General features: G+C 71.1%; 53 protein-coding genes (2 of these 53 only partly in view). 20 read left to right on the forward strand and 33 right to left on the reverse strand.

All coding sequences use genetic code 11. From position 1 onward, the window contains the following. Positions 1-207, reverse strand: the beginning of a protein-coding gene (locus AB4Z14_RS12535) for a hypothetical protein (RefSeq protein WP_442275469.1). Its footprint begins 228 nt before the window's first position; the window shows 207 of its 435 coding nt (coding positions 1-207); the start codon lies at positions 205-207; the stop codon falls past the left edge of the window. Positions 208-363: 156 nt separating this feature from the next. Here AB4Z14_RS12535 and AB4Z14_RS12540 point away from each other — a divergent pair, with 156 nt between their 5' ends. Together AB4Z14_RS12540 and AB4Z14_RS12545 are read left to right on the forward strand one after the other, a co-directional pair. Further along, positions 364-1830 (forward strand): amidase, encoded by a 1467-nt coding sequence (locus AB4Z14_RS12540; protein WP_442275470.1) that lies wholly within the window; start codon positions 364-366, stop codon positions 1828-1830. Between the two features lie 36 nt (positions 1831-1866). Next, on the forward strand, positions 1867-4290 hold the full coding sequence (locus tag AB4Z14_RS12545) for a Tex family protein (RefSeq protein WP_442275471.1): 2424 nt from the start codon (positions 1867-1869) through the stop codon (positions 4288-4290). 18 nt (positions 4291-4308) lie between these two features. Here the strand turns inward: AB4Z14_RS12545 and AB4Z14_RS12550 are convergent, their stop codons facing one another. Then, positions 4309-4689, reverse strand: a complete 381-nt coding sequence (locus AB4Z14_RS12550; RefSeq protein ID WP_442275472.1) for a VOC family protein — start codon at positions 4687-4689, stop codon at positions 4309-4311. 133 nt (positions 4690-4822) lie between these two features. Here AB4Z14_RS12550 and AB4Z14_RS12555 point away from each other — a divergent pair, with 133 nt between their 5' ends. Continuing rightward, entirely contained in the window at positions 4823-5257 is a 435-nt protein-coding gene (locus AB4Z14_RS12555) for an SRPBCC domain-containing protein (RefSeq protein ID WP_442275473.1), read from the forward strand. A gap of 70 nt (positions 5258-5327) precedes the next feature. Here AB4Z14_RS12555 and AB4Z14_RS12560 read toward each other — a convergent pair whose 3' ends face one another. The 3 genes from AB4Z14_RS12560 to AB4Z14_RS12570 all read right to left on the reverse strand — a co-directional run bounded on the left by AB4Z14_RS12560 (position 5328) and on the right by AB4Z14_RS12570 (position 8623). Then, positions 5328-6251: a universal stress protein gene (locus AB4Z14_RS12560; RefSeq protein WP_442275474.1), complete on the reverse strand. Its 924-nt coding sequence runs from the start codon at positions 6249-6251 to the stop codon at positions 5328-5330. A gap of 174 nt (positions 6252-6425) precedes the next feature. Continuing rightward, the gene (locus AB4Z14_RS12565; protein WP_442275475.1) at positions 6426-7970 is read right to left on the reverse strand and encodes a S8 family serine peptidase; all 1545 of its coding nucleotides are present in this window, start codon (positions 7968-7970) and stop codon (positions 6426-6428) included. A gap of 215 nt (positions 7971-8185) precedes the next feature. Beyond that, positions 8186-8623, reverse strand: coding sequence for a ChaB family protein (locus AB4Z14_RS12570; protein ID WP_442275476.1), 438 nt, complete (start codon positions 8621-8623; stop codon positions 8186-8188). 233 nt (positions 8624-8856) lie between these two features. Between AB4Z14_RS12570 and AB4Z14_RS12575 the strand changes: the two genes are divergently transcribed. Together AB4Z14_RS12575 and AB4Z14_RS12580 are read left to right on the forward strand one after the other, a co-directional pair. Continuing rightward, on the forward strand, positions 8857-10320 hold the full coding sequence (locus tag AB4Z14_RS12575; protein WP_442275477.1) for an MFS transporter: 1464 nt from the start codon (positions 8857-8859) through the stop codon (positions 10318-10320). Further along, positions 10317-10871, forward strand: coding sequence for a universal stress protein (locus tag AB4Z14_RS12580; protein ID WP_442275478.1), 555 nt, complete (start codon positions 10317-10319; stop codon positions 10869-10871). The genes AB4Z14_RS12575 and AB4Z14_RS12580 overlap by 4 nt, the downstream gene beginning before the upstream one ends. A 126-nt stretch (positions 10872-10997) precedes the next feature. On the opposite strand, the gene AB4Z14_RS12585 is transcribed toward AB4Z14_RS12580, so the two are convergent. The 5 genes from AB4Z14_RS12585 to AB4Z14_RS12605 form a co-directional block, all read right to left on the reverse strand. Further along, a complete protein-coding gene (locus AB4Z14_RS12585; RefSeq protein WP_442275479.1) occupies positions 10998-11897 on the reverse strand; it encodes a universal stress protein in 900 nt (299 codons plus the stop codon). Positions 11898-11922: 25 nt separating this feature from the next. Beyond that, a complete protein-coding gene (locus AB4Z14_RS12590) occupies positions 11923-12864 on the reverse strand; it encodes a universal stress protein (protein WP_442275480.1) in 942 nt (313 codons plus the stop codon). Positions 12865-13000: 136 nt separating this feature from the next. Further along, positions 13001-13474, reverse strand: a complete 474-nt coding sequence (locus tag AB4Z14_RS12595; protein WP_442275481.1) for a hypothetical protein — start codon at positions 13472-13474, stop codon at positions 13001-13003. Next, entirely contained in the window at positions 13471-15585 is a 2115-nt protein-coding gene (locus AB4Z14_RS12600) for a CARDB domain-containing protein (protein ID WP_442275482.1), read from the reverse strand. The genes AB4Z14_RS12595 and AB4Z14_RS12600 overlap by 4 nt, the downstream gene beginning before the upstream one ends. 143 nt (positions 15586-15728) lie before the next feature. Further along, positions 15729-17147, reverse strand: coding sequence for a pyridoxal phosphate-dependent decarboxylase family protein (locus AB4Z14_RS12605; protein ID WP_442275483.1), 1419 nt, complete (start codon positions 17145-17147; stop codon positions 15729-15731). 294 nt (positions 17148-17441) lie between these two features. On the opposite strand from AB4Z14_RS12605, the gene AB4Z14_RS12610 reads away from it, so the two are divergent. Further along, positions 17442-18971, forward strand: a complete 1530-nt coding sequence (locus AB4Z14_RS12610; RefSeq protein WP_442275484.1) for an HNH endonuclease signature motif containing protein — start codon at positions 17442-17444, stop codon at positions 18969-18971. A 45-nt stretch (positions 18972-19016) separates the two neighbouring features. Here AB4Z14_RS12610 and AB4Z14_RS12615 read toward each other — a convergent pair whose 3' ends face one another. Together AB4Z14_RS12615 and AB4Z14_RS12620 are read right to left on the reverse strand one after the other, a co-directional pair. Further along, positions 19017-19445, reverse strand: coding sequence for a hypothetical protein (locus AB4Z14_RS12615; protein ID WP_442275485.1), 429 nt, complete (start codon positions 19443-19445; stop codon positions 19017-19019). 83 nt (positions 19446-19528) lie between these two features. Then, complete coding sequence (locus AB4Z14_RS12620) at positions 19529-21187, reverse strand: NERD domain-containing protein (RefSeq protein ID WP_442275486.1); 1659 nt, start codon at positions 21185-21187, stop codon at positions 19529-19531. Between the two features lie 185 nt (positions 21188-21372). On the opposite strand from AB4Z14_RS12620, the gene AB4Z14_RS12625 reads away from it, so the two are divergent. Continuing rightward, positions 21373-23313, forward strand: a complete 1941-nt coding sequence (locus AB4Z14_RS12625) for a hypothetical protein (protein WP_442275487.1) — start codon at positions 21373-21375, stop codon at positions 23311-23313. Between the two features lie 91 nt (positions 23314-23404). Here AB4Z14_RS12625 and AB4Z14_RS12630 read toward each other — a convergent pair whose 3' ends face one another. After that, a complete protein-coding gene (locus tag AB4Z14_RS12630) occupies positions 23405-24415 on the reverse strand; it encodes an aldo/keto reductase family protein (RefSeq protein ID WP_442275488.1) in 1011 nt (336 codons plus the stop codon). A gap of 74 nt (positions 24416-24489) precedes the next feature. Here AB4Z14_RS12630 and AB4Z14_RS12635 point away from each other — a divergent pair, with 74 nt between their 5' ends. The 3 genes from AB4Z14_RS12635 (at position 24490) to AB4Z14_RS12645 (ending at position 28183) form a co-directional block, all read left to right on the forward strand. Beyond that, on the forward strand, positions 24490-27156 hold the full coding sequence (locus tag AB4Z14_RS12635) for an ATP-binding protein (RefSeq protein ID WP_442275489.1): 2667 nt from the start codon (positions 24490-24492) through the stop codon (positions 27154-27156). A 77-nt stretch (positions 27157-27233) separates the two neighbouring features. Then, positions 27234-27485, forward strand: a complete 252-nt coding sequence (locus tag AB4Z14_RS12640) for a DUF4242 domain-containing protein (RefSeq protein ID WP_442275490.1) — start codon at positions 27234-27236, stop codon at positions 27483-27485. Positions 27486-27775: 290 nt separating this feature from the next. Further along, the gene (locus AB4Z14_RS12645; RefSeq protein ID WP_442275491.1) at positions 27776-28183 is read left to right on the forward strand and encodes a transferase; all 408 of its coding nucleotides are present in this window, start codon (positions 27776-27778) and stop codon (positions 28181-28183) included. Between the two features lie 12 nt (positions 28184-28195). On the opposite strand, the gene AB4Z14_RS12650 is transcribed toward AB4Z14_RS12645, so the two are convergent. The 5 genes from AB4Z14_RS12650 to AB4Z14_RS12670 all read right to left on the reverse strand — a co-directional run bounded on the left by AB4Z14_RS12650 (position 28196) and on the right by AB4Z14_RS12670 (position 33951). After that, positions 28196-29581 (reverse strand): NAD-dependent malic enzyme, encoded by a 1386-nt coding sequence (locus AB4Z14_RS12650; protein ID WP_056776090.1) that lies wholly within the window; start codon positions 29579-29581, stop codon positions 28196-28198. 166 nt (positions 29582-29747) lie between these two features. Then, positions 29748-31871 carry a bifunctional lysylphosphatidylglycerol flippase/synthetase MprF gene (locus tag AB4Z14_RS12655; protein WP_442275492.1) on the reverse strand — a complete coding sequence of 708 codons (2124 nt, stop codon included), beginning with the start codon at positions 31869-31871 and terminating at the stop codon, positions 29748-29750. Between the two features lie 108 nt (positions 31872-31979). Then, positions 31980-32609, reverse strand: a complete 630-nt coding sequence (gene folE, locus AB4Z14_RS12660; RefSeq protein WP_442275493.1) for a GTP cyclohydrolase I — start codon at positions 32607-32609, stop codon at positions 31980-31982. Next, positions 32606-33487: a patatin-like phospholipase family protein gene (locus AB4Z14_RS12665; RefSeq protein ID WP_442275494.1), complete on the reverse strand. Its 882-nt coding sequence runs from the start codon at positions 33485-33487 to the stop codon at positions 32606-32608. The genes folE and AB4Z14_RS12665 overlap by 4 nt, the downstream gene beginning before the upstream one ends. 2 nt (positions 33488-33489) lie before the next feature. Then, a complete protein-coding gene (locus AB4Z14_RS12670; protein ID WP_442275495.1) occupies positions 33490-33951 on the reverse strand; it encodes a hypothetical protein in 462 nt (153 codons plus the stop codon). A 2-nt stretch (positions 33952-33953) separates the two neighbouring features. Here AB4Z14_RS12670 and AB4Z14_RS12675 point away from each other — a divergent pair, with 2 nt between their 5' ends. Genes AB4Z14_RS12675 through AB4Z14_RS12685 form a run of 3 tightly spaced genes read left to right on the forward strand, consistent with a single transcriptional unit; the run spans position 33954 to position 35361 of the window. Further along, positions 33954-34391 carry a hypothetical protein gene (locus tag AB4Z14_RS12675; protein WP_442275496.1) on the forward strand — a complete coding sequence of 146 codons (438 nt, stop codon included), beginning with the start codon at positions 33954-33956 and terminating at the stop codon, positions 34389-34391. Beyond that, entirely contained in the window at positions 34388-35125 is a 738-nt protein-coding gene (locus AB4Z14_RS12680; protein ID WP_442275497.1) for an RNA polymerase sigma factor, read from the forward strand. Before AB4Z14_RS12675 ends, AB4Z14_RS12680 begins: the two co-directional genes overlap by 4 nt. Beyond that, positions 35122-35361: a hypothetical protein gene (locus AB4Z14_RS12685; RefSeq protein WP_442275498.1), complete on the forward strand. Its 240-nt coding sequence runs from the start codon at positions 35122-35124 to the stop codon at positions 35359-35361. Before AB4Z14_RS12680 ends, AB4Z14_RS12685 begins: the two co-directional genes overlap by 4 nt. Positions 35362-35444: 83 nt before the next feature. Here AB4Z14_RS12685 and AB4Z14_RS12690 read toward each other — a convergent pair whose 3' ends face one another. Both AB4Z14_RS12690 and AB4Z14_RS12695 read right to left on the reverse strand, forming a co-directional pair. Then, positions 35445-36188, reverse strand: a complete 744-nt coding sequence (locus tag AB4Z14_RS12690; protein ID WP_082623021.1) for an ABC transporter permease — start codon at positions 36186-36188, stop codon at positions 35445-35447. Continuing rightward, positions 36185-36907 (reverse strand): ABC transporter ATP-binding protein, encoded by a 723-nt coding sequence (locus AB4Z14_RS12695; protein ID WP_056776077.1) that lies wholly within the window; start codon positions 36905-36907, stop codon positions 36185-36187. The genes AB4Z14_RS12690 and AB4Z14_RS12695 overlap by 4 nt, the downstream gene beginning before the upstream one ends. A 199-nt stretch (positions 36908-37106) precedes the next feature. Between AB4Z14_RS12695 and AB4Z14_RS12700 the strand changes: the two genes are divergently transcribed. Together AB4Z14_RS12700 and AB4Z14_RS12705 are read left to right on the forward strand one after the other, a co-directional pair. Continuing rightward, a complete protein-coding gene (locus tag AB4Z14_RS12700; protein WP_442275499.1) occupies positions 37107-38303 on the forward strand; it encodes a sensor histidine kinase in 1197 nt (398 codons plus the stop codon). Between the two features lie 8 nt (positions 38304-38311). Then, positions 38312-38980, forward strand: a complete 669-nt coding sequence (locus AB4Z14_RS12705) for a response regulator (RefSeq protein WP_442275500.1) — start codon at positions 38312-38314, stop codon at positions 38978-38980. A gap of 52 nt (positions 38981-39032) precedes the next feature. Here AB4Z14_RS12705 and AB4Z14_RS12710 read toward each other — a convergent pair whose 3' ends face one another. The 7 genes from AB4Z14_RS12710 to AB4Z14_RS12740 all read right to left on the reverse strand — a co-directional run bounded on the left by AB4Z14_RS12710 (position 39033) and on the right by AB4Z14_RS12740 (position 46083). After that, a complete protein-coding gene (locus tag AB4Z14_RS12710) occupies positions 39033-39782 on the reverse strand; it encodes a DUF2182 domain-containing protein (protein ID WP_442275501.1) in 750 nt (249 codons plus the stop codon). A gap of 77 nt (positions 39783-39859) precedes the next feature. Next, on the reverse strand, positions 39860-40462 hold the full coding sequence (locus AB4Z14_RS12715; RefSeq protein WP_442275502.1) for a DUF1326 domain-containing protein: 603 nt from the start codon (positions 40460-40462) through the stop codon (positions 39860-39862). A 372-nt stretch (positions 40463-40834) separates the two neighbouring features. Beyond that, positions 40835-43762, reverse strand: a complete 2928-nt coding sequence (locus AB4Z14_RS12720) for a vitamin B12-dependent ribonucleotide reductase (protein ID WP_442275503.1) — start codon at positions 43760-43762, stop codon at positions 40835-40837. Between the two features lie 94 nt (positions 43763-43856). Next, entirely contained in the window at positions 43857-44354 is a 498-nt protein-coding gene (gene nrdR / locus AB4Z14_RS12725) for a transcriptional regulator NrdR (protein WP_056776057.1), read from the reverse strand. 494 nt (positions 44355-44848) lie between these two features. Beyond that, a complete protein-coding gene (locus AB4Z14_RS12730) occupies positions 44849-45277 on the reverse strand; it encodes a Crp/Fnr family transcriptional regulator (RefSeq protein ID WP_442275504.1) in 429 nt (142 codons plus the stop codon). A gap of 261 nt (positions 45278-45538) precedes the next feature. Beyond that, on the reverse strand, positions 45539-45682 hold the full coding sequence (locus tag AB4Z14_RS12735) for a hypothetical protein (RefSeq protein WP_442275505.1): 144 nt from the start codon (positions 45680-45682) through the stop codon (positions 45539-45541). After that, positions 45670-46083 (reverse strand): ArsR/SmtB family transcription factor, encoded by a 414-nt coding sequence (locus AB4Z14_RS12740; protein ID WP_442275506.1) that lies wholly within the window; start codon positions 46081-46083, stop codon positions 45670-45672. The genes AB4Z14_RS12735 and AB4Z14_RS12740 overlap by 13 nt, the downstream gene beginning before the upstream one ends. A gap of 111 nt (positions 46084-46194) precedes the next feature. On the opposite strand from AB4Z14_RS12740, the gene AB4Z14_RS12745 reads away from it, so the two are divergent. Continuing rightward, a complete protein-coding gene (locus tag AB4Z14_RS12745; protein WP_442275507.1) occupies positions 46195-47463 on the forward strand; it encodes a sensor histidine kinase in 1269 nt (422 codons plus the stop codon). Here the strand turns inward: AB4Z14_RS12745 and AB4Z14_RS12750 are convergent. The 4 genes from AB4Z14_RS12750 to AB4Z14_RS12765 all read right to left on the reverse strand — a co-directional run bounded on the left by AB4Z14_RS12750 (position 47369) and on the right by AB4Z14_RS12765 (position 50831). Then, complete coding sequence (locus tag AB4Z14_RS12750) at positions 47369-48070, reverse strand: hypothetical protein (RefSeq protein WP_442275508.1); 702 nt, start codon at positions 48068-48070, stop codon at positions 47369-47371. The two genes, AB4Z14_RS12745 and AB4Z14_RS12750, sit on opposite strands and share 95 nt — an antisense overlap. After that, positions 48067-49809 (reverse strand): alpha/beta hydrolase, encoded by a 1743-nt coding sequence (locus AB4Z14_RS12755; protein ID WP_442275509.1) that lies wholly within the window; start codon positions 49807-49809, stop codon positions 48067-48069. The genes AB4Z14_RS12750 and AB4Z14_RS12755 overlap by 4 nt, the downstream gene beginning before the upstream one ends. Before the next feature lie 35 nt (positions 49810-49844). Continuing rightward, positions 49845-50150, reverse strand: a complete 306-nt coding sequence (locus AB4Z14_RS12760) for a hypothetical protein (RefSeq protein ID WP_442275510.1) — start codon at positions 50148-50150, stop codon at positions 49845-49847. 267 nt (positions 50151-50417) lie between these two features. Further along, positions 50418-50831 carry a LysM peptidoglycan-binding domain-containing protein gene (locus AB4Z14_RS12765; protein ID WP_442275511.1) on the reverse strand — a complete coding sequence of 138 codons (414 nt, stop codon included), beginning with the start codon at positions 50829-50831 and terminating at the stop codon, positions 50418-50420. A 228-nt stretch (positions 50832-51059) separates the two neighbouring features. On the opposite strand from AB4Z14_RS12765, the gene lexA reads away from it, so the two are divergent. Beyond that, positions 51060-51785, forward strand: coding sequence for a transcriptional repressor LexA (gene lexA / locus AB4Z14_RS12770; protein WP_256795411.1), 726 nt, complete (start codon positions 51060-51062; stop codon positions 51783-51785). Between the two features lie 109 nt (positions 51786-51894). Further along, positions 51895-52830 (forward strand): hypothetical protein, encoded by a 936-nt coding sequence (locus AB4Z14_RS12775; protein ID WP_442275512.1) that lies wholly within the window; start codon positions 51895-51897, stop codon positions 52828-52830. A 3-nt stretch (positions 52831-52833) separates the two neighbouring features. Here AB4Z14_RS12775 and AB4Z14_RS12780 read toward each other — a convergent pair whose 3' ends face one another. Beyond that, positions 52834-53877, reverse strand: coding sequence for a phosphotransferase (locus AB4Z14_RS12780; protein ID WP_442275513.1), 1044 nt, complete (start codon positions 53875-53877; stop codon positions 52834-52836). Next, the gene (locus AB4Z14_RS12785) at positions 53861-54823 is read right to left on the reverse strand and encodes a Sir2 family NAD-dependent protein deacetylase (RefSeq protein ID WP_442275514.1); all 963 of its coding nucleotides are present in this window, start codon (positions 54821-54823) and stop codon (positions 53861-53863) included. The genes AB4Z14_RS12780 and AB4Z14_RS12785 overlap by 17 nt, the downstream gene beginning before the upstream one ends. Positions 54824-54907: 84 nt before the next feature. On the opposite strand from AB4Z14_RS12785, the gene AB4Z14_RS12790 reads away from it, so the two are divergent. After that, complete coding sequence (locus AB4Z14_RS12790; protein ID WP_442275515.1) at positions 54908-55855, forward strand: LysR family transcriptional regulator; 948 nt, start codon at positions 54908-54910, stop codon at positions 55853-55855. A 66-nt stretch (positions 55856-55921) separates the two neighbouring features. After that, positions 55922-56101: the 5' end (the start) of a peroxidase-related enzyme gene (locus tag AB4Z14_RS12795; protein ID WP_442275516.1), read on the forward strand. The gene runs 402 nt beyond the window's last position; 180 of the gene's 582 nt are visible here — the first part of the coding sequence; the start codon lies at positions 55922-55924; its stop codon lies off the right edge, out of view.

Raw genomic sequence — 56101 nt, forward strand, 5'->3', positions numbered from 1 at the left:
GAGGACCTGGCCGACATCGACGCGCCGCGGCTCGTCGGGCAGGCAGATCGGCTGGAGCAGCCGCCCGTTGTCGTGCATGAACAGCAGGTAGGTCGCTCCGTCGCACCTCGTCTGCTCGGTGACGATGAGGTCGACCACCCCCTCGAAGACGTCGGGGTCGGTGATCGGTCGCTGGGCCCAGTCTCGCGGAAGCTCGTCGAAGCGCATGGCAAGAGCATGGCCGCCACCGCTGACAGTCGACCGGCGTTGTCCACACGCCCCGACGACGCCTCACCGCGAGAGGTAGCGTTCTGGCACCAGGTCCGATGCCACGATCTCCTCGCCAGCGGGCGGCGCGAGGTCGACCGCCGCGGGAGGACGTCCATGCCGCACACGTCTGGCCGACCGGCCAGCCTCACCGCCACCGAGCTCGTCGCTGCGTACGCCTCGGGCGACCTCTCTCCCGTCGACGTGCTGCACGACGTCGCCGACGTCATCGAGACCCGGGAGCCTCTGCTCAACGCCTTCTGGTGGCTCGACCTCGAGGGTGCCGAGGCTGCCGCCCGCGACAGTGAGGCCCGTTGGCGCAGGAGTGAACCCGCGGGGCCGATCGACGGCGTGCCGGTGACGATCAAGGAGAACCTCGGTCGCGCCGGCGTCCCGATGCCCTTCGGCAACGCCGGCGTCGAGCCCGTCGTCCCGACACGGAGCAGCCCGGTCGTCGAGCGGATCGAGGAGTCCGGCGGCGTCGTGCTCGGCTCCACGGTGATGCCCGACTGGGGCATGCTCAGCTCGGGCGTCTCGAGCCTGCACGGCATCACCCGTTCGCCGTGGGACCCCTCACTGACGACGGGGGGGTCCAGCTCAGGCGCCGGCGCCGCCGCCGCTGGCGGCTACGGGCCGCTGCACGTCGGCACGGACATCGGCGGCTCGATCCGCCTGCCGGGCACCTGGCTCGGCCTGACGACCCTCAAGCCGAGCGCCGGACGTGTCCCCCTCGACGCCCCGTACCTCGGCCGAGTGGCCGGCCCGCTCGTACGGTCGGCCGCAGACGCGGCGCTGTTGCTGTCGGTGATCAGCCGCCCGGACCCGCGCGACTGGACGAGCCTCCCGCCCGCCGACCTCGCCGCCGTGCTGCCCCACGACGCCCTCGACGTCTCCCCTCTGCGCATCGGTCTGCTGCTCGATGCCGGGTGCGGGCTGCCGGTCGACCCTGTCGTGGCGCACGCGGTCGAGGCCGCCGCCGCCCTCTTCGCCGATTCCGGGGCGGAGGTGGTGCCCCTGGCCCCGTTCATGGCGCCGAGGATGCTGCGGGATCTCGACGAGTTCTGGCGGATGCGTTCGCTCACCGACTTCGACGCCCTGACACCGGAGGCCCGCGCGCGGGTGCTCCCGTTCATCCGGCGGTGGGTGCTCGCCGTACGCGGCGCCGACGGGCCGTCGGTCATGCGCGACTACGCGAGCATCATGTCCCTCCAGCAGGCCACGATCGCCGCCACCGAGCCTTTCGACCTCGTGCTCTCCCCCGTCGCACCGATGACGGCGTTTCCTGCAGGGTGGCCGATGCCGTGGGGCGACAACGACGAAGGCATGGCGCACATCGGCTTCACCGTGCCCTACAACATGTCCGGTCAGCCCGCGGCCTCGGTGAACTGCGGTTTCACCCCAGACGGGCGCACCATCGGCCTGCAGGTGTCCGGGCGACGCTTCGACGACCTCGGGGTGCTCCGCGCCGTCGACTGGTACGAGCGACGCCGCGGCGCGGCGGCGACGCCCCGCTGGCCCATCCCCGAGAGAGAACGAGGCGCGACTGCCACCCCCGCCCCTCGTCACGAGCAGGGCCGTCCGTGAGGCCCGCCCGAGGGGCGATCAGGCTCGCACGGCAGAATGCGTGGCCCCGGTGTGTCGTCGACGTCTAGGAGTTCAGCCCCCGTGAGCGTGCAGGTGAAGGTGCCGTCCATCGAACGTCGCATCGCAGAGGAGCTCGGTGTCCGCGACGGACAGGTGGCCGCGGCCGTGGGCCTGCTCGACGGCGGCTCGACGGTGCCCTTCGTGGCGCGCTACCGCAAGGAGGTCACGGGCGGCCTCGACGACGCCCAGCTGCGCACGCTCGAGGAGCGTCTCGGCTACCTCCGCGAGCTCGAGGAGCGACGCGCTGCCGTGCTCGCCTCCGTCGAGGAGCAGGGCAAGCTCGACGACACCCTGCGCGCGCAGATCCTCGCCGCGGAGACCAAGGCGCGCCTCGAGGACATCTACCTCCCGTTCAAGCCGAAGCGCCGCACCAAGGCGCAGGTCGCCCGCGAGGCAGGACTCGAGCCCCTCGCCGAGCTGCTGCTCGGCGACCCCGGCACCGACCCCGCCACCGCCGCAACGCGTTTCGTCGATGCCGACCGTGAGGTCGCCGACGCCGCCGCCGCTCTCGACGGCGCCCGCGCGATCCTCGTCGAGCGCTTCGCCGAGGACGCAGACCTCATCGGTGACCTGCGCGAGCGCGTCTGGAAGCAGGGCCACGTCGGCTCGCGTGTCCGCTCCGGCAAGGAGGAGGAGGGCGCGAAGTTCTCCGACTACTTCGACTTCGCCGAGCCCCTCGCCAAACTGCCCTCGCACCGCATCCTCGCCCTCTTCCGCGGCGAGAAGGAGGACGTCCTCTCGCTCGAGATCAACCCCGAGGACCCAGCGGCCGAGCAGCCGCCCGGCCCGACGGCATACGAACGCGCCATCGCTCGGCGATTCGGCATCGAGAACACCGGGCGCCCCGCCGACCAGTGGCTCGCCGACACCGTCCGTTGGGCCTGGCGCACGAAGATCCTCGTCCACCTCGGCATCGACGCCCGGATGCAGCTGCGCCGAGCGGCCGAGGACGAGGCCGTACGCGTCTTCGCGGCCAACCTGCGCGACCTGCTGCTCGCTGCTCCCGCCGGTGCGCGGGCCACGATGGGTCTCGACCCGGGCTTCCGCACCGGCGTCAAGGTCGCCGTCGTGGACGGGACCGGCCGCGTCGTCGCGACCGAGGTCATCTACCCCCATGTCCCGCAGCACCAGTGGGACCGCTCGCTCGCGACCCTCGCACGGCTCGCGAAGGAGCACTCGGTCGACCTCATCGCCATCGGCAACGGCACCGCGTCGCGCGAGACCGATCGCCTCGCCGCCGACCTCATCAAGGCGCACCCCGAGCTGAAGCTGACGTCGGCCGTCGTCTCCGAGGCCGGTGCCTCGGTCTACTCGGCGTCGGCGTTCGCGTCGCAGGAGCTGCCCGGCATGGACGTGTCGCTGCGCGGCGCCGTGTCGATCGCGCGGCGCCTGCAGGACCCACTCGCCGAGCTCGTCAAGATCGACCCGAAGTCGATCGGCGTCGGTCAGTACCAGCACGACATCAGCCAGACGGCCCTCTCGCGCTCGCTCGACGCGGTCGTCGAGGACTGCGTCAACGCCGTCGGCGTCGACGTCAACACGGCGTCGGCTCCCCTGCTCACCCGCGTCTCGGGCATCACCCCCGGTCTCGCCGAGAGCATTGTCGCCCACCGTGACGCGACTGGCCCGTTCCGCACGCGCAAGGCTCTCAAGGACGTGCCGCGCCTCGGGCCGAAGGCGTTCGAGCAGGCGGCCGGCTTCCTCCGGATCCCGGGCGGCGACGACCCGCTGGACGCGTCGGCCGTGCACCCCGAGGCCTACCCCGTCGTCCGACGCATGCTCGAGTCGACCGGGCAGAAGCTGACCTCGCTCATCGGCAACACCGTTGCGCTGCAAGCAATCCGTCCTGCCGACTACGTCGACGACAGCTTCGGCCTGCCGACCGTCACCGACATCATCAGCGAGCTCGACAAGCCCGGGCGCGACCCGCGACCGACCTTCAGGACGGCGACCTTCAAGGACGGCGTCGAGGAGATCAAGCACCTCAGGCCAGGGATGACGCTCGAGGGCGTCGTGACCAACGTCGCGGCGTTCGGTGCGTTCATCGACATCGGTGTCCACCAGGACGGCCTGGCCCACGTCTCGGCGCTCTCCAAGAGCTTCGTGCGCGACCCGCACGACGTCGTGAAGTCCGGCGACGTCGTCATGGTCAAGGTCCTCGACGTCGACGTGCCCCGCAAGCGGATCTCGCTGACCCTGCGCCTCGACGACGAGGTGACCCCCGGCGCCCCCAAGGAGCGAACGGGTCAGGGGCAGGGAGGCCAGCAGCGCGGTGGTCAGGGCCGCGGCGGCCAGGGCCGTGGTCGGAGCCAGACGGGCCAGGGCAACCGCCCCCGCAAAGAGGCTCCTGCCGACGGCGCCATGGCCGACGCCTTGCGCCGCGCCGGCTTCACCGGCTGACCGCGCGGCGACGGCGCCTCAGGCGTCCGGCGCGGCTGCGTGGAAGACCGCCTCGACGTTGTTGCCGTCGGGGTCGCGCACGAACGCGCCGTAGTAGCCGGGGTGGTACTCCGGCCACAGGCGCGGCTCGTGCAGCGACTCGGCGCCGAGCTCGAGCGCCGTGGCGTGGAAGGCCCGCACCGCGTCGACGCCGTCCGCCTGGAACGCGCAGTGCATCTCGCGGTTGGGCTCGGTCCCCTGCCATCGGCTGATCCAGAAGTCCGGGTGCCCCTCGGTGCCGTAGCCGATGGCCACGCCGACGTCCATCTGTCGGGTGTAGCCGAGGACGCCGAGCACCGCGTCGTAGAAGCGGGCGCTGGCCTCGAGGTCGGAGCAGTTGACGAAGAAGTGGTCGATCATGCCCCCGAGGCTAGGACCGAAGCGGACCGAAGTGGGGGCCTTCACCCATTGTCTTCCGGGCCAGTCTTTGGTCGACTGTCAGTGGTGGGTCCGGCCCCATCAGGGGGCCGGTCCGTACGACCCGGAGGTGCCCATGAGCAGTTCAACGCAGTCGATCCCCGAGAACGCGGAGGATGCCGAGCTCGAAGGATCTCCCGCGGGCGTGCACTCGAGCCTGACCGTCGGCGCGCCCGTCGACCGGGTGTGGCAGCACCTCATCAGCGCCCGAGGCACCGAGGCGCTCCTCGGCCCCGGCGTCACGCTCGGCAACAAGGGCGAGTCGTGGCACAGCTCCGACGGTCCCCATGGCGTCGTGCGCAGCTACCACCCGATGGAGCAGGTACGCGTGTCGTGGCACCCCCATGCGGACGGCCCGCTCAGCATCGTCGACCTGCAGCTCAAACCGGACGGTGAGGGCACGCGCGTCGACCTCTACCACGAGGGTCAGGGCATCGCCGAGGACGGCGCCGGCGACAAGTCCCGCTGGGACGACGCCCTCGGCCGTTTCGCGCAGGCCCTCGACGCCTGAGCCCGGCGCCCGGGCCGAGGGGTCAGGCGCCGACGACGCCGTCGCGGACGCTCGACGCCGTCGCGGACGGTCAGCGGACGACCATGACGGGGCAGGCCGCGTCGTGGATGGCGCGGTGGCTGACCGACCCGAGCAGCATGCCCGTGAACCCGCCGTGCCCCCGTGAGCCGACGACGATCATCCCTGCCGTCGCGCCCAGGTCGGCGAGTGACTGGCCCGGGTCTCCGTAGAGCACCTCCGTCGTGACGATGACCTTCGGGTGCAGCGCCCGCACGCGCTCGGCCGCGCGCAGCACCGACTGCTCGGCGTTGTCGCGGATCGCGTGTGTCTCCTCCGTCCCGCCCTTGGCGGTCTCGACGTACGTCCAGGCCTCCATCGACGGCGAGTGCGCGACGCGCACGATGTGCAGCACGGCCCCCTCGCGCTCGGCGACCTCGACGGCCGCGTCGACCGCCCGCATCGCGGCGTCCGAGTCGTCGATGCCGACGACCACGTCGTGCCCGCGCCCGGGACGGGGCGGCATCGGCACGTCGTCGGGGGTCTTGCCCTCCGGTCCGCGGACGACGACGACGGGGCAGTGCGCGTGCGCGGCGACGGCATACGACGTAGAACCGAGCAGCCCGGCCAGGATGCGTCCACGCCCGCGGCTGCCGACGACGACCATGGCGGCGTCCTTCGACATCTCGACGAGCTGGGCGGCGGCGCTGCCGAGCCAGTACTGCGTCGTCACCTGGGAGGCGTCGAGCGTGGCGCCGGCGCGGACCGCACCCTCGTCGACGATCGCCTTGGCGGCGTGCTCGAGCGAGGGCTCGATCTCGGAGAGGTCCATCGCCGGGAACGCGGGGGTGGCGGCCAGGTTGACGTTGTGCACCAGGGTCAGGTGCTTGCCCTGCTGCCGAGCCGTCTCCGCGGCCCACTCGAGCGCGAGCTGTGATGATGCCGAACCGTCGTAGGCGACGACGATCCCGTTCGTGGTCCGCACCTGGCCGTTCATGGTGCTCCCCTTCTCTCGTTCACATGGCCGGGCCTCTGCTCCGTCCACCTCCATCGTCCCGCCCGGCCAAGAGGCCGCAGGTCCTTTGTGACCACTCAGACAGGGCAGTCGTCCCCGATGGCGTATGCCGCCGGGCCGGGTCGAGCGACCCGGCCCGGCGGACTGCGTGGTGGGTCAGCCGACGGCCTTGAGCGCGTCCACTTCCCCAGCGCCGAACCAGCCGTTCTGGCCGCGGCCGCCCTGACACCGCTGCGCCGCGCCGTCGTCGACGCCCGGGAAGAAGGCGTACGGCGAGACGTCCGCGGGGCACGCGATCGGGTTCGTCGCACGCTGCAGATCGGCTGCGAGCGCACCACCGGTGTCGCCGGTGACACTCGCGATGAGCGCGGCCACGCCGGCGGCGTGCGGGGAGGCCATCGACGTGCCCTGCTGGTAGCAGTACGTCGCGCCACTCGCATCGACGAGTCGACGTGCCGGCAGGCACGTCACCGTGAGCAGCGCCGCGGGCCAGGTCGAGAGCACCCGGCCGTTGGGAGCGGCGGGCGTCAGCTGCAGGATGGAGTCGCCGCCCGGCGCCGCGACGTCGACCGCCGAGATGCCGTAGGACGAGTAGAACGACTTCATCTGCTTGTTGCCCGTGGCGCTGACGCCCACGACGCCCGGCACCTCGGTCGGGACGAAGGCACACGCGTTGCTGATCGTCCGGAGCACCGGGTTCGTGTCGTCGGGACTCGTCGCGTCCTGGGTCGGGTGCGACAGGTCGTCAGCCTGGTTGCCCGCGGCCGCGACGACGAGCACACCCTTGTTCTGGGCGTACTTGATGGCGCGACGCTCGGCGGTCCAGATGGCCCGCTGCTCGGCGTCGTTGCGGCAGTTGAAGAGCCACGGGTCGGCGAAGTAGCTGTTGTTCGTCACGTCGACGCCGTGGTCGGCCGCCCACATGAAGGAGCAGACGACGGCCTCGGGGAAGAAGAAGCCGTCGGCGTTGCCGGCCTTGATGCCGGCGATCTTCACGCTCGGTGCCACCCCGACGATGCCGATGCCGTTCGCAGCTGCGGCGATCGTGCCGGCCGTGTGCGTGCCGTGACCGTTGTCGTCGGCGGCCGCCACCGCGCCGGGCACGGGGGCCCCGCTGACGCAGTTGGCGCTCGCGGCGGAGTCGACGTTCGGCGCGAGGTCCGGGTGCGTGTAGTCGAGGCCGGTGTCGATGTCTCCCACGAGGATCGAGGGGTCACCGGTGCTGATGGCGTGTGCCTCGCCGACCTTGATCTGGGTCATGTCCCACTGCAACCCCGACAGCGAGTCGTTGAGGCCCGGGAGTCCTGCCCCGTTCGCGGTGGTCTGGGTCGTGGTCGCGGCTGCGGTGTCGGCCGAGACCGCTCCGCCGTCGACGGCGCTGGCGAACCTCGTCGTGGCGACGGCGCCCTCGACACCCGTGGCCCGACGCATCTTCGCGGCGAAGTCAGGGCTGGCCGACCGCGCGACGACGACGCTGATGGGGGCGTAGGTCGCGACGACCTGACCGCCCGCTGCGGCGACGGCGCTGCCCGCGCCGCTCGTGGAGGTCTTCTCCTTGTAGACGACCAGATAGGTCGAGCTCGCGCCGGTCGTGGAGGCGTCGGCCGACGCCACCCCCGTCGCGAGTGCGGCGGCCGCGACGACCGCGACCGCCCCGAGTACTGCAGTCCCCCGAGATCCACCCCTTCGTGACACGGACATGGTGCTCTCCTCCGCGGTGGCGGCGTGTGCGTCCCACCGCTCCGGGCCGACTCCTGTGGCGGCCCAGTTGTCCACGCTAGGGCTGTCGGGTCGTCGGCACCGGCCTTCTCAGGAGCCTGAGAGTCCGCTCGACGATCGCTGGGAACGATTCGGGCGTTTGGGGCTTACGCGAGCGAATTCTCCCGTGCGAGTGGAGGACTCGAGTCGAGGACTCGTCAGGTCGAGTCCCGGGCGGCGGCCGTGGCGCGGTCGTTGGCGCGCTGGATCGCCTCGACGAGCTCGGCCTTGCTCATGGTGGAGCGCCCCGACACCTCGAGGCGCTTGGCGATGTCGTAGAGGTGTCGCTTCGAGGCGTTGGCGTCGACCCCGCCAGCCGAGTCCCCGTCGTCGCGGTGGGCCCTCGCCTCGGCACCGCGGCGTTCGGCCTGGCGGTCGCTCGGTCCCTTCTCGGCCTTCTCCTCCCAGTGGTCGCCGACCTTCTCGAAGGAGTGCTTGAGCGAGGCGAACGCCGTGCGGTGGGCTCGCTCGCCCTCGCCGTACTGCTCCACCGCGGCGTCGTGCGTCGCGAGCCACGTCTCCTGCGCCTTCTTCGACGACCGCTCGAGGGTCGAGGGCAGGTCCGTGCTTCCGCTCGTTGGCTTCCTGGCCGGCATGTCGTTCCTCCTGCGCTGTCGAGGGAGGGCGCCTGTGCCCCCGCCACCCTGACGTACCCAGCGGGACGGCCTGTGACCACCCGACGGCATACGCACTCGGGAGGGCACCGGGGCAAACCGACACGAAGCACGTTCGTCGTGCCGGGCCATGGGGTAGGACTCCGGCGGTGAGGACGCGGCGCCGCGCGCCCTGACCCGACGGTTCACAGCGATTCGGATCGAAGGAGATGGGGATGAGCGAGGCTGTCGCACAACGCACGGACGGTGCCATCAGGAGTCTGGTGCCCGCCCGTATGGACCGGCTCCCGTGGACGAAGTTCCACTGGTCGGTCGTTCTCGGGCTCGGGGTGTCGTGGATCCTCGACGGACTCGAGATCCAGATCGTGTCGGAGTCGGGGTTCCAGAAGACGCTCGGCATGTCCGCCACGCAGGTGGGGCTGACGGGCACGGTCTACCTCGTCGGCCAGGTGGTCGGAGCGCTGACGTTCGGTCGCCTGACCGACCGGCTCGGGCGCCGCAAGCTGTTCATCATGACGCTGGTCATCTACCTGATCGGATCAGGCCTGGCCGGCCTCTCACCGAACATGTGGTTCCTGTGGGTCTGCCGCTTCGTCGCCGGTATGGGCATCGGCGGTGAGTACACCGCGATCAACTCGGCCATCGACGAGCTGATCCCCGCGCGCTTCCGCGGTCGCGTCGACATCGCGATCAACGGGACGTACTGGTTCGGCGCGTTCTTCGGAGCGCTCGCGAACCTCTACCTGCTCAACCCCGACAACGTCGCCGAGAACGTCGGCTGGCGCCTGGCGTTCTTCATCGGCCCGATCCTCGGCCTGTCGATCATCTGGCTGCGCCGGCACATCCCGGAGAGCCCGCGCTGGCTGCTCACCCACGGTCGCGGGGAGGAGGCCGAGCGCACGGTCGACGAGATCGAGGAGCGGGTGCGTCGCGAGGGTGGCGAGATCCCGGAGGTCGACGACAGCAAGGCCATCCTCGTCAAGCCCGAGGACCGCATGGGGCCGAAGGTGCTGTGGGACGTGTTCGTGCGGCGCTACGGACGACGCACGGTGCTCGGCCTGACGATGATGGTGACGCAGAGCTTCCTCTACAACGCGATCTTCTTCACGTACGCGTTGGTGCTGACGAACTTCTACGGCATCAGCAAGGCCCAGACCTCGCTCTACTTCCTGCCGTTCGCGGCCGGCAACCTGATGGGACCGCTGCTCCTCGGTCATCTCTTCGACACCATCGGGCGTCGCAAGATGATCTTCAGCACCTACACGATCGCGGGGCTCGTCCTGCTCGTGTCGGCCTGGGCCTTCCACGCCGAGATCCTCACCGCGACGACGCACACGATCTTCTGGTGCGTCTCGTTCTTCTTCGCCTCGGCTGGAGCCTCCGCCGCCTACCTCACCGTGAGCGAGATCTTCCCGATCGAGGTGCGCGGCCAGGCGATCAGCTACTTCTTCGTCGTCGCCCAGTGCGCCGGCGCCGTCGCACCCGTGCTCTACGGCGCACTCATCGGCGACGGCAAGGACCGCGGCCCGCTCACGTGGGGCTACGTCGCCGGTGCGGTCATCATGATCATCGGTGGGGCCGTGGCCCTGGCGATCGGGATCGACGCGGAGCAGAAGTCCCTCGAGGACGTCGCCGACCCGCTGAGCAAGGTCTCGGAGGAGTCGGGGGCCGCGGCATGAACGTCGCGGACCTCGGGCGCCAGCACACGATCGTCGTCGGCGTGAGCCCCACGAGTGGCTCCCCCGGTGCCCTTCGATGGGCCGTCGAGCAGGCCGCGGCGCGCGGTGGACGCGTCGTGGCCGTCCGGGCCTGGCGCCCGCACGCACCCGAGACGGCGACCGGCGGCCGCGTGCCGTCGGTCGTCTCCGACGACAGCGCCCTCTCTGCCGAACAGTCACGCCTGGCCGAGGACGTCGCGCACGTCCTCGGCCGCGACCACCTCGTGGAGACGCGCGTCGTGGCGGGCAAGCGTCGTGCCGTCCTCGTCGAGGAGAGCCGCGGCGCCGACCTCGTCGTCATCGACGCCGGTCACTCCACCGAGGTCGGCGCCCGCTGGCTCGGCAGCCGTCTCGTGCGCGCAGCGCACTGCCCGGTCGTCGTCGTGCCACCCGCGCTCGGCGGCCGCGGGTCGAGCCCGCTCGGGGCGGCCGCCATCAGCTTCGGCCGCTCGGTCGAACGCGCCGCCGGCACCGCCGGGCGCCCCGGCTTCCAGCGCCCGCCCTCGGGCTGACGCCTGCGTCGCCTCTCACGAGACCGTATGCCGTGTGGCCCGGTCCCGGGACCCGAATCCTCTGCGAATTGCACCGATTCGGGCCCGGGACCCACCGCGCCCTGGTTCGGTTCGTCCGGAACCCGATCAGGGCACGAGCATGACCGGGCAGGTCGCGTCGCGGATGAGCTGGTAGGAAGACTGCTCGGACAGCACGGCAGCGGGCGCCTCTCGGAGTGGCGCACCGACGACGAGCAGTTCGGAATGTCCCGTGGCCTCCGCCAGGGCCGAGACCGGGTCGCCGGTGAGGATCTCGACAGTGACCACGAGCGCGGGGTGCTGTGATGTCAGGGAGGCGATGGCATACGGAATCCTCTGTCTCGCAGCATCACTGACGCCCCCACGTGTGGCCGTGACGAGCCGCAGCGACGCACTGCAGGCGACAGCGATGCGGGCCGCGGCGGACACGATTCGCTCTACGCGCCCAGCGTGCTCCTCCCCGTCCCCGCCGGCGATGGCGCAGACGACCTCGCCGCGCGGACCCGGGATCCGCGCGTCACCGCTCGCGAAGGACGCGAAGCGGCCGAGGTCGTGCAGGACGACGACGGGGCAGTACGCATGGGCGACGACCGCGTAGGAGACGGAGCCGATGAGCGCGGTGCGGGCACTTCCCCGGCCGCGGGTCCCCAGCACGACGAGCTCGGCGGACATCGATGCATCGACCAGCGCGGGCGCCGGCCCGCCGACGGCATGGACCGCACGCACCCGCCCTCGGGCAAGCGCTGGGCCGGGCCAGGTCGACGGACCGCCGACGATCGTCCGGGCCACCATCTCCAGCGAGGGGCTCAGCGGGCGCAACGCGTAGCCGCGCCGGCTCGGCACCAGGTCCAGCTCGACGGCATGGACGATCTTCAGGCTGTCGTCGAGAGCGCGAGAGACCGCCGCGGCCCAGACCAGCGACACTGCGAGGCTGGGGACCCGTCGTAGCCCCACGACGATCTGGCCGCAGGCTGGTCCGACATCCTGGATGCGAGTTCCCTTGACCACCAGTGACGTCGAGTCATCTGCCGCGTCAGCGGATCACCATGACGGGGCACGGCGCGTCGTGGACGACCCGGTGACTGACCGAGCCGAGCAGCATTCCGGTGAAGCCCCCGTGACCGCGAGAACCCATGACGATGAGGCCGGCCCTCACGTCCACGGCGTAGGCCGCGACTGCTGCACCGGCCCCGCCACCGAGGACGGTGGTCTGCACGTCGAGCCCCGGGTGGGCACGTCGCGCGTCCTCCGCGACGTCGCGCAACAGCTGGCCGACGTGGAGGTGCATCTGGTCGATCATCTCCTCGCGACCCAGGATCGTGTCGGTCTCCGGCCACGCCTCGAGGCCACCCACGTTGTCGACGGCGACGATGTGCAGCGACGCCTCCGCGGCCGTGGCGATCTGCACGGCGGTCTCGAGCGCCTTCTGGGAGTTCTTGGAGTCGTCGAAGGCGACGACGACAGGATGCGACGGACCCGCGTGGATCACGGAGGACCCACGGACCACGACCGCGGGACAGTGGGCGTGGGCCGTGACGGCATACGCCGTCGAGCCCAGCAGGCCACCGGAAACCGCCCCGTGGCCGCGTGACCCGGTGACGACGAGGTCGGCCCTGGACGAGATGCCGACGAGCTCGGCGGCGGCGCCGCCGATGACGCTCAGCGGGTGGACGTCCTTGCGGTCCAGTGTCTTCGTGGCGATGTCGATGGCCTCCGCCAGGACGCCTCGCGACATCTCGTCGTACGCGTGCGCCTGGACCCCGGGGTCGTAGGCGCGGAACGTCGGCGTCATCGTCAGCCCGACGCAGTGCAGCAGCGTCAGCTGGCGGTCGTCACGCTTCGCGGTCTCGACGGCCCAGTCGAGGGCGAGGCGTGCTCCCGGTGACCCGTCGTAGCCCACGACGATGCCGGCATCCATCGTCTCGTCGGTCGACTCGCGGGTTGACTCGTTCGTCGAGCTGACTGCGGCGCTCATCGCTCTCCCCTTCCACGGCGGTCGGGGCCGCATGCTCCGGCCACTCCCATCGTCCCGCGTCGGGCGTGCGTCGGCAGGGAGTTGTGACTGCTCAGACAGGTCGGCGGCGGGCGGGCCCCCCGCCGCCGACCTGGTGTCAGGTGCCGATCAGCACATTCACCGACGTGTTGTCGGTGCAGTCGGGGATCTCGCGGATGGCCCACCGGCCGCGGAGCCCGTTGCCGTCGAAGTTGGACTCGGCGTCCCGCTCCTCCACCTCACCCTCGGACGCCGACCAGCCACGGGTCGAGTAGGCGGTCTGCATGTCGGCGAGCGTCTGCTTGAACGGCTTGGGCGACACCGCGGTGACGACCGTGCGACCGGCGCTGCGGGCCTCGACGCCCGTGACGACGTACCCCTCCGGCACGACCGCGCTCGCGGGGAACGACGCCGGCACCGTCACCGGCTTGGCGTCCTTCGCGCAGACGAGGGCCGCACTGGTCGAGCTAGGCTGCGCCGCCATCGCCGACTCCAGCTCGTCGTTCTCGCAGCCGGCGAGGACGAGCGCCGTGACGAGCGCCCCGGCGGCGAGGGCGACGCGAGGTCCCGACCGCTGGTTGAGCCGTCTCATCTCGTCACCTGGAGCTGACGCTCGTTGTCGGCCTCGTCGGACTCCCGGATGCGTCCGTCCGGGTCGACGACGACGGCGACGACGTGCGTGCCCTTGCCGAGACGGACGCCCGGGAACGTGACGGCCGCCGAGCGGCCGGGCTGGACGTCGACCGGCGACGAGGTGGCGACGTCGACGCCGTCGACGCGGAGTCGCGTCGTGACGGCCCCGGCGGCGGCCTTGCCGGGGTTGGCGACGGTCGTCGACGCGGCATAGAGGCCGCCGGCCTTCGTGACGGACACGGAGGTCGGGGTGATGTTCGGCAGGGCGTCGTAGGCGGCATACAACGTGTTGCCCGCCTGCTGGCGCGCGATGGTCGCATAGGCATCGAAGTTCTGGGCGCCGCCCGGCTGCGCGCAGGCACCGGTGCACCCGTCGGCATACCCGACCTCGACCCGGCCGGTCCGGTCGACCGTGACGTCCATGAAGTCGAGGAGGTTGCGGTCGTTGCCACACGTGGTGCCACCCGTGCAGATGGAGCCACGCTGGACGGGGTCGCTGGGCGTCGTGTCGACGGTGACCCAGCTCTTGCCGCCGTCGTACGTCGTCGCGACGTAGAGGTGCCAGTCACCCTTGAAGGTCGTGGCGTCCTGGTAGTTCCCGGCGGTGGTCGTGCCGATGAAGGCGAACGAGGCGCGGTCGTCGTCACCGGCCACGACAGCGGGGAAGACGGTGTTGTGCACCCCGAGGCCCGCGCCGACGTTCTGGTCGTCGGTCCACGTCTTGCCCTTGTCGCGGCTCACGGCGATGCGGGGGGTCCCGTCCGCGGCCTGGTAACTCATGTAGACCGTGCCCTTGGAGCCGATCCCGACGCTGGGGTCGGAGTCGCCCGCGGTGCTGGCCGGGTCCTTGCGGACCGACCACGTCGTGCCGCCGTCCTCGGAGACCGCGACCGCCTGGTTGCCTCCGCACGACTTGTTGGGGACATAGACCGTGCCGTCGTCCGGGGCCACCTTGACGTGACCGTGCAGGCCACCGCAGTCGAGGAGCGAGTACATCGGGATGGCGGGTCCGAAGGTGACCCCGCCGTCATGGCTCGAGGCGCAGTTGGCGTCGGCTATGTCCTGGCTGCAGTAGTAGACGGCGTTCGGGTAGCTCGACGTCGGCAGCGCACCGACGCCGTTCGGCGAGTAGGGACCTCCACCCACGGTCTGGTGGTCGACACCCGAGTTGAGGCCGCCGCCCTGGCTGGGCGACCACGTGGCGCCCTCGTCGTCGGAGTAGCACATGAGCGAGGTCTTGCCGGCGAGCTGGCTCTCGAAGACGCGTCCGGTCGCCCGGTCGGTGAAGCCGATCGGGTCGAGCGACGTCGATCCGCCCGTGGCGCAGCCGTTGGCCGGCTTCGCGGACACGTCGGACCACGTCACCGCGGACGGCGTGACGCTGTCGTCCCACGTCGCCCCGTACGTGTCGTAGAGGGCCTGGTAGAACGTCGAACCGGTCGTGTGGCTGCTGCCGATCGACGGCTCGCCCGCGTCGTGCGCGCGCCCGAACGACTGGGGTGCGCCGTACTGGCTGTAGGTCGGCGGCGTGGCTGCGCTCGGCGCGGGGTTGGCCGGGACGTCGGTCAGGGTCGCCGTGCCCGTGACGGACTCACCGAGCGGGGCATACGGCACGACCCTCACCGTGTAGTCGCCGCTGGTCGGTGCCACGACGAGGGTCTCGGGGTCCGCGCTCGAGGCGGACGACGCCACGACCGAGCCGTTCTGGTCGAGCAGGTAGATGTCGAAGTCGGCAGCAGGATTGGCCCAGCCCACCTTGACCGTCAGCTGGTGGGTGTCCCCGTAGCCGCTCGGGGTCGACACGTGCAGCGCGAAGTCGTCGCAGAGCCCGGGCCCGCACGTCACGTCGCCCGTCGTCCCGGTGACGTTGGGGGCGATGAAGGGGCCGGCGGTCCACCGGACGCTGGTGCTCGTGTCGGTGACGGCTCCCCCGGTCGGTGTGGCGGCGAGCGCGGGGGCGGCCACCCCCAGGGCGGCGACGAGGCCCGCGGCAGCGATGAGCGGGACGGCTCTGCCCCGGTCGCCGGCGCGGAAGCGGGGGCGGGCCCGCGAGGGAATGGTCGGCAGCATGGGTGCAGCTCCTTGATCCGAAGAGGATGACACCCCCGAGGTGTCCGGTCCGAGGACCGTCGAGAGAGGGCACGAGGACCTCGCTCGTCGGGTCCAACGAGTCGGAGGACCGGGCGGCTACGGATGCACGGGTCAAGAATCGGTCAGGAGGGGCTGGGATTCTGCTGGACATCCGCTGGGGACACGGCTCCGGCGGCACGCAGGATGGCATCGGCGGAGATGTCGATGTCGTGCTCGCTGGTCGTGGCGTTGGACACCGAGACGCGGATGAGCCGCTGACCGTGCCAGGTCGTGGCGCCGACCCAGCACGTGCCGTCACGCCGGACGGCATCGACGATCGCGTCCGTGCGACTGGGATCGCCGATGCTGACGAGGACCTGGTTGAGCACGACGTCGTTGTGCACGGTGGCACCGCCGACTGCGAGGCGCTGGGCCATGCACAGCGCCAAGGCGCAGGATCGCTCGACGAGCTCGGCCACACCCTCGGTGCCGAGCTCGCGCAGGGCGGCCCAGACCGCGAAACCCCTTGCCCGTCTGGATGACTCGGGCGTCAGGTCGCCGAGGACGTGGTCGGACTCCGCGCCCGATCCGGTGAGGTATGCCGCCGCGTACGACATCGTGGCTGCGTGCAGGTCCGCGTCGGCACAGAAGGCGAGTCCGCAGTCATAGGGGACGTTGAGCCACTTGTGGGCGTCCGTGCCCCACGAGTCGGCGAGCTCGACCCCGTCGACGAGATGGGCGGTCCGGGGGCTCGCGGCCGCCCAGAGTCCGAAGGCACCGTCGACGTGGACGTATGCGCCGTGCTCGTGCGCCATCGTCGTTGCGGTCCTGAGGTCGTCGCACGCCCCCGTGTTGACGTTGCCCGCCTGCAGGCAGACGATCACCGGCCGGCTGCCGACGGACTCGAGGGCGATTCGGAGACGGTCGACGTCGATGGCGCCCTGCGGCGTGGCGGCGACGGGCTCGATGCTGCCCGTGCCGAACCCGAGCAGCCGAGCGGCCCGGTCGATCGTGGCATGCCGTTCCTCACTCGCGACGATGGCGATCCTGGGAGCACCGAAGAGACCGTCCCGCGCGACGTCCCACCCGACATCGGCGAGCACCCGCTGCCGTCCGACCGCGAGGCCCACGGTGTTCGCGGCCTGGGCACCGGTGACGAAACCCACCGAGGCGGACTCGGGCACTCCCAAGAGGTGCTTGGCCCAGCCTCCGGCCGCCCGCTCGGCCGCCGCCGCGGCGGGTGAGAGGACCTCGTTGTAGGCGCACTGGTCCCAGCCCGCTGCAAGCAGGTCAGCGGCCGTGGCTGCCGCTGACGCTCCCCCGATGACGAAGCCGAAGAAACGTGGACCGACGGTGCCCATGAGGCCTGGGCGCGCGGCGACGATCAGCTCGTCGACGACACGGGTGGGATCGGCTCTCCTCGCTGGTAGCGGGCCGCCGAACGCTGCCGCCAGTGCGGCGCGATCGGCCGACGGCTGCACCGGCCGGTCTGCGACGGTAGCGCGGTGCCGTGCCCCTTCGGCGGCGGCGTGAGCGAACAGCTGGTGCAGGTCGACATTCATCCCCGCACGTTCCTCCCGGAGGTGCACACGCACAAGGGGGCCGACAGCTGGGGCTGGTCATCGATGGCCGCGGCATGACAGTGCGCATGATCCGGCGATGCCAATTATGCTGCCGGACAACGAGACTGGGCTACTCCACCCCTTGACCAGCGAGTCGAACAGGTGTTCTACTGGGGTATGGACGGCGCGGCGGCAGTGAGGAGTCATCCCTCGACCGACCTTGCCCAGGCTTCCGATGCCGTCGTCGACCTCGACCGTCTCGCGACCCTCTATCGATCGAGGGTCGAGACCCGAGTGCCCGTCCGCCAGCGCGACCTGCCACGTCTCGAGCGCACGCTTCGAAAGCACGTGGCCGAGGCGGTGCTCACGCAGGTTCTGCCGGCGCTCGTCGGCGAGCTGGTCGAGGCCGTCGCCGACGATCTCACGACGGCGCAGGACGGCCAGTCGCGGACGGAGCTCGAGACGCTGGCCGATGCGGACCTCAGGGTCGTCGAGTCCGTCGAGCGCTGCAAGGCGGTGCTGGACGCGGTCGCCCTGGAGGCCATGGCTCGGCTTCGCTCGACGATCGAGGCGGACGAGCTGGCGCGCTTCGCCGACCTCGACCGGCCGCGTCCTGCGGGCTGGATCGACCCCGACCAGCTGACTGCGATGGAGGTGTGCACGGCCACCGGGCTCGGCACCCACGAGGTGCGGAGTCGGCTCGACCTGGCCACCGCCGGCACTCCTGGGGCTGCCGCCCTCCGCGGTCGCCTGCAGCACGGCGCGCTCACGCTCTACCGCGCGTGCACGATCCAGGCTGAGATCGCCGCACTGCCGTCCGAGTGCGGGCCGGGCATCGTCGACTCCGTGCTCCGGTTCAAGGACGGCGCTCCACCCTCCCCCAGCCTCTTCCGCCAACGGCTCACGCGCGCGTGCCTGACCGCCGACCGCGAGGCCGGCGAGCGCCGACGCGCCGCCCGACGTCATCGAGGCGCCCACGCGCAGATCGACCACGAGGGCCTCGGCGTGCTCACCGTCGTCAACGACGCCGACAAGATCATCGCCGCAATGGAGCGAGCCGATGCCGTCGCCCGGGCCGCTCGGGCCCAGGGCGACCCGCGCGATCTCGACTCGCTGCGCGCCGACGTCATCACCGACACCCTAATGTTCGGCTGGCCCACGCCCGTCGGCACCGACCCGTCGATGACCGGCGCGACCGGCGCGACTGGCGTTGATGATGACGGATGCCGTGCCGGCAGTGAGTGGTTCACGCATCTGGGCCGTCGGCCGGCGGCGGCGGTGACGCTCGTGGTCCCGTTCACGACGGCCGTCGGGCTCACCGACACCCCCTGCGAGGTCCCGGGCCACGGCTGGGTGACGGCCGACCACGCCCGCCAGATCATGCTCAACGACGGCTCGGAGTGGCGTCGGCTGGCCGTCGATGCGGACACCGGCGCTGCCGTGCACCTCGAGACGCAGGCCTACCGGCCGACCCCGGCGATGCGAGCGCATGTCGAGGCCGTCGACGGGACGTGCCGCGCGCCGGGGTGCACCGTGCCGGCCGCTCGGTGCGACCTCGACCATGACGTCCCTTGGCCGCACGGCCCGACCGAGGTCACGAACCTCACGAGCAAGCACCGTCCCCACCACAACCTGCACACGAACGGCCACTGGCTCGTCCGCCGCGAGGGCGACCGGGTTCGCTGGCGCACCAAGGCCGGTCGCACCTACGAGACCTACCCAAGGGACTGGCTCGACGGCGTCCGAGACACGTCGCTCGCGCCCCCACCTCGGGATCGGTCGACCCGACATCGCTCGACCGATCCCGAGCCCCCACCCTTCTGAACGTGCGGTGATTCTGAACGTGCGGCGGTGCCCTGCCAGACACCCTCACGACGCGGCGGTGAGTGGCTCGGGCAGGCGGAAGACTCCGTCGCCGGTGGCGAGGTAGAAGCCGAGCAGGTCGACCTCGTGGTCGGCGCAGCGGTCGATCGCCAGCTGGTGCCAGGCACGGTCGACGTCGTCGGGCGCCGTCCCTCGCGGTCGGCCCCGACCGATGAGGATGGAGCCGTCGTTGTCGGCCACGAGCGGCAGGAGCATGCCGAGCAGCTGGGCCAGGCCAGTGGCCTCGGCGTCCGGCGGGACGTCGTGGAGCAGGATCGGTTGGATGCCGCGGTCCTCAGCATCGCAGATCATCAGCGCGACGCACCCGGTGGCGCGGTCCGTGTCGCCGATGATGAGGTCGATGACGTCGGCGGCGACGCGACGGTTGGTCAGGGGGATCTCACTCGCCCGAGGGGGCAGGTCCTTGAAGGTCATGCCCGCCATCGTCATCCGGACGCGAGGCAGCCCGTCGAAGTTGTCCCCAGCCCCGGCGCCCGGCGCCGCCTGACACGGCTGCGTCACCCGATGCCGAGCCGGTGAGCCACCTGGGCGCCACCGATCTCGCGGATGAAGTCCGGGTCCCCCACGACGACGAGCTCGTCGGTGGCGCGCGACATGCCCACGTAGAGCATCTCGCGGGCGCGCTCGGTCTTCTTCGCGTTGACGCAGAGGACGACCGCGCGGCGTTCGAGTCCCTTGCAGCCGAGGACGTGGCCATAGAAGACATCGTCGTCGTCCCAGAAGGACCGCCAGTATCCGACGTGGCCGTCCGCCTCCTGACGCTCGACCTGTGCCGGGTGCCGTGAGCCCATCGTCAGGAGCGCGACGTGCTGCGGCCGCCATCCCTCCTCGAGGAGCAGGTCGACCTGGTCGTCGGCGCTGCCGATCGCCTCCTCCCGAGGGCAGGCGACGAAGCGGACGTCGGCGCCGACTCCTCCCCGGAGGTGCATCCGCATCGGTGCGAGCGGCCCGAAGGCCCGGGCGATCTGCTGCGTGTTGCGCAGGTTGTGGTCGAGCACGAGTGGGACCAGTGGCACCGGCGGCCGGCCGAAGCGGGCGAAGATCCGCTGGTTCTCGTCGGAGTAGACGTAGAGACCGCCCTCGTCCTCGTCGCGTAGCGCCTTCATGAGGGGGTACCACCAGTGGTCGGCGAAGTCCTGGGCCTCGTCGACGATGACGGCGTCGAACTTCTTGCCGTCCGGAAGTGCTGCAGCGATCTCGGTCATCCGGGCGGCCAGATCTCGCTCCCAGAAGGCTGCGTCGTTGCGGTCGTGCGACGCGGTGTCGATCCCCCACTCGTTGGCGAGGTCCTCGAAGGAACCGACGAAGGCCGGCCGATGGTGCCTCGGCACGCTGGCGAGCTGCCGTTTGAAGTACTGGGAGAGGCCGATCGAGTAGCAGACGAGTGCCACACGCCGCGCCTTGCGATCGCCCTGGCCACGGGTGAGGTCCTTGGCTTGGGTGAGGGCCAGGATCGTCTTGCCGCTGCCGGCACCACCCCGGATCTCCATCCGCCTGATGAGCCGCGTGACCTGGAGCAGAGCCGCCTGTTCCTGGGTCAGTCGGTCCGACGTTGCCTCCCGCTCGTCCGCGTCAGCGGCGATGTCGGGTACGGGGAAGCTTCTGCCCGTGAGGATCTCGACGATCAGCTCGACGTCCTCGGCAGTGGGGACGCGCTGGTCGTTCTCCTGCAGGGCTGCGACGTCGTGGACCCGGCCAGCGAGGTCGTCGAGGTCTCCGCGGCCACTGATCATCCAGCGCGGGCAGTCCGGGGTGGCGAAGTCGTCCGCGACGTCCGTGAACGGGACGACGACCGCGTGGCCAAACCGGACCCGGCTGCGTCGGTTCTTCCAGCGGGGGTCGGCCTCCACGAAGTCGCGCAGGGCGTACTTGCCGTCGCGGCACTGCTCGACGGGGCGCACCCGGCTCCGGCGCGCACCACCACCGGACCACCAGTGGCCCTGCGCGTCGACGGAGACGCTGCCGCCCTTGACCTCGACGACGACGACGCCCACGTCGGGCATGAGGACGACGACGTCGAGCTCGTGGTCCTTGCGCTGTGAGGTGAGGCGGATGTTGGGCAGCAGCACCGTGCCCTCCGCGACGCCACTCGCCAACCGCTCCCAGACGAGACGCTCCGACTCGTGCGCGAACCGCGCACCCTCCCCCTGTGCCATGCCCGCAGGGTAGCCGTGCTGCGCGACCCGACCTCGTAGTTGCGCAGATCCGTCGAACCGCACCCGCGTCCGCAGCACCGGCGTACGCTCGACAGTTGTGCGAGCGGCGCTCCCACACCAGCGAACATCCGAAAGGTGGCCAGGCTCCGCTCGACACATCCGCGCAGATTCTTCCGGAGGTGCTCATGCGAAAGATCATCGCCACCAGCGGAGCCGCGGCCATCGCCGCAGCGCTGCTGAGTCTGCCAGGAGCCGCGAATGCCGCCCCTTCTGACACCCGCCAGATCACGTCCTCTGGCACGACCAGTATCCGCAGCCTCGGCACCGGCGTCGACGGGCTCCAGCAGCCCGAGCTCAGAGCCGGACCCGACGACGAGCAGGGTGGCGTCCCGTCGACCCGCCCCGACCCGAACTTCAAGCACGGCATCTTCCCCAAGCACCCGCTCGATGCCCCCGTGGTGGCGTCGAGCGCCGTCGCTGCGACGAACCCGGCGGTCCGGGCCAGCATCCAGGGCCTCAACCACCGCGACCAGCGGCTCGCGAATGGCGGCAACCAGTTCTCGCTCGAACCGCCAGACCAGGCCCTCTGTGTCGGCAACGGCTTCACCGTCGAGTCGGTCAACAGCGTGCTCCGCGTCTACGACTCGAACGCCGTGCCGCTGACCGGGGTGCAGGACCTCAACACCTTCTTCGGCTACCCCGCAGCCATCAACCGGACGACCGGCGTCGTCGGGCCCAACGTCATCGACCCGATCTGCCACTACGACCCCGACTTCCAGCGCTTCGTCGTGGCCATCACGACGCTGCACGTGGACGCGAACGGCGACTTCAACGGCAGGAACACCATCGACGTGGCCGTCTCGAACTCGAGCAGCCCGACGGGCACCTGGACCATCTACTCGGTACCGGCCCAGAACGACGGCACCGAGGGCACGCCGAACCACGGCTGCACGACGGACGGCGTCACGCCGGGACCGTGCTTCCAGGACTACCCGCACATCGGTGGCGACGCCAACGGCATCTACATCACGACCAACGAGTACGACCTCTTCGGGCCGAACTTCAACGCAGCCCAGGTCTTCGCGTTCTCGAAGGCGCAGCTCGCCACCCACCCGGCAGCGGTCCGCATGACGCTGGTGCCGAATCTCAACCTGGCCGGCACGCCCGGCTTCACCGTGTGGCCGGCAACCTCACCCGCGGGCCAGTACGAGAGCGCCGCCAACGGCAGCGAGTACCTGCTCAGCTCGGTCGCCGGTGACGGCTCGGAGACGGGCAACCCGACCGGGACCGCCCGGCGCATCGGCCTGTGGGCGCTGACCAACACCGCATCGCTCGACGCCGCCACCCCGGCGCTTGCGGTCACGAACAAGCTGGTCAACAGCGAGACGTACGTCTTCCCGCCGAAGGCCGACCAGAAGGCGGGCGACTTCCCGCTCGGCCAGTGCATCAACGACACGACGATCGCGACCCCGTTCGGTCCCGGGTGTTGGCAGCTCTTCTTCAACCCGCCCGAGCCGGCGCACGACGAGGTCATCTCGCACCTCGACTCCAACGACACCCGCATGCAGCAGACGTGGTTCACCAACGGCGTCCTGTGGGGCTCGGTCGACACCGCGGTGCGGGTCAACGGCGAGCTGCGGGCCGGCATCGCCTGGTTCTCGGTGGAGCCCAAGATCAACGGCGCCGGCAAGGTCGGCGGCAACATCAAGAAGCAGGGCTACCTGGCCCTCGCGGGCAACAACCTGACCTACCCGGCCATCACCATGCTGACCACCGGTCAGGGCGCCATCGCCTTCAGCGTCGTCGGACGGGACCACTTCCCCAGCGCGGCCTACGCTCCGATCTCGTCGAGCGGAGCAGTCGGCCCGATCCACATCGTGGCCGAGGGCGTCGGCCCGGCGGACGGCTTCACCAGCTACAAGGCCTTCGTCGGCACCCCGATCCGCACCCGCTGGGGGGACTACGGGGCAGCCCTCACCGACGGTCGGTCCATCTGGATCGCCTCGGAGTACATCGCCCAGACCTGCACCCTGGCGCAGTACCTGACTCCCCCGATCGGCAGCTGCGGCGGCACGCGGACCTCTCTCGGCAACTGGTCCACGCGCCTGACGAAGCTCACGCCGTAGTGACCGCCTGACCACGCGGCCACGCACGTGTGCCGCCCAGCCTCGCGAACCCGGCTGGGCGGCATACGTTGTCGGGCATCAGGGTCCGACGTCAGGCGACGCGCTGCTGCGGCGCCGTCTCCTTGGTCTTGCCCGGGTCCTTCTCGACGATGTCGCCGAGGACGTCGTCGATCTTCGTCATGAGCTCGGGCTCGAGCTTCACCCCGGCCGCCTTGACGTTCTCGGCGACCTGCTCGGGACGCGAGGCGCCGACGAGCGCGGCCGCCACGTTGGGGTTCTGGAGCACCCAGGCGACGGCGAGCTGGGCCATGGTCAGACCGGCCTCGTCGGCGATCGGCTTGAGCTTCTGCACGCGGGTCAGCACGTCGTCGTTCATGAAGCGCTTGATCATGTCGGCGCCGCCCTTCTCGTCGGCGGCGCGCGAGCCCTCGGGCGGCTGCTGGCCGGGCTGGTACTTCCCCGTCAGCACGCCTTGGGCGATGGGGCTCCACACGATCTGGCTGACGCCGAGCTCCTCGCACGTCGGCACGACCTCGCCCTCGATGACACGCCACAGCATGGAGTACTGCGGCTGGCTCGAGATGAGCTGGAAGCCGAGCTCCTTCGCGAGAGTGACGCCCTCGCGGATCTGGTCGGCGGTCCACTCGCTGACGCCGATGTAGAGCGCCTTGCCCTGACGCACGACGTCGGCGAAGGCCTGCATCGTCTCCTCGAGCGGCGTCTCGGTGTCGTAGCGGTGGGCCTGGTAGAGGTCGACGTAGTCGGTCTGGAGGCGCTCGAGCGAGCCGTTGATCGACTCCATGATGTGCTTGCGTGAGAGGCCCGTGTCGTTCTTGCCGCCGGGGCCGGTGGGCCAGTAGACCTTCGTGAAGATCTCGAGGCTCTCGCGCCGCTCGCCCTTGAGGGCGTCGCCCAGAACGCTCTCGGCCTTGGTGTTGGCGTAGACGTCCGCCGTGTCGAAGGTGCTGATGCCGGCGTCGAGCGCCGCCCGGACACACTGGGTGGCGACGTCGTTCTCGACCTGCGAGCCGTGGGTCAGCCAGTTGCCGTAGGTGATCTCGGAGATCTTGAGTCCGCTGTTGCCGAGGTATCGAAAGTTCATCCGTCCACCGTATGCCGCCTGCGATGTTGCTCGGACCCCGCTCCCCGGCGAGGGGACGCACGTACGATCGCGAGGTGACGCTTCTCGAGCGCGTCGAGCACCTTCGCGCAGTCGCTGGCTACCTGGACGACGCACGCGCTGGGCACGGGCGACTGGTCTACGTCTCGGGCGAGGCCGGCATCGGCAAGACCACCTTCGTCTCCGCCGCGGCCTCCGAGCTCGAGACCGGCGCACGCGTCGCCATCGGCAGCTGTGACGGATCCGCCACCCCCGCACCTCTCGGTCCGTTGCGCGACATGGTGCCCTCGCTCCCGGCGGGCCTGTGGCCGGAGGAGGCGAGTCGGCAGGACGTCTTCACGCGCCTCGTCGACACCCTCCGAGACGCGCCCCCGGACCGGCCCTACCTGCTCGTCATCGAGGATGCGCACTGGGCCGACGAAGCCACCCTGGACCTCCTGCGCCACGTGGCTCGGCGCGTCCACGGCTGCCATGCCCTCGTGCTCGTCACCTACCGCCCCGAGGACGCGGGTGCCGGCAGCGCTTTGCGAATCCTCCTGGGGGACACGGCATCCGCCAGTGGGACCCGGCGGATCGACCTGCCGCCGCTCAGCCCACGGGCCGTGGCGACCCTCGTCGCCGAACGCTCGCGCGACCGGCTGTCTCAGACCGGGATCGACGTGGAGCGACTGCACGACGTCACGGGCGGCAACGCGTTCTTCGTCACTGAAGTGCTCTCCGGTGACACGGTCGGCGTGCCCCCGACGGTGCGCGACGCGGTGCTCGCCCGCGTCGCTCGTCTCCACGAGTCGTCACAGCGAGCCCTCGAGGTGGTCGCGCTGACCGGGTCGAGAGCCGAGACCGACCTGCTCGAAGGACTCCTGAGCGAGGGTCTGGCCGTCCTCGACGAGCCGCTCGCCCGGGGACTGGTCGTCATGTCGGGCCGAGAGGTGACGTTCCGTCACGAGCTGGGCAGGCTCGCCGTCGCCGACGAGGTTCCTGCCGGACGACGGCTCCACATCCACCGCCGGCTCCTCGCGGCGCTCGAGAGTCGCGGGGCCGACCCGGCACGGCTGGCGCACCACGCCGACGCCGCCGGGGACAGCCGGGCCGTGCTGGCCCATGCGCCCGAGGCCGGCGCGCGGGCCGCTCGCCTCGGCGCCCACCGGGAAGCCGTCGACCAGTACCGCCGCGCCCTGCAGCACGCGGACTCCCTGCCTGACACGGAGGTGCCCGCCCACCGCCGGGCCGACCTGCTCTGGGCCCTCGGCTACGAGCTCTATCTCACCGACCGCATCGAGGGCGCCATCGAGGCGGTCGACGCGGCCCGCCGGATCTGGGACGCCGACGACGACGCCACGCGGGTCGGCGACGCGTGGCGGTGCCTGTCACGGCTCAGCTGGTTCGCGGGGCGCAAGGCCGAGGCCGAGACGCAGGCCGCTGTCGCCGTCGACGTGCTCGAGGGGAGCTCGACCTTCGAGCTGGCTCTGGCCTACAGCAACCTCGCGCAGCTCCGCATGCTGGCCACCGACCTGGCCGGCACCCGGGAGTGGGCGCACCGCACGCTGGACCTCGCCGACTCCCTCGACGACCTGGCGCAGCAGACCGAGGTGCGCGTGCACGCCCTCAACAACCTCGGCACGATCGAGATCGCGGCCGGTGACTTCGCCTCCGGGGCCGCCATGCTCAGCGACAGCCTCCAGCAGGCACGCGCCGCCGACCTCCACGAGCACGCGGCTCGCGCCTACTGCAACCTCGCGTCGAGCGCCGTGCTGCAGCGGCGGCACGAGGACGCACGACGCTACCTCCTCGAGGGCATCGAGTACTGCTCAGAGCGCGATCTCGACTCGTGGACCCTCTATCTCGAGGGGTGGGAGTCACAGTTGCACCTCGACCGGGGGGACCTCGGCGCGGCGCGCGCCCGGGCCGAGTCCCTGCTCCGCCATCCCGACATCGCGAGCGTCGGCGAGATCGAGCCGCTCGTCACCCTCGCCCACGTGCGCGCTCGCGTGGGTGAGCCCGGCGGCGACGAGCTGATGGCGCGGGCGTGGTCTCTGGCCTCGGGGATGCGCGAGCTGCAGCGGGTGGCTCCGGTCGTTGCCGTGCGCTGCGAGGCCGCCTGGCTCGCGGGCGACCTCGGCGCCGCCGCCCGTGTGGCGGCAGAGGCCTGGCCGCTCGCGGTCTCGGCCGACTGCCCGTGGAATCGCGGCGCCGTCGCGCGGTGGCTCGTCGGCGACGGCATCGAGGCGCTCGGCGAGCCTGACGGGTCGGTCACCGACCTCGAGCTGGGCGGCCCACTCGCTCCGCCTTTCGCCGCGGAGGTTGCCGGTGCCTGGCGTGAGGCCGCTGACATCTGGAGGTCCCTCGGATGCCCGTTCGACCAGGGGCTCGCACTGGCGCGCAGCGGCGACCGCGAGGCCCTCACGGAGTCGATCGCGGTCTTCGAGCGGGTCGGTGCCCACGCTGCGGCGGCGCGATCGCGCGCCGAGCTGCGCACCCGTGGCTGGCCCGCGCCTCGTGCCCCGAGAGCCACCACCCGCGAGCACCCCTCAGGCCTGACCCCGCGCGAGACCGAGGTGATGGAGCTGTTGACGCAGGGCTACTCGGACGCCGGGATCGCCGAGCGCCTCGTCATCTCGCGGCGCACCGCCGAGCACCACGTCTCGTCGGTCCTGACCAAGCTCGGGCTCGAGAGCCGGCGCGAGCTGCTCAAGATGGGTGGAGCGAACGGGGTGCGTGGGTAGTCGGCACCCATGACCTGCGGTTCGGCGGGAGCGACGCTGGAGACACCCAGCTCTCCCATCCCGAAAGGACCACGAGCATGCCGCTCTTCATGGACGTCCACTCCCTCGGCGACGGGGTCACGATGGACGCGGTCGCCCAGGCACACCGGGCCGACCTCGCCACGCAGGACCCCCACGGCGTCAACTACCTGCGCTACTGGGTCGACGAGCGCCGGGGCCAGATCTTCTGCCTCGTCGAGGCTCCCGACGCCGAGGCTGCCAACACCGTGCACCGCGACGCCCACGGGCTCGTCGCCGACGCCATCTACGAGGTTCAGGAGGGCGTCTGACCGCCCCATCCGCCCCACCCGCACCACTGCCGACCGCCTGACGCCCAGCCGCATGCCGCCACCCGAGGTGACGGCATACGGCCACGTCGTCCTGCGCCCACGCGGTCGCCCACCTGTCATCCCCGGTCGTCCCGCACCGTCCCAGCCGATGGAACCGCACGGTTGGCTCGCGCGTTGGGCGGGTAGACACCAGTCATCACCTCGACGGAATCTTCATGTTCACTTGAACGTTGATCCAGACGAGGCACGCGTGGACAGACGGTCCACGCACGACCCGAAGGGGGTGCACGATGAGGCGAAGGAAGTACGAGGAGTTCGAAGAGGACAACGGAACCGTGCTGCGCTACGCCCGCCACGACAACGGTGGCGGTTTCGTCGAGTCGCACGCCCACGTCGACCCTGCGGCCTACGTCGCCGAGAACGCCTACGTCGACCGCGGAGCGGTCGTCGGCGCGGGAGCCCGCATCGCGAGCGGCGCCTGGATCGACCGCGGCGCGGTCGTCCACGCCGGAGCCAGCATCGGCACCACGGCACACGTGGCCGCCGGCGCCGTCGTCGGGCGCGATGCCCGGATCGGCGCACGCGTCAAGATCGGCGCCAACGCCCACGTCTGGGACGGCGCGCGCGTCGACAGCGACGACGTCATCTCCGAGGGCTCTGTCGTCCGCGCCGGCTCCCAGCACCGCCGCGCCGCCTGACGCCGGGTCCGGTCAGCGGGTGCCGGCCACCCGGGACACCGCTGCGGCGACCGCCGGCGCGACGCTCGCGTCGAAGACGCTGGGGATGATGAAGCTCGGGTTGATCTCGCCCGGCTCGACCGAGTCGGCGATGGCGGTCGCCGCGGCGACCATCATGGCGTCTGTGATGTCGGAGACGCCGGCGTCGAGCAGCCCGCGGAAGAAGCCCGGGAAGACGAGGACGTTGTTGATCTGGTTCGGGTGGTCGGAGCGGCCGGTCGCGACGACGGCGGCGTGCTCGCTCGCGGCGATCGGGTCGACCTCCGGCACGGGGTTGGCGAGGGCGAAGACGATCGCGTCGGGAGCCATGGTCGCGATGTCGTCACCCGTCAGAAGGTCCGGCGCCGAGACGCCGATGAAGACATCCGCACCGACGAGGACCTCCTTGAGGGTGCCGCTCTGGTGACCGGTGTTCGTGTGGTCGGCGATCCACTGGCGGAAGGGCTCCATGCCCTCGTTGCCGTTGTGGACGGCACCCGTGCGACCGCAGGCGACGATGTTGCGGGCACCCTGGGTCAGCAGGAGACGGATGATCGCGTGACCCGCGGCACCGACGCCGGACACGACGATGTGCACGTCGTCGATGGACTTGTTGACGACGCGCAGGGCGTTCTTGAGCGCGGCGAGGACGACGATCGCGGTGCCGTGCTGGTCATCGTGGAAGACGGGGATGTCGAGGAGGTCACGCAGGCGTGACTCGATCTCGAAACATCTTGGGGCAGAGATGTCCTCGAGGTTGATGCCGCCGTAGACAGGGGCGATCGCGCGCACGATCTCGACGATCGCATCGGGGTCCTGGGTGTCCAGGCAGACCGGCCAGGCGTCGACTCCCCCGAACTGCTTGAAGAGCGCGGCCTTGCCCTCCATCACCGGGAGGGCCGCGAGCGGGCCGATGTTGCCCAGCCCCAGGACGGCCGAGCCGTCGGTGACCACGGCGACGGTGTTGCGCTTGATCGTGAGACGGCGGGCGTCCTCCGGGTGCTCGACGATCGCCTGACAGATGCGGGCGACTCCGGGCGTGTACGCGCGTGACAGGTCGTCGCGGTGCTTGAGGGGCACCTTCGGGTTCACCTCGATCTTGCCGCCGAGGTGGAGCAGGAACGTCTGGTCGCTGACCTTGCGGACGACCGCCCCCGGGATCGCGGCGATCGCCTCGGTGATGAGGTGACCGTGCGCCTCGTCCCGCGTGTCGCACGTGACGTCGACGACGAGCCGGTCGGTGCGGCTCTCGGCGACGTCGAGCGCCGTGAGGGCTCCGCCGGTGGACGAGACGGCGGTGGTGAGAGCCGACGTCGCGTTCGCGGCGGCCGGCACCTCGACCCGGACGGTGATCGAGTACCCAGGACTCGGGATGGCCATGACAGTCCTCTCGCGTGGAGCAACGGTGCCCGACCCGTTCATCCTCCACCCGCGACGGTCGGCCCGCTCGGATGCCGACCGTCTCGTCAGGAATGTCGCCGGCAAGCCGCAGAGGTCGTGGCCGGCGCATCCGTTTCGTGACCGGCCCGGACGCGCGCCCCTTGGTTCACTGCCGACCCGAACGGGCCAGGGCCACGAGCTCTCGCATCCCGGCATCCGGCAGGTACGCGCGGCTCAGGGCCAGCCCGATGCGCGGGAGCGCGGCCTCGTCCGGGAAGACGAGATAGAGCGGTTCGTGCCTCGGTTGGAACTTCGACTTGAAGGCATGCAGGGACCTGAAGCCGTAGTACGGCTCCAGGGACTCGCCGAGTCGGTCGAGGAAGACGTCGAGCGTGCCCCGGTCCAGGGACTCGTCTCCTGCAGAGGGCCGAGTCCGGGCCAACGGCGCACCCGAGAGGGAGACGAGGGCGCAGCCCTCCTCCTTGAAGGCGAGACAGGCCGAGGCGATGAGGAACTCCATGGAGTAGCGGAAGCCTCCGGGCAGGCGCCGCATGACGTCCAGCGTCCAGCCGGCGGGGTCCCCACCCCCGCTCGCGTGGAACGGCATCCACGACGTGACCCCGTGGACCGTGGCGTCAGCGTCGATCGCCAGGCCGACTCGGACGTGAGGGTCGAGGGCTTCATCCACGCCACCGAGGGTGAAGCCCATCTCGGGCAGCCCCTTGTCCTCGACCCATTCGGACGAGATCGCCTTGACCTGCATCTGTATGCCGCGGGGCATGTCCCTGAGTGGGCCGAGCCGGAAGCCGATGCCGAGCTTGGCCGCCTGGTTCAGGGCGGTGCGCACGTCCTGCCATGCCTTGCCGACGAAGTCCAGCGTGGGCAGGTCGACCCAGGCCTCTTCCGCCACCTGGAGGGAGTGCCATCCCTGCGCGCGCGCATGTCGAGAGGCTTCTCCCGTCACGGTGAAGAGGCACGGCACCAACCCCTGGGCGTGCACGGCGTTCGCGAAGGCGCCGAGCAGCATGGACCGGTCCTCCTCGGCCGAGGCCACGGGGTCGCACAACCCGACCGCGACGCCGGCGTGCACGCGGTACGCGACGTATCCCGACACGGAGGCCGGCGTGAACCAGCGGTTCTCCGGCCAGGTCGTCATCCACGCGAGACGGTTGACCGTGCCCTGCTGCCGCAGCAGCTGCGTGGCCCGTGAGCGCTGGTCGTCGTCGGCGGGAGCGACGATGCTGCCGCTGGTGCGGCGAGCGCGGCGGGGCGACGGGTTGCGGAACGCATGGCGACCCACGAGGCACACGGACAGGCCGAGCCCGTTGCCGAAGAGCTCCCAGCCCGCAGCGAGGAGTCCCTGCTCGCCCACCGCGATCATGTACCCGAGGTTCAGGACCTGGATGACCATGACGACGAGCAGGAGCCCCACGGCCCAGCGCCAGGCCAGTCGTCGCCCCTTGTAGAGCGACCGGGCGAGCCACAGCCAGAGGACGATCTGGAGGACGCCGAGCAGCAGGTCCGTGTCGGCGAGCTCCGCGGCGCGGGCCTCCGGGCTCATGGTGACCGCGAACGGGCCGTCCTCGGTGGTGAAGGGGCGTAGCGCGACCTCGACCGCGGCGATGACGAAGAAGCCGGACGCGAGCAGGCGGAAGTCTCGTCGCGTCAGGTGGCGGAAGGTGAGCGACGGCGCGCCGCCCATGAGAGTCGGTCCGAGGAGCAGGCCGAAACCCACCCCCAGCACGTGCTCGAGGTCCGCGAGTGCGCCCATGTGGATGACGAAGAGCACGACGTAGGCGCCGAGCAACGCCCGGACCCGGCCACGCCACGGGGGTGACAGCGTGACCGACGCTGCGGCCGCCGCGCCGAGGAAGCCGGCGGACGGCCCCGCGTCACGCACTGCTGCGAGGTGCGTCGTCCACGCGTAGCCGTGGTCACGGGTCAGCCACAGCAGACCGGCGGCACCCAGGACGGCCACGACGTGGCAGGACACGAGCGCCACCGCGTAGCGGAGCGAGCCCAGACGCCACTCCGCGAAGCCCCCGAACACGATGAGCCCCAGCAGGATCGGGACGTACTGGAACGGGCGGGCCGCGAAGAAGGCACCGGTCAGCACGGTGGACCAGGAGCCCTGCTCGAACGCGGGCAGTCCGTAGCTCACGGAGTCGTTCAGCGGCCGATCGAGGAGCGGGTCCCAGAGGGACCGGGTCCACACCGACAGCGCGAGGGTGGCGACGACGAGAATGCTCGTCAGCGGTAGGCGACTCGTCACCGTCCACAGACGGGACATGCCTTCGATTGTCCTGCCAACCACCCCTCGCGTCGAGGACGTGCTGGATGTCCGACGAGCCCGTCGGACGCCGCCGACACCGCAGACGCCTCCGACGCGGCCGACGCCTCAGCGGGATGCCTGCGTCAGGGCGAGGAACTCCGCCCGCGAGCGTGAGTCGTCCCGGAGGGCGCCGAGCAGGCTCGACGTGATGGTCGTGGTGCCCGGGGCCTGCACGCCGCGCAGCGTCATGCAGAGGTGCTCGGCCTCGACGACCACGCCGACCCCGACCGGGCTGAGCTGGGCGCACAGCCAGTCGGCGACCTGGACGGTCAGTCGCTCCTGCACCTGGGGACGCGACGAGAAGTGCTCGAGCACACGAGCCAGCTTGGACAGACCGAGGATGCGCCCGCCCGGGAGGTAGCCGATGTGCGCGGTCCCGACGAACGGGAGCATGTGGTGCTCGCAGAGGGACCGCACCGGGATGCCCCTCGCGACGATCAGCTCGTCGTAGCCGCCGTCGTTGGGGAACGTCGTCATCTGGAACGGTCGTGGGCTCATCAGCTCGGCGAGCGATGCGGCCATGCGTTCCGGTGTGCGCGCCAGCGACTCGTTGTCCAGGTCGATTCCCAGTGCCTCCAGCATGATTCGGGCTCCGGAGGCCGCGCGCGCCAGGTCCGGCTCGGTGACGGCACCGGTTCCCGCCCAGTGCCTTCGGGCGCGATCACGACGTCCTGCCTGTTCCGGTGACGGACTCATGCGCTCGTTCCTTCCCGGGCGCGGAGCCCGTCATGGTCGTGGAGGGCCAGGACGCCCGCGTCGCCCCGGGGACGGGACGAGGCCGAACGCAACCAACGGCGGGCGCTCTCGTGGGCCCGCGCCACGAGAGCGGTCGTCTGGCTGAAGTCGGCGGGTGAGACCGACAGGGGGCACAGCGGGGGCAGGACGTGCAGCCGCGCACCGCCGTCGTAGCCGCGGACCTGCGCCATGAGCTGGCGGTGCAGCAGCAGGCTCAGCGCCGTCAGGACCGAGCCGAGCGCGGTCGTCGGACCTGCTCCCGCGCACGGGTAGCCGGCGGGCAGCAGATAGATGTCCGTGACGCCGTGCGCCGCCGTGTGGGCCAGCACGTCCAGCTCGCCGATGGCGCCGTCGACGAGGGTCCTGCCCGCACGCACCACGGGTGGGAGCAGTCCCGGGACAGCAGCGCTGGCCCGGACGGCGCTGACGGCTGCACCCGTGCCCATCACGATGCCCTGACCGGTCACGAGATCGGTGGCCGTGACCTCGACCAAGACCCGTGCGTCGTCGAGGTCGTCGTAGCCGAGGTTGCTCTGCAGGAGGCGCTCGAGGCCGGTGCCGGCGAACAGCGACGATTGGGTCCCGCGTGCGGCCCCGAGCCACCGAAGCGGGTCCGGGGCGAAGATGTCCTGGCGACGCATCCGTTGCCAGAGGCCCACGAGGGCCTCCAGTCTGTCCCGCGTGCTCCCGGGTCCGGCGAGGTAGGCCGCGTTGACGGCGCCGACGGACGTGCCGACGAGCAGGTCGGGCTCGATCTTGCAGTCGCGCAGGGCCAGGAGCATCCCGACCTGCACCGCGCCGAGGCTCCCGCCCCCGGTCAGCACGAACGCCGTGCTCATGGTCAGCCCCGCCGGACCGGCCACAGCACGGGGCGCGGGTCGAAGCGAGTGGCGAGCCGCTGCAGGGCGACGGCCGCCGACAGCAGGCCGAGGTCGCGCAGGGCCACGTCGTAGAAGCCGGGGAGGAGCAGCAGGTTGAGGATGATGCCGCCGAGCCACGCGGCCACGACGATGGCGCCGAGACGCGGGTGGAGGGCGACGACGAGGCCGGCCACCACCTCGACGACGCCGACGGCATACATCGCCTGGTGCGGTGTGACCGGCAGCGGCCGGGACAGCACGGGGGCCAGGTACTGGTCCCACTGCACGAGGAGGTTGGTGAACTTGTCGAGACCGAAGACGACCGGGGCGACGACGAAGGCCGCGCGCAGCACGGCATACGCCTGGTAGGTGGGGTCACTCCTGTCCGGACGTGCGGGGTGCTCGACCCGACGGGTGGTGCTGGGACTGCCGATGGTGACCATGCGTGTCCTCCTGGACTGGTGGCTCGGTGCCCTCCGGGCTGCTCCGCGACATCGAGGCGGCCGGGTGGGACGCTGACGGGGTGTTAGTGCGTCCACGCGTCATCGGTCTTACCGCGCTGTCCCCGACCGGTAAGACCGGCGACGCTGCACACCGCCAACAGGGCATGACCCCGCACCAGACCCACACCCCGGCCACCGCGGTCCCCTGCCAGTCCGCCGGACCACCGCTCGACGTCGTCGAGTGGCGCAGGTGCCGGCTACGCGAGGCGGGCTTCCCGGCCCTGCTCGCTCGTGACCTGGCCCGGCAGCGGGTCGACCTGCACGCGCTGCTCGAGCTCGTGGACGCCGGCTGCCCGCCGGATCTCGCGGCACGCATCCTGTCCCCCCTCGACGGCCTCGACGGCCTCGACGGCCCCGATGCGCCGCAGGTGGGCCGATGACCGCCGTGAGCAGGGACGAGCAGCGCTCGAACACCTCGGTGTCGTCACCACCGTCGGATGTCCCGGGCCCGATGGACTGGGTGGCGGCGCTCACCGGTGGAGGACCCGAACAGGCCTCGGCCCTGCGAGAGCTGCATGCGCTGATGCTCCGGGCCGCCGCGCACCAGGTGTGGCGCATGCGTCCCGCGCTGCCCGATCCTTCCCCGTCGGCGGTCGACGTCATCGTCAACCAGGCGGCCGACGAGGCCATGACAGCGCTGCTGGCCAAGCTGCACACCTTCGAGGGGCGGAGCCGCTTCACGACGTGGGCCTTCAAGTTCGCCATCCTCCAGGCGGCGACCGAGGTCCGGCGGCTGCAGTGGCAGCACCGTGAGGTGGAGCTCCGTGACCTCGACGTGCCGAGCGCGCCGCGGCACGAGGACCCCGAGCTGTATGCGGAGGGAAACGACCTCGCGGCGGCCGTGGCCGCTGCGATGCGTGGCGTTCTCACGCCCTACCAGCGGCGCATCGCGATCGCCCTCCTCGTCGACGGCATCCCGATCGACGTTCTTGCCGACCGCCTGGGCACCAACCGAGGAGCCCTCTACAAGACGCTGCACGACCTCCGGGTCCGCCTGCGGACGGAGCTCACCACGAACGGCTACCTGCCCGTCCACCCGGCAAACCCACCGAATCCGGCCCCCTCCGACGCCAGCTCACGCATCTCCCCCACCCCCACGGCAGGCACTCCATGAGCACCACACCTCGCCCCGACTCGGCCGCCCTGACACCACGCAACGTCAGCGCGCTGCTGCAGGACACGACCCCTTGGCTCTCGTGCGACGAGTGCTTCGATCGGGTGGACAGCTACGCCGAGGCGCTGGTGCACGACCCCACCTACCGGGACGAGGCGATGGCCGCCCACCTGCGAGGGTGCGCAGCCTGCGACGAGGAGGCCGAGTCGCTGCTGCGGCTGCTCGACGGCCGGTGAGGCTCGGGCCCAGCACGGCCACCCGGCAGGCGACCACGTCTCGGGTCCGGTGTGGACCCGAGACGTGGTCGCCTGCTGGTGGCTCAGTGCGCCTCACGGGTGAGGCTGAAGCGGGCCGCGACCCCTGAGATGAGCAACGCCCAACCGGTGAGCACGAGGGCAGCAGTCGTCGGGCTCAGCATCCCGTGCGCTGCCGTGCCGACGCTGGTCAGGGCGATGGCAGCCCCCGCGGGGAGCCACTGGGCGACCTCGGGGAGGGCGCTGGCGAGGATGCCGACCTCGATGATCATGACCCAGGTGATCGCCCCGACGATGGCAGCGACCGTGTTGCGGGTCAGTGCCCCGAGTGCGACGCCGACGAGGCCGTAGAGGGCGGAGGCCACCGTGGCGCCGATCCAGAGCTGGGCCACGTCGATCGGCAGCGAGTGCACCCCGCGGGCGCCGTAGATGATCACGGCCTCCGCGTAGGCGATGCCGAAGGTGCCGGCGCCCAGGAGTGCGCCGAGCCCGAGGACGGTGACGGCCTTGGCCGCGAGCACCCGGGCCCGGCGGGGCTCGCCGAGGAAGGTCTGCATGATGGTGCGGTGTCGGTACTCGCCAGCGACGACGAGCACCCCGATGGCCAGCATCACCATCGAGGTGAGCGCCGACACGGAGAGCGTGTGGTTGACGTGGTCCGTCGACCCGAAGGCCGGTCCCCCGGGACTGGGGACGAGTGCGTTGGCGGCGACGGAGGCCATTCCGAGCACGAGGGTGATGCCGAGGCTCACCCACGCAGCGGGGGTGGTGCGAAGCTTGTAGAGCTCAAGGGAGACAAGGGTTCTCATGACCAGACTTCCTGGGTGTCGGTGGAGTGGATGAGGTCGTGGAAGACCGACTCGAGGTCGGTGTCGTCGGTGACGATGTCGCGGACCGGGCCGGCGGCGGCGAGGGTGCCACGGTGGATCACGACGAGGTCGTCAGCGACTGCCGCGACCTCGCTGAGCAGGTGGCTCGACAGGAAGACGGTGCCGCCGGCGTCCGCGAAGGACCGCAGGAAGCGGCGCATCTCGCGGATGCCGTCCGGGTCGAGGCCGTTGAGCGGCTCGTCGAGGACGAGCACTGACGGGTCGCCCACGAGCGCCGAGGCCAGGGCGAGCCGCTGGCGCATGCCGAGCGAGAAGCCACCGACCCGGCGACCGGCCGCGGCCCCGAGACCGAAGCGGTGGAGGAGGTCGTCTGCCGTGTCGGTGGGAACCCCCGCCTGCCTCGCGGTCAGGCGGATGTGGTTGCGGGCAGAGCGGTTCGGGTGGAATCCCTGGTCCAGGACCGCGCCGACGACGCGAGTCGGATGGGGCAGGTCGGCGTAGCGGACGCCGTCGATCGTCGCTTCCCCGCTGGTCGGGTCGGCGAGACCGAGCATGATCCGCATGCTCGTCGTCTTCCCTGCCCCGTTGACGCCGAGGAACGCGGTGACTCGGCCGGGAAGGGCTGTCGCCGTGAAGCCGTCGAGGACGGTGACGGGACCGTAGTGCTTCGTGAGCTGGTGGAACGAGAGTGTTGGCATGGTGCTGAGCTCCTGTGTCGGGCCGGTTTGGCTGAGACCAACGATCCGGCTCCACGGGGTCCTGGGTCGTCGGCCGTGCGGCCGAGCCTCCGCGTGCGCCTGAAGGTGGGGTCATCGGTCGCCCACGAGACGGCATACCTCCCGGGGCGTACGCCCCGAAGCCGATCCCACGGAGGCCCCCGCTCCCTACCCTTCAGGTATGGACACGCGTTGGCGGCGACGCCCGCGGCGGCTGGACCCACGGGTCGCCGACGCTCTCGTCGCGCTCGGCCTCTTCGTCCTGCTCGTCCTGTCGTTCGGCGTGGCCGTCCGCGCAGGGCAGCGGCCGGTGGACGCGTGGGCCTGGGTGCTGGGCATCCTCATGACGGCGCCGTACGCCGTGCACCGCCGAGCCCCGTGGCTCGCCCTCACCGTGACGCTCGTGGCCCTCGTGGCCTTCTCGCTGCTGCACTACGCCCCCTACCCCGGGGTCAGCGCCTTCGCTCTGCTGTTCGGACTCGCGCTGCACGGTCGACGCCGCGACTCGCTCCTGGCGCTCGGCGCGACCGTGGGGGCCTTCTGTCTGGCCATCGCCGCCCAACCCGCAGGCGTGGTCTCCCCGAGCGACGTCATCTCGACCCTGCTCGCGACAGCGGTCGCGTGGCTGGCCGGCGACAACCTGCGCCAGCGACGCCTCCGGTGGGCGGCGATCGAAGAGCGAGCCCGCCTGCTCGAGCGCGAGCGGGAGGACCGGGACCGCGCGGCCGTGACGGCGGAGCGGCTTCGGATCGCCCGCGAGCTGCACGACGTCGTGGCTCATTCGATGTCGGTGATCGCGGTCCAGGCGGGTGTCGGGAGCCACGTCATCGCCACGGACCCGACGGCAGCTCGAGACGCCCTGGCGGTCATCGAGTCGACCAGCCGTGGTGCGCTCACCGAGATGCGTCGGATGCTCGGGGTGCTCCGCCAGGACGGTGAGACCGCGATGCACCCCATGCCCGGGCTCGCCGACATCCCTCGGCTCGTGGCCGAGACGCGCCGGACCGGTGTCGGGGTCACCGTCAGCTCGACCGGCGACGGGGCGAGCCTGCCCGCCGGCCTGGACCTCGCGGCATACCGCGTCGTGCAGGAGGCGCTGACGAACGTCCTCAAGCACGGCGGACCCGTCGCTCACGTCCACATCGCCTGCTCAGAGGAGACGGTCGACCTCGAGGTGCTCGACGAGGGACCAGCCAGGCGTCCGCGCCGTGGGGACGTCCCGGAGTCGGACGTCGGTGTCGCCCCGGGCGCCGGCCAGGGACTGGTGGGCATGCGGGAGCGGGTGGAGCTCTACGGCGGGAGCTTCGAGGCCGGCCCGAGGCCCGGAGGCGGGTTCCGGGTGCACGCCACGCTGCCGTATGCGGTGCAGACGCCGTGAGTGCGCCGGTGCGCGTCGTCGTGGTGGACGACCAGGCCCTCGTGCGAGGAGCGTTCTGCGTGCTGGTGGGCTCCGCGCCCGACCTCGAGGTCGTGGGTGAGGGCGAGAACGGCGCCGAGGCGGTCGCGCTCGCGCGCGAGCTCGAGCCGGACGTCGTGCTCATGGACATCCGGATGCCGGTGATGGACGGACTCGCGGCGACAGGCGCCATCGCCGCCCTCGGCCTGTCCACACGCGTGCTCGTCCTGACGACCTTCGACCTCGACGAGTACGTCTTCGGAGCCCTGCGCGCGGGAGCCAGCGGCTTCCTGCTGAAGGACACGCCGCCGGCCCAGCTGCTCGACGGGATCCGAGTCATCGCGCGTGGTGAGTCGCTGCTGGCGCCCACGGTGACGCGCCTGCTCATCGAGGAGTTCGTCCGGCGAGAGCCGGCCGACGTGGTCGGACGACCCGACCCGCCCGCGACCCTGGACGCGCTGACGGAGCGCGAGCGGGAGGTTCTCCTGCTCGTCGCCAGGGGCCTGTCCAACCACGAGATCGGCACCGAGCTCTTCGTGACCCCGGCGACGGCCAAGACCCACGTGAGCCGGCTCCTCATGAAGCTCGGAGCCCGAGACCGCACCCAGCTCGTCGTGATGGCCTACGAGAGCGGGCTCGTGGAGCCGCACGCCCCCTGAACCCGGCCCCACGCCAGCCACGGCTCCGGTAGCCATGCCGGGTCAGGCCATGTCATCGAGGCAGGCCGACCGACATCGTCATGCCCGACGGAGTGGTCAGTCCCGGGAGCGCATTCGGGGCGGACAACAGCAGCAGGCCGAGGACGAGCAGGAGCGCGGCCGTCGCGTACGTGACGACGCGCCGCCACGGGAGCAGCTTCTCGAGGGCGATGATGCCCGCCACGAGAGCCATCCACGTGAGGCTCATGACACCCAGCGCGAAGAGGGAAGCCATCAGCGCCCAGCAGCATCCGACACACCAGGCCCCGTTGCGAACTCCCATCCTCAGGGCCCCGCTCAAGCCACCGCGCCACGAGCCCAGAAGCGCACCAAGGGGGCTGCGGCACGCGCCGAGACACACGTCCTTGAGGGGGGTGAGCTCGTACACGGCGGCGACCACCAGAGTGACGCCCGCGACGGTCCGCCCGGCGTTGTCCCACGCGAGCGCATCCCCGAAGATGGCACCGACGATCACCCCGATGGCGTACGCGATGACCCCCGCGACGGCCCAGGTCAGCAGGTACCCCGCGGCGAACATCCAGGGTGACAGCGGCGCACTGGTCCTGGTGAGACGGGAGTACAAGGCGACCGTGGGTGCCACGGAAGGCAACATCATCGCCGCCATCATGACCACCCAGATGCCCAGGAACCAGCCGAGGCTGCCCAGACTCGTCCACGGTCCGGCATCCATCCCGCGCATCTCACGCGCAGTCAGCAGCCAGCCGAGCGCGGCGAGGGCGAAGAGCGCGACAACCAGACCCATGCGCGTGCGCATCGCGGCGATCGCCGGACCCGGACCCGCCGCGTCACCCCCCGGCTCGGCCGGCGCGCGCATCGAGGTCAGGCGGCCCAGGCGAACGTGGAGGTCGACAGGCCCGTCTTGCCCTCGTACGAGATCCCGAACGCGTTGATGCGGGTGCGGCGTGCCTCGGCCATCGTCAGGTCGGAACCGACCGGGTGGAACATTCCGTGGAAACGCACCGGCTCTCCTGTCTCGACGCCGAACGGGACGATGTCCTCGATCTCGAAGTCGATCGAGTCCCCCACCCGCACACGGTGCAGCAGCCCGTCGTCCGAGATGTCGATGGTGGCGCGCTCGACCCCCACGACCTCCCCCACCAAGGGCGCCAGAGCACCCATCGGCCCACCCAGCTGGCCGCCGAAGACCTTGACCAGCTGGTCGAACTGCTCGTCGCTGGCGTCATCATCGACGTAGACCCCGAGCCGCCAGTTGCCCTGGGTCATCACCTTCGGGGTGTCGGCGATCAGCACGACCCTCCGCCCGCTGATGTCAGTGCCCTCGACCTGGCCCTCGCTGATGGAGAAGGCGAGGGTCACCCGACAGAAGTCGTAGGTTGCGCCGTGATCGAGGGAGAGGTTGCACGGACACATCAGCTCGCACGAACAGGTCTCCACGTAGCTACCGGTCAGATTCCACGCCATCGTCGAACCCCTTCCTCGTGCCCTCCAGTTTTTCCCCAACGGCGATGCGCGTCAACGAAACTGAGGGGCCACTTCCCCGTTCGGCGCGATCTGCTGCGCCCCCACCAGCCCGACGTGTCCCCGGGGAGGTCCGGGGCCTGCGTCCCCGTGACCTTGTTTGGGAGACTTCGACTCGTTTGTCGCCGGCGGCCGGCGGCGACGGGCCGCGGCAGGTGCTCCGGATCCGTGTACGACGGACTGGACCCGGGCTCCCGGTTCAGTTCCGGCTGCGCTTGCCGCTCGATTTGCTGAACAGCCGCGGCCCGGCCTCCAAGGAGGCCGGGCCGGGGTCGCTGGCCGCTCGTGGTCGGACCAGCTACGTCAGCTGCACCATCAGCTGCAGCCGCTGGTGCTTCCGCAACCCTCGCAGACGTAGCAGGAGCCGGCCGGGCGCATCTTCGTGCCGCACGTCATGCAGATCGGCGCGTCGGCGGTGATGCCGCCGAACTTCTCGAGCAGCTCGGCCGAGCTGTGCACGTCGCTGGAGATCTCGCGGGCGGAGGCAGCGCCCGCACCGGACTTCACCTCGGCGGCCGCGGCCGGAGACTCGGCGTGGGCCTCCTCGGCCTTGTGCTCGGCCTTCTTGGAGACCGGGGCCGACTGCTGGAGCGACTCGAGCTCGTCCTCGAGGTCCTCGTCGGACTCGTCGGACTCGAGGGCCTCGTAGGAGCCGGTCTCGACCTGGCGCGCCCGCTCCGACGCCGTGTGGATGCCCATGAAGGAGCGGGTGTCGAAGTCGAGGTAGTCCAGCGCGAGGCGGCGGAAGACGTAGTCCATGATCGACTGCGCCATGCGCACGTCCGGGTCGTCCGTCAGGCCGGCCGGCTCGAAGCGGAGGTTCGTGAACTTCTCCACGAACGTCTCGAGCGGCACGCCGTACTGGAGACCGATGGACACGGCGATCGAGAAGGCGTCCATCACGCCGGCCAGGGTGGAGCCCTGCTTGCCGAACTTGAGGAAGATCTCGCCGAGCTGCTGGTCGTCGTACGTGCCGGCCGTGAGGTAGCCCTCGGCCCCACCGACGGCGAACGACGTCGTCTGCGAGGTGCGGCGCTTGGGCAGGCGGCGACGGACCGGGCGGTACTCGATGACCTTCTCGACCTTGACCTCGGCGGCAGCAGCCTCGGCGGCGGCCTTGTTGTCCTTGGCCGTCGAGCCACCGTCGGACAGCGGCTGACCGACCTTGCAGTTGTCGCGGTAGATGGCGAGCGCCTTGATGCCGAGCTTCCAGCCCTGCATGTAGACGTCCTGGATCTCCTCGACCGTCGCCGTCTCCGGCAGGTTGACCGTCTTGGAGATGGCACCGGAGAGGAACGGCTGCGTCGCGGCCATCATGCGCACGTGGCCCATGGCCGAGATCGAGCGCGCACCCATGGCGGTGTCGAAGACCTCGTAGTGCTCGGGCTTGAGGCCGGGGGCGTCGATGACGTGACCCTTGTCGGCGATGTACTCGACGATCGCCTCGACCGTCTCGCCGGTGTAGCCCATCTTGCGCAGCGCCCGCGGGATCGTCAGGTTGACGATCTGCATCGAGCCGCCACCGACGAGCTTCTTGAACTTCACGAGCGAGAAGTCCGGCTCGATGCCGGTCGTGTCGCAGTCCATCATGAAGCCGATGGTGCCGGTCGGGGCCAGCACCGACGCCTGGGCGTTGCGGTAGCCGTGCTTCTCACCGAGCTTGACGACGTCGTCCCACGCCTTCGTCGCGAGCTTGTGGACGTCGGAGTCCATCGCGTCGAGCGTCTTGATGTTGTCGTTGGCGGCCTGGTGCTTGCGCATGACCCGCTTGTGGGCGTCCGCGTTGCGGGCGTAGCCGGCGTAGGCGCCGACGACCGAGGCCATCTCGGCGGAACGCTTGTAGGCGGCACCCGTGAGCAGCGAGGTGATTGAGGCGGCGAGCGCGCGGCCACCCTCGGAGTCGTAGCCGTGGCCGGTTGCCATGAGGAGCGCACCGAGGTTGGCGTAGCCGATGCCGAGCTGGCGGTAGTTGCGCGTCGTCTCGCCGATCGGCTCGGTCGGGAAGTCCGCGAAGCAGATCGAGATGTCCATCGCCGTGATGACGAGCTCGACGACCTTCTGGAAGGTGACGGCGTCGAACGTGTCGTCGTCGCGCAGGAACTTCAGCAGGTTGAGCGAGGCGAGGTTGCACGAGCTGTTGTCGAGCGACATGTACTCGGAGCACGGGTTTGACGCGGTGATGCGGCCCGTCTCGGGGTTGGTGTGCCACGCGTTGATCGTGTCGTCGTACTGGATGCCCGGGTCGGCGCACTCCCACGCGGCCTTGGCGATCTTGCCGAAGAGCTCACGGGCGTCGACGGTGTCGATGACGGAGCCGTCGCTGCGCGAGCGCAGCCCGAACTCCGTGCCGTCCTCGACAGCCTTCATGAACTCGTCGTTGACGCGGACCGAGTTGTTGGCGTTCTGGTACTGGACGGAGACGATGTCCTTGCCGCCGAGGTCCATGTCGAAGCCGGCGTCGCGCAGGGCGCGGATCTTGTCCTCCTCGCGCGCCTTCGTCTCGACGAACTCCTCGATGTCGGGGTGGTCGACGTCGAGGACGACCATCTTGGCCGCACGACGCGTCGCGCCGCCCGACTTGATGGTGCCGGCGGACGCGTCGGCGCCGCGCATGAAGGAGACGGGACCGGAGGCCGTGCCCCCGGAGGAGAGCAGCTCCTTGGAGGAGCGGATGCGGGAGAGGTTGAGGCCGGCGCCGGAGCCGCCCTGGAAGATCTTCCCCTCCTCCTTGTACCAGTTGAGGATCGAGTCCATCGAGTCGTCGACGGCGAGGATGAAGCAGGCCGAGACCTGCTGCGGGCTCTTGGTGCCGACGTTGAACCACACGGGCGAGTTGAACGAGAAGACCTGGTGCAGCAGGGCGTGGGTCAGCTCGTGCTCGAAGATCTCGGCGTCGTCGGGCGAGGCGAAGTAGCCGTTGCTCTTGCCGGCGGCGACGTAGGTCAGCACGACGCGGTCGATGAGCTGCTTGAGCGAGACCTCACGGGCGGCGGTGCCGACGGCGCCGCGGAAGTACTTGGTGGTGACGATGGTGCTGGCGTTGACCGACCAGAAGTCGGGGAACTCGACCCCGCGCTGCTCGAAGATCGTCTCGCCCGTCTTCCAGTTCTGCTGGACGACGTCGCGCTTCTCCCACGTGACCTCGTCGTACGGGTGCACACCGGGCGTGGTGTAGATGCGCTCGATCTTGACGCCCTTGGCGCCTGCCTTCGAGCGTGAGCTGCGGTTACCGATCTCCGTCATGTCGTGCGGCCTCCCTGACCGAATCTGCTGCTGGTTTCAAGTGTTGCGTGGGGCACCGACAGGGCGGGTGTCCCGGACGTGCTGTGGAGGGTGGTTACCGCTGGACGTCGAGCCGGGACGGAGCCGTGGGCTCCTCCCCCAGCGCGTCGTGCTCGGCTCGAAGGAGCGCGATGGCTCCCTCGAAGTCCTCGAGGCTCTCCCAGGCCTGGTAGACGCTGGCGAACCTGAGGTACGCGACCTCGTCGAGCTCGCGGAGCGGTTCGAGGACGGCCATGCCGACCTCGTGCGCCTCGATCTCGGCGTTTCCCTGCGACCGGATCGCCTCCTCGACCTTCTGGGCGAGAAGGGCCAGGTCGTCCTCGCTGACGGGCCGCCCCTGGCATGACTTGCGCACGCCTGAGAGGACCTTGGCCCGGCTGAACGGCTCGGAGGCCCCCGACCGCTTGATCACGTTGAGGCTCGAGGTCTCGAGCGTCGTGAAGCGGCGGTTGCACTCGGGGCACTGGCGCCGACGCCTGATGCAGGCGCCGTCGTCGGTGGTGCGCGAGTCGATGACCCGCGAGTCGGTGTGGCGACAGAACGGACAGTGCACGTCTGGTCACCTTCCCTTCCCCGAGACCCAGTCGTTCAACGGTTCCAAGCCGTCCCGTATGCCGTCCCGAGCCCGTCCCAACCCCCGCCCAGTGTTCGTGGGACCGGTCGGGGCTGGGGATGGATCTGGGGATGACGTGGGGATGACCTGTGCGTAACCCCCGTTTGCCTGGGGACTACATGTGGACGTCTTACATCTGTGTAACTACTAGATGTAGGGGTAACTGTAGGCATGGTGTGACCCCGATCGCAAGCACGTGAGCGAGGTCCGGCGCGGCGCGTCCCTGACCTGCACAAACGTCAATCCAGTCCCAGGCGTCCCGGCGTGTCGCGAAGCATCCATCCCCAACATCTAGGGGTGGCCCGCGCCACCCACTCCCCCATCTACGGGTCCACGAGGGTATGCCGCCCGGCCGCGACCGCGACGATCGGGCCCCTCCGGGCACCCGGGCCGTCAGAGCCGGCCCGGTGCGCGGGGTCGGGTGGCGCCGCCGGTCATCGGGCCGCGGCCTCGCCGAGCTGCACCTCGAGCTGGCGCACGCGGGTGACGAGCCCCTTCAGCAGCAGGACGGCGGTGTGCGGGTGCTGGTCGATGAGGTCGGTGAACGCGGCGGGCGAGAGCCGGAAGGCACTGAGTCCCTCGGGGCCACTCGTGACCGTGGCCGTGCGCCCCGACCCGTCGATGAGCGACATCTCACCGAAGTAGTCACCCTTCGACAGCGAGCCGACTCCTCGGCCGTCGACGTCGACGTCGGCCGTCCCCTCGAGCAGCATCACCATGCCGGCGCCGCGGTCGCCCTGCTTGACGACGGGGACGCCGGGGCCCACCTTCACCGTGGATCCGCGCGCGATCACCTCTTCGACGAGTTCGTCGGGCAGCTCGCAGAAGAGCTCGACAGCGCAGAGCGAGTCCTTCAGGCTCATGAAGTGCCTCCCACCTCGTGGCCCACTCGCGGGCCGGCCCTTCGACGGTAGCCCTCCTCGGAGCGCGCGGGTAGGCATTCGACGAAGACGAGGAGGGACGTTCCGGGGGCCGTGCACGCGCCCGTCGCTCAGCGCAGCCGCGCGATGCGGGCTGGGTCGCGAACCACAGGCAGAGCACCGACATCGGCGGTGCCTCACCGATCAGGGACGGGTCGGTGGCGGGTGGGGACGCCCCGACCCTCGCCGGCCCGGGGCCGGCCCTCACGGCTTCACCGGTCCGCTCGGGAAGACGCGCGCCGAGACCCGGACCGGCAGACGCTCGGCGTCAGGGTGGACCTCCACGTCGGCGCGGCACTCGTCGCTCTCGACGACGAGCGCAGTGAGCCGACGGCTCAGCTCGCCCATCTGGTCGACAGTGGCGGTTGCCCGGGTCTCGGTCGCCACCGACGCGTGCCGCACCTCGGCCGGTGCCGACTCGCCCTCCGCGAGCCACGGCTGGACCGCGCGCACGTGGTGCCGAAGTTCTCGGCCTCGGCCGTCGAGGCGATCCGCCGCGCGACGGTCCCCTCGCCGTTGTCGGTCGTGTCCCACGAGAGCTGTCCGGGACGACTGCGCCACCAGCTCTCCCGGGCCAGCTCGGGCGCCGGCTCGACGAAGCCGTAACGGTGCAGCGTGCCGAGGTGGTGGCTCACCGATCCGACCGCCAGGCCGGTGCGCCGTGCCAGCTGACCGGCGGTGGCGGGGCCCTCGACGGCCAGCAGCTCGCACAGCCAGCGGCGGGTCGGATGGTGGAAGGCGGTGAGCACGTCGAGCAGGGCGTTCCCCGTCTCGCTGCCGAGCGTGTCGGTGGAGGCGGGACGTGACGCGTCAGGCCCGGGTGCTTGCCCCGCACGCCGTCATGACAGAGTCTTCCTATCGTGACAAACCGGACATCATCAGCGGACGTCCTCGACCCGGCCCAGCGACGCGAGGACGCGCTGGCGGGCTATGACGTGCTCGGCAACGCTCCCGAGCGCGAGCTGCAGGCCCTCGTCGACATCGCGGCGCAGGTGTGCGCCGTCCCCCGGGCTGCGATCAACCTCATCACCGCGACCCACCAGCAGCAGATCGCCACCACCGGCTTCGCCGCCGCCATCTGTGCCCGCGACGACTCGATGTGCGCAGCAGTGCTCGAGCACACCGACCGCGTCGTCGTGCCCGATGCCAGCCTCGACGCCCGGTTCCGCGAGAACCCTTTCGTGACGGGCATCCTCGGGACCGTCCGTTTCTATGCGTCAGCGCCACTGACCACGCCGGACGGCGTCATCATCGGTCGCCTGTGCGTCTTCGACTCCCAGCCACGCGCGCTCGACGAAGCACAGGAGGAGGCCCTCGTCGCCATCGCCGAGCGCGTCGTCGACGTCCTCGAGCTGCGCCTGCGCACCCGCGAGCTGGAGGACTCGCTCGCGGCCCTCACCGAGACGAGGGACGAGCTCCACCGGTCGAACGAGGCCCTGTCGGTCTTCGCCGGACAGGTGAGCCACGACCTGCGCACGCCGCTCACCGCGATCATGGCGAGCACCGAGATGCTCGGTCAGCAGCCCGCGGTCGCCGAGGACGAGTGGTCCGAACGCCTCGTCGCCACGGCCTTTCGCTCCGCCACGCGGATGGCCGGGATGATCGAGCAGATCCTCGCCCACGCCCGCGTCGGAGCCGAGCTGCACCGCAGCGACACCGACCTCGACGACGTGCTCTCCTCGGTGCTCGAGGACCTCGACCCGACGCTCACCGCCCGGTCGGCGACCGTAACGACAGGGGCGCTGCCGACCCTGCCCGCAGACGGGCAGCAGCTCTACTCGGTGCTGCTCAACCTCGTGTCCAACGCGGTGAAGTACGCCCGCCCCGGCGTCGCGCCCGTCGTCGAGATCTCGGCGGTGCGGATCGACGGCTCGTGGCGTCTCTCGGTGCGCGACAACGGGATCGGCATCTCGGCCGCCGACCGTGAGCGGGTCTTCGGCCTCTTCAACCGCGTCGAGACGTCCGTCGACGGCAGCGGCATCGGCCTGGCCACGGTCAAGCGCATCATCGAGGCCCACGGTGGGTCGATCGGGATCAGCTCGGTGGACGGTCCGGGGACGGACGTGTGGTTCGAGCTGCCGGCCGAGCTCCCCCGTCAGGACGAGCACGACGGTCCCCGCCGCGACTGACCGGACGTCGCGCCCGTGCGAGGACGACGAGCGCGACGACGAACGCTGTCGGTGCCCTGACATCCATGAGCAGCACCTGCACGACCGTGGCGACGTAGGCCCCGAGGGCGGAACCGTCGTCGAGAGCGTCCCCGACGGAGAAGGCTCCTGAGCTCTCGGCGCTCACGAGCAGGGCCGCTCCGGCGACGGTCGCCGCCTCGGCCAGAGCCGCGAAGGCGGCCCACCGCAACCGCGGTACGACGGACCCGGTCGTCCACGTCGGGCACGTCAGGCGCGTCGGGCCTGTCGGGCGCGTCGGAAGGAGGGGACCGCCCGTGTCGTCGACCTCCACGCCTGCGTCGACGAGTGGTTGCATCCCGGGCCGGGACAGCGCCACCGCCAGGACGACGCCGAAGGCGACGACGCCCAGCAGCGCGCTGGGTGACAACGCGTCCAGGGCACCGTCGCCGGCAGCCGTCCCGCCGTCGGTGATCCAGCCGACCGCGACGTAGGGCAGCGCCTGGAGCACCGCGAGCCACCCACACGCCCACGCGACGAGGCGGTCGCGTCGGGCGGACCCGACCAGACCGTCGAACGGACGGGTCGGGCCGTCGTCGAACGAGGTCACGGGACGAGCCTCGGCCAGCGCAGGGGGTCGGTCCCAAGGCTCGGTCCGGTCGTCGTGCACGCCCTCTCGTCGACGCCCTGGAAGACCCGCAGGTCGGGACGACCGGCCGCCACTGCGACGAGGTTGCGCGCACTGTCGGTGCCGGCCCGGAGGTAGTCGGAGTGACCGGCGGAGGTGCGACGGACGTCGACGAAGTCCGATCGCGGGTGGAGCCAGTGGTTGCAGCCGGTCCCGGTCTGCTTGAGCGCGAAGGTCGAGAGCCGGCTCGCGCCCACGACGTCCGCCGGCGCCGTGCCGTGCACCATCCAGCCGTAGGCGAACACGTCGTCCCCGACCGCGCCGAGGACGTTGAGGGAGCCGGGTTTGAGGGCGGTGTGCGCCACGTCCGAGAACGGCAGGCCGGGCGCACCGAAGACGGCGACATCGTCGATCGCACTCGTGCGGAGCGAGGCCTGGCCGGCGAGAGTGCCGCCGTAGGAGTGGGCCCAGACCGTCTGGTGAGCCGGACGGTGACGGGAGGCCTCGACACCGGTCACGAAGTCGGCCAGCGCGCCGGCGTTGTCGCGGGCGAGCTTGCCGTTGAGGACGTTCCGGTCGACCGACGTGACGATCTCGTGGACCTGCGGCGCGTCGTAGCCCATCCACGTCACGAGTGCGACGTCCTCACCACGCGCCACCGCCTTGGCCTCCGAACGCATCCGCACGAAGGTGTCGTCGTAGCGCCGGAGATCGGCCCCGACCATGGTCGACAGGCCGCCGACGAACGTGACGACGTGCTCGGCCCGGTCGACGTCGCCGATCGCGACGACCGCCTTGACGTCGGGTCCGTTCGCGTCGACGAGGAGCAGACGTCGGGGTCCACCGTCGCGACGCCCGAGCACGTCGCGCACCGCCTGCAGGGCCGCCACGTGCTCGGCCGAACGGGTGCGCTCGGCGGCATTGCTCGCAGACGCCGCCCGCTGCGCCTCCTGCTCGCGGGTCCAGGCAGCCTGCTCCGCTCGGCCGAGCAGGACGAGGTTGGCCTCGTGGCGAGCGGCGGCCGGCACCCCGTCGCGAGGACCCACCCAGTCCGGACGCTCACGGATGGCGCGGCGTCGCTCCTCGTCGGTCAGGGACCGCCACCAGGCGGCGGAGGCGAACACCTGACCGCCGACCCCGGCACTCGTCGAGGGCCCCGCCGGCGGAGGTGGCAGCTGCGGGTCCAGCTGCCCGGCAGTCCCCGGAGACGCCGTCGCGCCACGGGCAGCGGTCAGCAGCCCTCTCCACAGCTCGTCGTCGGTCTGGCTCGCGGCCTGTCGGGCCCGCGCCAGACAGGCGTGCACCTCGACCCTCAACAGCTCGTCGAGCCGTGCCCGGTGCGCCTCGCCTGCAGGGTCACCGAGCGACGCGCGGACGGGAAGGAAGAGCCGACCCTCGCCGTCGACCCAGGCGCCCTCGTCGGCGGCTCGACGGTCGGCGCGACCGACGAGCTCGAGCGCCGACTGCAGACGTGCCGCGGCGTGCCCGACCGCGTGACCGGTCACCGCGATGCTCCCCGCGAGCCGTCCGAGGCCGGCGACGACGAGGCCGTAGCGGTCGGCGGCCGCCGAGGAGGCCGCGCCCGACCAGCGCGGCGCGGCGGCGCGACGCCACAGCACGAGCTCCGCGAGTCCGAGGACCCGGAGGCGGTGCTCCTCGAGGCGCCGGCCCACCTCGAGCAGGGACTGCGGCCGGCAGGCCCGGACATCGGCGACGGTCATGGTCAGCGGAGCACCGGCACCCGCCACACCAGGTCTCATCGGGTGCCGCCGGATGACGACGACCGCAGGGCCTGCCGAGACGCGTGCTCGACGGCGTCATAGGTGTCGGCGGCCGTGGCGAGGCAGCGGCCCAGCTCGCGCAGCTCCCAGCGGGTCCCGGCCAGCCGCGCCTCCCACGCCGCAGCGACCTGGCCGAGGCCGCCGGCGACACGACCACCGGGGATCGCCCCACCGAGTGGCCGCAGCTCGTCGGCGATCCTCAGCCGCCGCACCCGCGCCAGCACCTCGCCGACCGAGGCGGCGTCCTCGCGCAGCGCGTCGGTGTCCACGTCGTAGCGCATCCCCTGCTCCCTTCCGAGGACAGCCACGCTAGGCAAGGCGCCCGAGGACTCGAGCCCGTCATCCACAGGGGTCGGGAACGGCAGCTGCGGGCACAGCAGGACGCCGCACCCCGGTCAGGGATGCGGCGTCCGGGGCAGGAACGGCGGGGTCGAAGCGCCGCTACCGCCAGCCGCTGAAGGTGGAGCCAACGCGGCGGATCGGAAGGGCCGGGACGGGCGCAGCCGGACACACGGCATACGTCCTCGGCCGGCCCAGGAGGCCCCGGGTCAGCGACCCGGGACGACGAGCTGCTGGCCGGCGTGGACCGAGCTGGTGCTGAGCGCGTTGGCGATCTGCAACTCGACGACACCCTCGGCCGTGGTGAGCTCAGGCAGCTCGCGGGCGGCGATGCCCGACAGGGTCTGGCCGGACCGGACCGTGATCGTGCGCGGCTCGCCCGTGGCCGACGCGAGCTGACCGGCGAGTCCGACGCCGAGGAGGGAGACGACGCCCGCGACGAGGAGCGTCACGACGAGGCGACCGAAACGCGTCAGGCGCATCGGCGGCCTCGCGGCACGCGCCGCACGAGCGGCCTCCGGCCCGGTGGGGACGAGGACGAGACGGGGCCGACCGGTCGGCTGCGACCGCGCGGGCTCCTCGGTGTGCGGCTGACGAACGGCCTCGAGGACGATGGCGCTCATGGTGACCTCCCCTTGCTCCTGATCTGGCGAACACGTGTTCGATAGAACGTCTGTACGAGTTGTAGCACGTATGTTCGATGAAGTCGAGACACGCATCGAACAGGTGTTTGGCAACTGTGTTCGAACTGCGTAGTCTTTCCTCACACCACAGACCTCACCAGCCACCACTGACACTGGCCCCACACCCAGCGTCACGACGCGGACTGACGAGCCGACGAAGGGGACACCATGGGCGTGACCGAGCTTCCCGATCGCGAGACCGGCGACGGTCTCACCGTCCGCCAGCGGCGGGTGCTCGAGGTCATCCGCAACTCCGTCGACCGGCGCGGCTACCCGCCGAGCATGCGCGAGATCGGCGACGCCGTCGGCCTCGCCAGCCCTTCGAGCGTCTCCCACCAGCTCAACGCCCTCGTCGCCAAGGGCTACCTGCGACGCGACCCGAACCGGCCGCGGGCCCTCGAGGTCGTCTCTCCCGACGCGAAGGCCGAGGAGCTCGGCTACCGCGGAGGCGACCCGACCGTGCCACGTCCACGGGGCGACCACTACGACACCGAGACCGACTCGGGCGACGCGCGCCCCGAGGCCTCCTATGTCCCGGTGCTCGGCCAGATCGCCGCCGGCGTGCCGATCACGGCCGAGGAGGTCGTCGAGGACGTCTTCCCGCTGCCCAAGCAGCTCGTGGGCGAGGGCGATCTCTTCCTGCTCAAGGTCACCGGCGACTCGATGGTCGAGGCCGCCATCTGCGACGGCGACTGGGTCGTCGTGCGCCAGCAGCAGCACGCCGAGAACGGCGACGTCGTGGCCGCGATGCTCGACAACGAGGCGACGGTCAAGACGTTCAAGCGCACCGACGGGCACGTGTGGCTCATGCCGCACAACCCTGACTTCTCGCCCATCGACGGCGACCACGCGACGATCCTCGGCAAGGTCACGGCGGTCCTGCGCCGGCTCTGACGACGCGCCGCTCCCCCACCCGACGACGGATGCCGTCGGCGCCCCTCGCGCCGGCGGCATCGTCGCGTCCGGGAGGCGTATCGGACGCGACGGCGCGAGACTCTGACTCGTGAGTCCTGCGAAGGAGACCGCCATGGCACCCGGCCGCACCCGCGACGTCGTCTTCACCTACCGCTACCTGCGCGGCGCAATGATCGCCCTGCTCCTCATGCTGCTCCTCTCGGTGGGCTACCAGTGGTGGTGGGAGACCGACCACTCGTGCTGGCTCGGCTCGATCAGCGCGTACTACTACACGCCGGCGCGGACCGTCTTCGTCGGCTCGCTGTGCGCGCTCGGGGCCAGCCTCATCGCCTACAAGGGGCACTCGCCCGAGGAGGACGTGCTGCTCAACTTCTCGGGCTTCATGGCCTTCGTCGTCGCCATGGTCCCGACGGTGCCGGACGGGCGGTGCGGGCCGAACGCGTACACCCAGACCCCGGCCGAGATCGCCGCGGCCGTGCGCAACAACATCTGGTCTCTCGTCGTCGTCGCCGTCCTCGCGGCCCTCGTGGCCGCCTGGCTCAAGCGCGGCGCGATGACGCGCGACCCGTCCGACCGGCCTACGGTGCGCTCGATGGTCGTCTCGGCCGTCTGCGGTCTGGTGCTGCTCGCGGAGCTCACCCTCTTCCTCGTGCTGCGCGACCGGTTCATCGCGCTGAGCCACGGCATCGCCGCGGGCACCATGGTGGCCGGGGTGATCGCCGTCATGGTCTTCAGCGCCCTGCGCGCCGAGGAGCGCCACCAAGGCACCACCGGTGGCACCGGCGCGAGCGGAACGCTCTACAAGCGCATCTACATCGCGATCGCGGTCGCCCTGGCCTTCGCCCTGGGGGCGACGGTGCTGACGGCCCTGACGGTGCGCGGCTTCGACCACCTGATCCTCATCGCCGAGGTCATCATCATCGTGCTCTTCGCCGCCTACTGGGGCGTGCAGACCAAGGAGCTGTGGGACCTGCGCGAGGCCGATGGCGCCGAGGCGCGTTCGGCTCGGTCCGTGGCCGAATAGCCTTCAGGACAGCGGCGGTTCGTCACCGAGAGCACCGAGCCACCACGTGCCGGCGTCGCCGTGCTCGACCGCCTCCTCCGGCGTCAGGGTCGCGGTGACCCGGAGCCACGACTCGGCGCGCCCGAGCCGCCCGAGCCGCAGCGCGGACGGCAGGGCCGAGCGCAGTGCAGCGACCGGGACGACGTCGCCCCAGACCTCGAGCGCGGCGTCCGCCACCCGCCTCAGCCGAGGGTCGTCCGGGGTGGCGCCGAAGCGGTGGAGCAGCACGTTGAGCGGGACGAAGAGCGCGGACAGCGGGTGGGCGAGCACGGCGTCACCGAAGTCGAAGAAGCGCATCCCGTGCGCCGTCGCGAAGACGTTGCTGGCGTGGAGGTCGTTGTGCACGAGGCTCTCCCGCAGGCCGAGACTCCCCACGTCGTCGGCCCACGCCGTGACCGCCGGCAGCAGCGCACGCAACCGGTGCGCGACGTCGTCGGCCATGCGGCGCGGGTCGTCCGGGGCCAGGGCCGTCAGGGACGCGACCCTCGCCTCGACGTAGGCCGCCGACTCGGCCGGAGGCAGGGCCGTGATGCCCGCGCCGAGGAGGTCCGCCTCGTGGCCGACGAGCTCGCGCTGGAGGTGCATCGCCTCGGCGGCGACCCGGCACCAGGCGTCGACGTCGTCGTCAGCGACCGTCAGGGCGAAGACCGGTCCTTGGTCGGGCACGAGGTGCAGGCCGCGCTCGACGTCGGCCGCGACGACCGGGACGACCCGGTGCGGCGACAGGCGGTCGAGCACGACGAGCAGGGCCGCTTCGAACGACTGGTGCGCGCAGTTCTGCTTGGCCCAGTAGGTGGCGCCGTCGGATGTGACACCGCGCCACACCGTCGACCAGGGGCGTTGGTGCACCGCGTCGAGCGACACGAGGTCGATGCCGAGACCGCCCAGGACTCCACCGACCCACTCGCGCAGCTCGGCCTCGAACGCGCCGGACGTCCAGCGGACGGACGGGCCGTCCCCGGACTCCGGGAGGGCGGCATACCAAGGCAGTTCAGTGCCCGAGGGCATCGCGCAGCTCCGTCAGCGTCGGGCCGAGAGGCGCGTGGAGGCGCAGCGTCGCCTCGGCGTCGCCGCGCGTCGCCGACCGCGTGACGATCGCGACGGGCACGTCGCGCTGGTGCGCGCGACGGACGAAGCGGTAGCCGCTCATGACCGACAGCGACGACCCGAGCACGAGGACGGCGCCGGCACCCTCGACGAGCGAGAAGCACTGCTCCACGAGCGCCTTGGGCACCGACTCACCGAAGAAGACGACGTCGGGCTTGACGGTGTCGTGGCCGCAGACGAGGCAGCGCGGGGCGTGGAAGGACTCGACGAGCGCGTCGGCGAGCACGATGTCACCGTCGGGCCGCACCTGCTCACCCCACTGCGAGCCCACCACGTGCGCCGCCTCCTCGAAGCGGTCCATGAAGCCGGGGTTGGCCTCGGTCATCCTCTCGTGCAGACCGATTCGCGAGGTGTACTCGCCGCACGTGAGACAGACAGCACGGTCGAGGGACCCGTGCAGCTCGATGACGTCCGTAGCCCCCGCAGCCTGGTGCAGGCCGTCGACGTTCTGGGTGATGATCGGCCCGACGTAGCCCGCACGTTGCAGGTCGGTGACGACGCGGTGCCCCTCGTTGGGGGCGGCGGCATTGAAGCGCTGCCAGCCGATGTAGCTGCGGGCCCAGTAACGCCGACGGGCCTCGCTCGACCCCGCGAACTCGCCGTACGTCATCGGCTCGACCCGACGGGTCCCGTCGGGCCCGCGGTAGTCGGGGATGCCCGACTCGGTCGAGAGCCCCGCACCGGAGAGCACGACGACGCCGCCGCCACTGACGAGGTCGACGAGGTCGTCGAAGGTGCCGAGGTCGTGCGTCTGGAGCGGCAGGGTGCGCGAGGTGGAGAGCCGGGTCGTCGCCGGGGTGACCGCGGCGGCCGTCGACTGCGGGGGTATGCCGTTCGGCTGCTGCACCCGGCAAGCCTACGTGCCGCTCCGGCACCATTCTCGACCGATCGGCTACAGCAGGATTCCATAATCATCGGTTATGATGAGGACATGATCGATGCTGCCGGCCTGCGGGTCATGAAGGCCATTGCCGACGAGGGAAGCTTCACGAGCGCTGCCAACGCGCTGGGCTTCACGCAACCGGCCATCTCGCAGATGGTCCGCCGGCTCGAGCAGCGCACCGGGACCGTCCTCGTCGAGCGCTACGGCCGCCAGGTCCGCCTCACCGAGGCCGGTCAGGTACTCGCCCGACACGCGGTCGGCGTCCTCGCCGCCCTCGACGCGGCCGAGGAGGAGATCACCGCGATCGCCGGCCTGCGCGCCGGACGGGTTCGCCTCCAGGCCTTCCCCAGCTCGTCTGCCACGCTGGTGCCCCGGACGCTCGCCATCCTCAAGGCCCGCCACCCCGACATCACCGTCACCTTCACCGAGGCCGAGCCGCCGGAGTCGCTCGCGGCCCTGCGCAACGGCGACTGCGACGTCGCGGTCGCCTTCGCCTACGAGGGTGGCGACCTCGGTGAGCTCGAGGAGGACCTCTCGCTCCTCGTGACCCGCCGGCTCATGGACGACGAGGTGCGTCTCGTCGTCCCCGGCACACACCCGCACGCCGGCGACGCGGCCGCCTCCCTCGCCGACTTCTCGGGCGAGGAGTGGATCGCCGGCTGCCCCCGCTGTCGCGGCCACCTCCTGTCGCTCGCCGACACCGCCGGCTTCCGGCCCAACGTGGCGTTCGAGACCGAGGACTACGTCGCCCAGCTCGGGCTCGTCACGGCCGGGCTGGGCGTGGCCCTCGTGCCCGACCTCATCCTCAACGCCGCCAAGCACGACGAGGTCGCGACCCTGCCGCTCTCCCCCGCGTCGCGCCGCCAGATCCTCGCCGTGACGACTCCCGACCTGCAGCGCGTGCCTGCCGTCGCCGCTGCCCTCGACGCACTGTGCGAGGCCGCCGGCGCCGACCCGAAGGCCTCCACCGCCGAGCTCGTCGGCGCCAAGACCTGACGGGTGGCTCGCCGCGCGAGGGCGCGCCACGGGCGCTCGGCCCCCACGCGGCATACGGTGGGCCTCATGGGTGACCGCGAGCGCATCTCGTACCTGGCCGTGCCCGAGCGCGACGACGTCCCGGAGGGCGTGAGCCGCCTCTGGGACAAGGCACAGGAGACCGTCGGCTTCGTGCCCAACGTCTTCCGCGCCCAGGCGGTCAACGGCGAACAGTTCCTCGCGTGGTGGGGCTACTTCAACCTCCTC

The sequence above is a fragment of the Terrabacter sp. 2TAF16 genome, from assembly GCF_052115065.1.
Lineage (GTDB): Bacteria > Actinomycetota > Actinomycetes > Actinomycetales > Dermatophilaceae > Terrabacter.

Bases quoted from the DNA above. Each gene is read 5' to 3' on its own strand.
- AB4Z14_RS12540 (WP_442275470.1), top strand. From the start codon at position 364: ATGCCGCACACGTCTGGCCGACCGGCCAGCCTCACCGCCACCGAGCTC.
- AB4Z14_RS12545 (WP_442275471.1), top strand. From the start codon at position 1,867: ATGCGTGGCCCCGGTGTGTCGTCGACGTCTAGGAGTTCAGCCCCCGTG.
- AB4Z14_RS12550 (WP_442275472.1), bottom strand. From the start codon at position 4,689: ATGATCGACCACTTCTTCGTCAACTGCTCCGACCTCGAGGCCAGCGCC.
- AB4Z14_RS12555 (WP_442275473.1), top strand. From the start codon at position 4,823: ATGAGCAGTTCAACGCAGTCGATCCCCGAGAACGCGGAGGATGCCGAG.
- AB4Z14_RS12560 (WP_442275474.1), bottom strand. From the start codon at position 6,251: ATGAACGGCCAGGTGCGGACCACGAACGGGATCGTCGTCGCCTACGAC.
- AB4Z14_RS12565 (WP_442275475.1), bottom strand. From the start codon at position 7,970: ATGTCCGTGTCACGAAGGGGTGGATCTCGGGGGACTGCAGTACTCGGG.
- AB4Z14_RS12570 (WP_442275476.1), bottom strand. From the start codon at position 8,623: ATGCCGGCCAGGAAGCCAACGAGCGGAAGCACGGACCTGCCCTCGACC.
- AB4Z14_RS12575 (WP_442275477.1), top strand. From the start codon at position 8,857: ATGAGCGAGGCTGTCGCACAACGCACGGACGGTGCCATCAGGAGTCTG.
- AB4Z14_RS12580 (WP_442275478.1), top strand. From the start codon at position 10,317: ATGAACGTCGCGGACCTCGGGCGCCAGCACACGATCGTCGTCGGCGTG.
- AB4Z14_RS12590 (WP_442275480.1), bottom strand. From the start codon at position 12,864: ATGAGCGCCGCAGTCAGCTCGACGAACGAGTCAACCCGCGAGTCGACC.
- AB4Z14_RS12595 (WP_442275481.1), bottom strand. From the start codon at position 13,474: ATGAGACGGCTCAACCAGCGGTCGGGACCTCGCGTCGCCCTCGCCGCC.
- AB4Z14_RS12600 (WP_442275482.1), bottom strand. From the start codon at position 15,585: ATGCTGCCGACCATTCCCTCGCGGGCCCGCCCCCGCTTCCGCGCCGGC.
- AB4Z14_RS12605 (WP_442275483.1), bottom strand. From the start codon at position 17,147: ATGAATGTCGACCTGCACCAGCTGTTCGCTCACGCCGCCGCCGAAGGG.
- AB4Z14_RS12615 (WP_442275485.1), bottom strand. From the start codon at position 19,445: ATGACCTTCAAGGACCTGCCCCCTCGGGCGAGTGAGATCCCCCTGACC.
- AB4Z14_RS12620 (WP_442275486.1), bottom strand. From the start codon at position 21,187: ATGGCACAGGGGGAGGGTGCGCGGTTCGCGCACGAGTCGGAGCGTCTC.
- AB4Z14_RS12625 (WP_442275487.1), top strand. From the start codon at position 21,373: ATGCGAAAGATCATCGCCACCAGCGGAGCCGCGGCCATCGCCGCAGCG.
- AB4Z14_RS12630 (WP_442275488.1), bottom strand. From the start codon at position 24,415: ATGAACTTTCGATACCTCGGCAACAGCGGACTCAAGATCTCCGAGATC.
- AB4Z14_RS12640 (WP_442275490.1), top strand. From the start codon at position 27,234: ATGCCGCTCTTCATGGACGTCCACTCCCTCGGCGACGGGGTCACGATG.
- AB4Z14_RS12645 (WP_442275491.1), top strand. From the start codon at position 27,776: ATGAGGCGAAGGAAGTACGAGGAGTTCGAAGAGGACAACGGAACCGTG.
- AB4Z14_RS12650 (WP_056776090.1), bottom strand. From the start codon at position 29,581: ATGGCCATCCCGAGTCCTGGGTACTCGATCACCGTCCGGGTCGAGGTG.
- AB4Z14_RS12655 (WP_442275492.1), bottom strand. From the start codon at position 31,871: ATGTCCCGTCTGTGGACGGTGACGAGTCGCCTACCGCTGACGAGCATT.
- folE (WP_442275493.1), bottom strand. From the start codon at position 32,609: ATGAGTCCGTCACCGGAACAGGCAGGACGTCGTGATCGCGCCCGAAGG.
- AB4Z14_RS12665 (WP_442275494.1), bottom strand. From the start codon at position 33,487: ATGAGCACGGCGTTCGTGCTGACCGGGGGCGGGAGCCTCGGCGCGGTG.
- AB4Z14_RS12670 (WP_442275495.1), bottom strand. From the start codon at position 33,951: ATGGTCACCATCGGCAGTCCCAGCACCACCCGTCGGGTCGAGCACCCC.
- AB4Z14_RS12680 (WP_442275497.1), top strand. From the start codon at position 34,388: ATGACCGCCGTGAGCAGGGACGAGCAGCGCTCGAACACCTCGGTGTCG.
- AB4Z14_RS12685 (WP_442275498.1), top strand. From the start codon at position 35,122: ATGAGCACCACACCTCGCCCCGACTCGGCCGCCCTGACACCACGCAAC.
- AB4Z14_RS12690 (WP_082623021.1), bottom strand. From the start codon at position 36,188: ATGAGAACCCTTGTCTCCCTTGAGCTCTACAAGCTTCGCACCACCCCC.
- AB4Z14_RS12695 (WP_056776077.1), bottom strand. From the start codon at position 36,907: ATGCCAACACTCTCGTTCCACCAGCTCACGAAGCACTACGGTCCCGTC.
- AB4Z14_RS12700 (WP_442275499.1), top strand. From the start codon at position 37,107: ATGGACACGCGTTGGCGGCGACGCCCGCGGCGGCTGGACCCACGGGTC.
- AB4Z14_RS12710 (WP_442275501.1), bottom strand. From the start codon at position 39,782: ATGGGTCTGGTTGTCGCGCTCTTCGCCCTCGCCGCGCTCGGCTGGCTG.
- AB4Z14_RS12715 (WP_442275502.1), bottom strand. From the start codon at position 40,462: ATGGCGTGGAATCTGACCGGTAGCTACGTGGAGACCTGTTCGTGCGAG.
- AB4Z14_RS12720 (WP_442275503.1), bottom strand. From the start codon at position 43,762: ATGACGGAGATCGGTAACCGCAGCTCACGCTCGAAGGCAGGCGCCAAG.
- AB4Z14_RS12730 (WP_442275504.1), bottom strand. From the start codon at position 45,277: ATGAGCCTGAAGGACTCGCTCTGCGCTGTCGAGCTCTTCTGCGAGCTG.
- AB4Z14_RS12735 (WP_442275505.1), bottom strand. From the start codon at position 45,682: ATGGGCGAGCTGAGCCGTCGGCTCACTGCGCTCGTCGTCGAGAGCGAC.
- AB4Z14_RS12755 (WP_442275509.1), bottom strand. From the start codon at position 49,809: ATGACCGTCGCCGATGTCCGGGCCTGCCGGCCGCAGTCCCTGCTCGAG.
- AB4Z14_RS12760 (WP_442275510.1), bottom strand. From the start codon at position 50,150: ATGCGCTACGACGTGGACACCGACGCGCTGCGCGAGGACGCCGCCTCG.
- AB4Z14_RS12765 (WP_442275511.1), bottom strand. From the start codon at position 50,831: ATGAGCGCCATCGTCCTCGAGGCCGTTCGTCAGCCGCACACCGAGGAG.
- lexA (WP_256795411.1), top strand. From the start codon at position 51,060: ATGGGCGTGACCGAGCTTCCCGATCGCGAGACCGGCGACGGTCTCACC.
- AB4Z14_RS12780 (WP_442275513.1), bottom strand. From the start codon at position 53,877: ATGCCCTCGGGCACTGAACTGCCTTGGTATGCCGCCCTCCCGGAGTCC.
- AB4Z14_RS12790 (WP_442275515.1), top strand. From the start codon at position 54,908: ATGATCGATGCTGCCGGCCTGCGGGTCATGAAGGCCATTGCCGACGAG.